Origin of the sequence: Sulfuricella sp. (assembly GCA_041651995.1) — a bacterium.
GTDB lineage: Bacteria > Pseudomonadota > Gammaproteobacteria > Burkholderiales > Sulfuricellaceae > Sulfurimicrobium.
This window is the reverse complement of the sequence record JBAZID010000002.1, coordinates 1-57671: the sequence shown is the minus strand read 5'-3', so window position 1 is coordinate 57671 and position 57671 is coordinate 1. Positions and strand designations below refer to the sequence as shown.

54 protein-coding genes and 1 tRNA gene (1 of these 55 running past the window's edge) are annotated in these 57671 nt (G+C 58.3%); 27 read left to right on the top strand and 28 right to left on the bottom strand.

Annotated features, from left to right (window positions below; all coding sequences use genetic code 11):
• On the top strand, window positions 1–777 hold the 3' portion of the coding sequence (locus tag WC392_04950; GenBank protein MFA5241711.1) for an RNB domain-containing ribonuclease. 1086 nt of this gene lie to the left of the window's left edge; the window shows 777 of its 1863 coding nt (coding positions 1087–1863); its start codon lies beyond the left edge, outside the window; it ends in the stop codon at window positions 775–777.
• 161 nt (window positions 778–938) lie between these two features.
• Window positions 939–1730 carry an energy transducer TonB gene (locus WC392_04945; GenBank protein ID MFA5241710.1) on the top strand — a complete coding sequence of 264 codons (792 nt, stop codon included), beginning with the start codon at window positions 939–941 and terminating at the stop codon, window positions 1728–1730.
• A gap of 114 nt (window positions 1731–1844) precedes the next feature.
• On the opposite strand, the gene WC392_04940 is transcribed toward WC392_04945, so the two are convergent.
• Window positions 1845–2615 carry an ATP-binding protein gene (locus tag WC392_04940; GenBank protein MFA5241709.1) on the bottom strand — a complete coding sequence of 257 codons (771 nt, stop codon included), beginning with the start codon at window positions 2613–2615 and terminating at the stop codon, window positions 1845–1847.
• A 17-nt stretch (window positions 2616–2632) separates the two neighbouring features.
• On the bottom strand, window positions 2633–3373 hold the full coding sequence (locus tag WC392_04935) for a pteridine reductase (GenBank protein ID MFA5241708.1): 741 nt from the start codon (window positions 3371–3373) through the stop codon (window positions 2633–2635).
• Window positions 3374–3423: 50 nt separating this feature from the next.
• Here WC392_04935 and WC392_04930 point away from each other — a divergent pair, with 50 nt between their 5' ends.
• Together WC392_04930 and ppk2 are read left to right on the top strand one after the other, a co-directional pair.
• Window positions 3424–4593, top strand: a complete 1170-nt coding sequence (locus tag WC392_04930; protein MFA5241707.1) for an SAM-dependent methyltransferase — start codon at window positions 3424–3426, stop codon at window positions 4591–4593.
• Window positions 4594–4749: 156 nt separating this feature from the next.
• Window positions 4750–5775: a polyphosphate kinase 2 gene (ppk2, locus tag WC392_04925; protein ID MFA5241706.1), complete on the top strand. Its 1026-nt coding sequence runs from the start codon at window positions 4750–4752 to the stop codon at window positions 5773–5775.
• Between the two features lie 97 nt (window positions 5776–5872).
• Here ppk2 and WC392_04920 read toward each other — a convergent pair whose 3' ends face one another.
• From WC392_04920 to WC392_04890, 7 genes are all read right to left on the bottom strand, one after another.
• Entirely contained in the window at window positions 5873–7942 is a 2070-nt protein-coding gene (locus WC392_04920) for a DUF6600 domain-containing protein (GenBank protein ID MFA5241705.1), read from the bottom strand.
• A gap of 248 nt (window positions 7943–8190) precedes the next feature.
• On the bottom strand, window positions 8191–9606 hold the full coding sequence (locus WC392_04915; protein ID MFA5241704.1) for an ammonium transporter: 1416 nt from the start codon (window positions 9604–9606) through the stop codon (window positions 8191–8193).
• A gap of 12 nt (window positions 9607–9618) precedes the next feature.
• Window positions 9619–9957, bottom strand: a complete 339-nt coding sequence (gene glnK, locus WC392_04910; protein ID MFA5241703.1) for a P-II family nitrogen regulator — start codon at window positions 9955–9957, stop codon at window positions 9619–9621.
• A 27-nt stretch (window positions 9958–9984) separates the two neighbouring features.
• Entirely contained in the window at window positions 9985–10737 is a 753-nt protein-coding gene (locus tag WC392_04905; GenBank protein ID MFA5241702.1) for a TorF family putative porin, read from the bottom strand.
• A gap of 232 nt (window positions 10738–10969) precedes the next feature.
• Window positions 10970–11542: a hypothetical protein gene (locus WC392_04900; GenBank protein ID MFA5241701.1), complete on the bottom strand. Its 573-nt coding sequence runs from the start codon at window positions 11540–11542 to the stop codon at window positions 10970–10972.
• Window positions 11539–12348 carry a cytochrome c3 family protein gene (locus WC392_04895; GenBank protein MFA5241700.1) on the bottom strand — a complete coding sequence of 270 codons (810 nt, stop codon included), beginning with the start codon at window positions 12346–12348 and terminating at the stop codon, window positions 11539–11541. The genes WC392_04900 and WC392_04895 overlap by 4 nt, the downstream gene beginning before the upstream one ends.
• On the bottom strand, window positions 12335–12880 hold the full coding sequence (locus tag WC392_04890) for a hypothetical protein (GenBank protein MFA5241699.1): 546 nt from the start codon (window positions 12878–12880) through the stop codon (window positions 12335–12337). The genes WC392_04895 and WC392_04890 overlap by 14 nt, the downstream gene beginning before the upstream one ends.
• Before the next feature lie 212 nt (window positions 12881–13092).
• Between WC392_04890 and WC392_04885 the strand changes: the two genes are divergently transcribed.
• The 5 genes from WC392_04885 to WC392_04865 all read left to right on the top strand — a co-directional run bounded on the left by WC392_04885 (window position 13093) and on the right by WC392_04865 (window position 17290).
• Window positions 13093–13350, top strand: coding sequence for an accessory factor UbiK family protein (locus WC392_04885; GenBank protein MFA5241698.1), 258 nt, complete (start codon window positions 13093–13095; stop codon window positions 13348–13350).
• 6 nt (window positions 13351–13356) lie between these two features.
• Window positions 13357–14853 (top strand): YifB family Mg chelatase-like AAA ATPase, encoded by a 1497-nt coding sequence (locus WC392_04880; protein MFA5241697.1) that lies wholly within the window; start codon window positions 13357–13359, stop codon window positions 14851–14853.
• A 162-nt stretch (window positions 14854–15015) separates the two neighbouring features.
• Window positions 15016–16047 carry a VIT1/CCC1 transporter family protein gene (locus WC392_04875; protein ID MFA5241696.1) on the top strand — a complete coding sequence of 344 codons (1032 nt, stop codon included), beginning with the start codon at window positions 15016–15018 and terminating at the stop codon, window positions 16045–16047.
• Between the two features lie 102 nt (window positions 16048–16149).
• On the top strand, window positions 16150–16332 hold the full coding sequence (locus WC392_04870; GenBank protein MFA5241695.1) for a hypothetical protein: 183 nt from the start codon (window positions 16150–16152) through the stop codon (window positions 16330–16332).
• On the top strand, window positions 16319–17290 hold the full coding sequence (locus WC392_04865; GenBank protein ID MFA5241694.1) for a patatin-like phospholipase family protein: 972 nt from the start codon (window positions 16319–16321) through the stop codon (window positions 17288–17290). Before WC392_04870 ends, WC392_04865 begins: the two co-directional genes overlap by 14 nt.
• Before the next feature lie 6 nt (window positions 17291–17296).
• On the opposite strand, the gene WC392_04860 is transcribed toward WC392_04865, so the two are convergent.
• Window positions 17297–17683, bottom strand: coding sequence for a rhodanese-like domain-containing protein (locus tag WC392_04860; protein MFA5241693.1), 387 nt, complete (start codon window positions 17681–17683; stop codon window positions 17297–17299).
• A gap of 81 nt (window positions 17684–17764) precedes the next feature.
• Here WC392_04860 and metH point away from each other — a divergent pair, with 81 nt between their 5' ends.
• The 6 genes from metH to WC392_04830 all read left to right on the top strand — a co-directional run bounded on the left by metH (window position 17765) and on the right by WC392_04830 (window position 26376).
• Entirely contained in the window at window positions 17765–21502 is a 3738-nt protein-coding gene (gene metH, locus WC392_04855; protein ID MFA5241692.1) for a methionine synthase, read from the top strand.
• 279 nt (window positions 21503–21781) lie between these two features.
• Window positions 21782–22921: a site-specific integrase gene (locus WC392_04850; protein ID MFA5241691.1), complete on the top strand. Its 1140-nt coding sequence runs from the start codon at window positions 21782–21784 to the stop codon at window positions 22919–22921.
• Window positions 22922–22977: 56 nt separating this feature from the next.
• Window positions 22978–23796, top strand: coding sequence for a type IV toxin-antitoxin system AbiEi family antitoxin (locus WC392_04845; protein MFA5241690.1), 819 nt, complete (start codon window positions 22978–22980; stop codon window positions 23794–23796).
• Complete coding sequence (locus tag WC392_04840; protein MFA5241689.1) at window positions 23793–24662, top strand: nucleotidyl transferase AbiEii/AbiGii toxin family protein; 870 nt, start codon at window positions 23793–23795, stop codon at window positions 24660–24662. Before WC392_04845 ends, WC392_04840 begins: the two co-directional genes overlap by 4 nt.
• A 68-nt stretch (window positions 24663–24730) precedes the next feature.
• On the top strand, window positions 24731–25810 hold the full coding sequence (locus tag WC392_04835; GenBank protein ID MFA5241688.1) for a hypothetical protein: 1080 nt from the start codon (window positions 24731–24733) through the stop codon (window positions 25808–25810).
• Window positions 25811–25848: 38 nt separating this feature from the next.
• Complete coding sequence (locus WC392_04830) at window positions 25849–26376, top strand: NADAR family protein (protein ID MFA5241687.1); 528 nt, start codon at window positions 25849–25851, stop codon at window positions 26374–26376.
• Here WC392_04830 and WC392_04825 read toward each other — a convergent pair.
• From WC392_04825 to WC392_04805, 5 genes are all read right to left on the bottom strand, one after another.
• Complete coding sequence (locus WC392_04825) at window positions 26335–27450, bottom strand: carbohydrate kinase family protein (GenBank protein ID MFA5241686.1); 1116 nt, start codon at window positions 27448–27450, stop codon at window positions 26335–26337. The genes WC392_04830 and WC392_04825 overlap by 42 nt on opposite strands.
• On the bottom strand, window positions 27447–28286 hold the full coding sequence (locus WC392_04820; GenBank protein ID MFA5241685.1) for a hypothetical protein: 840 nt from the start codon (window positions 28284–28286) through the stop codon (window positions 27447–27449). The genes WC392_04825 and WC392_04820 overlap by 4 nt, the downstream gene beginning before the upstream one ends.
• 58 nt (window positions 28287–28344) lie before the next feature.
• Window positions 28345–29130 (bottom strand): replication protein RepA, encoded by a 786-nt coding sequence (locus WC392_04815; protein MFA5241684.1) that lies wholly within the window; start codon window positions 29128–29130, stop codon window positions 28345–28347.
• A gap of 3 nt (window positions 29131–29133) precedes the next feature.
• Window positions 29134–29475, bottom strand: coding sequence for a helix-turn-helix domain-containing protein (locus WC392_04810; GenBank protein ID MFA5241683.1), 342 nt, complete (start codon window positions 29473–29475; stop codon window positions 29134–29136).
• 801 nt (window positions 29476–30276) lie between these two features.
• A tRNA-Ala gene (locus WC392_04805) sits at window positions 30277–30352 on the bottom strand.
• Between the two features lie 108 nt (window positions 30353–30460).
• On the opposite strand from WC392_04805, the gene apaG reads away from it, so the two are divergent.
• The 3 genes from apaG to WC392_04790 are packed head-to-tail and all read left to right on the top strand — an operon-like array spanning window position 30461 to window position 32442.
• A complete protein-coding gene (gene apaG / locus WC392_04800; GenBank protein ID MFA5241682.1) occupies window positions 30461–30844 on the top strand; it encodes a Co2+/Mg2+ efflux protein ApaG in 384 nt (127 codons plus the stop codon).
• 22 nt (window positions 30845–30866) lie between these two features.
• Window positions 30867–32048, top strand: coding sequence for a murein transglycosylase A (locus WC392_04795; GenBank protein MFA5241681.1), 1182 nt, complete (start codon window positions 30867–30869; stop codon window positions 32046–32048).
• A gap of 16 nt (window positions 32049–32064) precedes the next feature.
• Window positions 32065–32442, top strand: a complete 378-nt coding sequence (locus WC392_04790; GenBank protein ID MFA5241680.1) for a SirB2 family protein — start codon at window positions 32065–32067, stop codon at window positions 32440–32442.
• Window positions 32443–32641: 199 nt separating this feature from the next.
• Here WC392_04790 and WC392_04785 read toward each other — a convergent pair whose 3' ends face one another.
• The 4 genes from WC392_04785 to rpiA form a co-directional block, all read right to left on the bottom strand.
• Window positions 32642–33724: a flagella assembly protein FlgT middle domain-containing protein gene (locus WC392_04785; GenBank protein MFA5241679.1), complete on the bottom strand. Its 1083-nt coding sequence runs from the start codon at window positions 33722–33724 to the stop codon at window positions 32642–32644.
• On the bottom strand, window positions 33724–35226 hold the full coding sequence (ppx, locus tag WC392_04780) for an exopolyphosphatase (GenBank protein ID MFA5241678.1): 1503 nt from the start codon (window positions 35224–35226) through the stop codon (window positions 33724–33726). The genes WC392_04785 and ppx overlap by 1 nt, the downstream gene beginning before the upstream one ends.
• 45 nt (window positions 35227–35271) lie before the next feature.
• Window positions 35272–35979: a phosphate signaling complex protein PhoU gene (gene phoU, locus WC392_04775; GenBank protein MFA5241677.1), complete on the bottom strand. Its 708-nt coding sequence runs from the start codon at window positions 35977–35979 to the stop codon at window positions 35272–35274.
• Between the two features lie 70 nt (window positions 35980–36049).
• On the bottom strand, window positions 36050–36709 hold the full coding sequence (rpiA, locus tag WC392_04770) for a ribose-5-phosphate isomerase RpiA (GenBank protein ID MFA5241676.1): 660 nt from the start codon (window positions 36707–36709) through the stop codon (window positions 36050–36052).
• Between the two features lie 139 nt (window positions 36710–36848).
• Here rpiA and ilvA point away from each other — a divergent pair, with 139 nt between their 5' ends.
• On the top strand, window positions 36849–38360 hold the full coding sequence (ilvA, locus tag WC392_04765; protein ID MFA5241675.1) for a threonine ammonia-lyase, biosynthetic: 1512 nt from the start codon (window positions 36849–36851) through the stop codon (window positions 38358–38360).
• Between the two features lie 95 nt (window positions 38361–38455).
• Here the strand turns inward: ilvA and WC392_04760 are convergent, their stop codons facing one another.
• Complete coding sequence (locus WC392_04760) at window positions 38456–38773, bottom strand: HU family DNA-binding protein (GenBank protein MFA5241674.1); 318 nt, start codon at window positions 38771–38773, stop codon at window positions 38456–38458.
• Between the two features lie 262 nt (window positions 38774–39035).
• Here WC392_04760 and WC392_04755 point away from each other — a divergent pair, with 262 nt between their 5' ends.
• The 3 genes from WC392_04755 to WC392_04745 are packed head-to-tail and all read left to right on the top strand — an operon-like array spanning window position 39036 to window position 41066.
• Entirely contained in the window at window positions 39036–39290 is a 255-nt protein-coding gene (locus WC392_04755) for a hypothetical protein (protein MFA5241673.1), read from the top strand.
• Window positions 39291–39346: 56 nt separating this feature from the next.
• Window positions 39347–40282 carry a hypothetical protein gene (locus tag WC392_04750; GenBank protein ID MFA5241672.1) on the top strand — a complete coding sequence of 312 codons (936 nt, stop codon included), beginning with the start codon at window positions 39347–39349 and terminating at the stop codon, window positions 40280–40282.
• A gap of 31 nt (window positions 40283–40313) precedes the next feature.
• Entirely contained in the window at window positions 40314–41066 is a 753-nt protein-coding gene (locus WC392_04745; protein ID MFA5241671.1) for a hypothetical protein, read from the top strand.
• Window positions 41067–41154: 88 nt separating this feature from the next.
• Here the strand turns inward: WC392_04745 and WC392_04740 are convergent, their stop codons facing one another.
• Window positions 41155–41532: a cyclic nucleotide-binding domain-containing protein gene (locus tag WC392_04740; GenBank protein ID MFA5241670.1), complete on the bottom strand. Its 378-nt coding sequence runs from the start codon at window positions 41530–41532 to the stop codon at window positions 41155–41157.
• Window positions 41533–41659: 127 nt separating this feature from the next.
• On the opposite strand from WC392_04740, the gene WC392_04735 reads away from it, so the two are divergent.
• The 4 genes from WC392_04735 to WC392_04720 all read left to right on the top strand — a co-directional run bounded on the left by WC392_04735 (window position 41660) and on the right by WC392_04720 (window position 47379).
• Window positions 41660–41908 carry a hypothetical protein gene (locus tag WC392_04735; protein ID MFA5241669.1) on the top strand — a complete coding sequence of 83 codons (249 nt, stop codon included), beginning with the start codon at window positions 41660–41662 and terminating at the stop codon, window positions 41906–41908.
• Between the two features lie 71 nt (window positions 41909–41979).
• Window positions 41980–42678: an HAD family hydrolase gene (locus tag WC392_04730; protein ID MFA5241668.1), complete on the top strand. Its 699-nt coding sequence runs from the start codon at window positions 41980–41982 to the stop codon at window positions 42676–42678.
• A 226-nt stretch (window positions 42679–42904) separates the two neighbouring features.
• Window positions 42905–44788 carry a pyruvate kinase gene (locus tag WC392_04725; GenBank protein MFA5241667.1) on the top strand — a complete coding sequence of 628 codons (1884 nt, stop codon included), beginning with the start codon at window positions 42905–42907 and terminating at the stop codon, window positions 44786–44788.
• Window positions 44789–44889: 101 nt separating this feature from the next.
• Window positions 44890–47379: a glycogen/starch/alpha-glucan phosphorylase gene (locus WC392_04720; protein ID MFA5241666.1), complete on the top strand. Its 2490-nt coding sequence runs from the start codon at window positions 44890–44892 to the stop codon at window positions 47377–47379.
• 298 nt (window positions 47380–47677) lie between these two features.
• On the opposite strand, the gene WC392_04715 is transcribed toward WC392_04720, so the two are convergent.
• Window positions 47678–49507 (bottom strand): hypothetical protein, encoded by a 1830-nt coding sequence (locus tag WC392_04715; protein ID MFA5241665.1) that lies wholly within the window; start codon window positions 49505–49507, stop codon window positions 47678–47680.
• Window positions 49508–49618: 111 nt separating this feature from the next.
• Window positions 49619–51286, bottom strand: a complete 1668-nt coding sequence (locus WC392_04710) for a thiamine pyrophosphate-binding protein (GenBank protein MFA5241664.1) — start codon at window positions 51284–51286, stop codon at window positions 49619–49621.
• A gap of 139 nt (window positions 51287–51425) precedes the next feature.
• On the opposite strand from WC392_04710, the gene WC392_04705 reads away from it, so the two are divergent.
• The gene (locus WC392_04705) at window positions 51426–52220 is read left to right on the top strand and encodes a sulfite exporter TauE/SafE family protein (protein MFA5241663.1); all 795 of its coding nucleotides are present in this window, start codon (window positions 51426–51428) and stop codon (window positions 52218–52220) included.
• A 173-nt stretch (window positions 52221–52393) separates the two neighbouring features.
• Here WC392_04705 and WC392_04700 read toward each other — a convergent pair whose 3' ends face one another.
• The 5 genes from WC392_04700 to WC392_04680 all read right to left on the bottom strand — a co-directional run.
• Entirely contained in the window at window positions 52394–53479 is a 1086-nt protein-coding gene (locus WC392_04700; protein MFA5241662.1) for a glycosyltransferase family 9 protein, read from the bottom strand.
• 5 nt (window positions 53480–53484) lie between these two features.
• Entirely contained in the window at window positions 53485–54831 is a 1347-nt protein-coding gene (locus WC392_04695; GenBank protein ID MFA5241661.1) for an O-antigen ligase family protein, read from the bottom strand.
• Between the two features lie 4 nt (window positions 54832–54835).
• Entirely contained in the window at window positions 54836–55903 is a 1068-nt protein-coding gene (locus WC392_04690) for a glycosyltransferase family 4 protein (GenBank protein ID MFA5241660.1), read from the bottom strand.
• A complete protein-coding gene (locus tag WC392_04685) occupies window positions 55900–57030 on the bottom strand; it encodes a glycosyltransferase family 4 protein (GenBank protein ID MFA5241659.1) in 1131 nt (376 codons plus the stop codon). Before WC392_04685 ends, WC392_04690 begins: the two co-directional genes overlap by 4 nt.
• A 10-nt stretch (window positions 57031–57040) precedes the next feature.
• The coding region (locus WC392_04680; protein MFA5241658.1) for a glycosyltransferase family 9 protein at window positions 57041–57671 on the bottom strand (631 nt) is incomplete at its 5' end.

The following is a 57671-nucleotide window of genomic DNA, read 5'->3' as shown; positions in this document are numbered from 1 at the left end:
GAGCCGGTGTTCAACACGGAAACACTGGCTCACGGCAATACGCCAGATTTCGCTTTCAAGGCAGAACTGGAAATGCTGTGGCAATTCGCCAGCAAGCTGGAACTGGCGCGCGGCAAGGCGGATAGCCAGAACCAGTACAGGGATTACAACTTCATCATCGAAAACGAGCGCGTGGCCATAATCGAACGCCCGCGCGGCTCGCCGATCGACAAGGTGGTTTCCGAGCTGATGATCCAGGTCAATTCGCACTGGGCCAAACAACTCAGCGATGCAGGGGTGGCGGCGATCTACCGCAGCCAGGGTGGCGGCAAGGTGCGCATGAGCACCAGCGCTGCGCCGCACCAGGGCCTGGGCGTGTCGCAATACGCCTGGTCCAGTTCCCCGCTGCGGCGCTATGTCGACCTGCTCAACCAGCGCCAGCTGATTGCCCTGATCAATGGTCAGGAACCACCCTATTCGCCAAACAGCGAGGATCTGTTCTCCGCCATCCGCGACTTCGAGCTGGCTTATGACGCCTACAACAACGTGCAGCGCAGCATGGAACGCTACTGGTGCCTGCGCTACCTGCAACAGGAGGGCATGAACACGGCGTACGCCACCCTGATCAAGGAAAACCTGGTGCGTTTCGAGAATCTGCCGCTGGTGACGCGCGCCTTCGGCATGCCTGAACTGCCGCCGGGCACGCGGGTCGAGCTTGAGCTCAGCGCGGTCGATTTGCTGGAACTGGAAGTGCGCTGCAAGTTCCATGCCGAAAAGCCGCTGGAACTGGCGGCTTGACACTCCGCCTCAAGTACTTAGACTTTTGTCTCTAAATGACAATTTCATTGGATAAATTTTCTATCCCTGGCTGGGCCACCCTTCTTGCGATAGTTGGCACACCCTCGCGCATTGGGGTGATGCTGGCGGTCTCAGTAGTTTTGCACGCAATACCGCTTGGCATGGGTTTCGTAGATCCCTCCTCAAAACCTCTGCCCAACCCGGCCACCTATCTCGAAGTGGTGCTGGTCAACAGCAAGTCCGCCAGCAAGCCCGTCAAGGCCGATGCGCTGGCCCAGGCCAATCTCGACGGCGGAGGCAACACCGAGGCCGAGCGGCGCGCCAAGAGCCCCCTGCCCAACCTCGACCGGCCGCATCCCGATCCCGCCCTGCAACAGCGCGAGCAGCAAGTGGTCGAGCTGGAACAGCAGGCGCGCCGCCTGATGACCCAGGCCAGGGCCAAACACAGCGTGGCGCAATCCCCCAATACCACGGAGTCGCCTCAACCCAGCGAGGCCGCGGTCAAACCCGACGCCACCGAACTGGTGCAGCGCAGCCTTGAGGCCGCGCGGCTGGAAGCCCAAATTTCGCGCGACTGGGATAACTACCAGAAAATGCCGCGCCGCAAATTCATCGGGGCGCGCACCCAGGAATACCGTTTTGCACGCTATGTCGAAGACTGGCGCATGAAGGTCGAGAAGGTGGGCAACCTGAATTACCCCGAGGCCGCCAAGCAGCAGAGGCTCTATGGCCAGTTGCAGCTGACCGTGTCGATCAAGGCGGACGGCAGCGTGGAGAGCATCGAAATCAACCGCTCTTCCGGGCAGAAAGTGCTGGATGCGGCGGCCCGGCGCATCGTCGAACTGGCCGGCCCGTACTCGCCCCTGCCGGAAAACATCCGCAAGGATACGGATATCCTCAGCATCACCCGCACCTGGATTTTCACCAGCTCCGACCAACTCGCCAGCGAGTAGTACTCGCCTGTCATTGCGAGCGCAGCGAAGCAATCTTGTTGTGTTGAATGCAACTACAAAAAACGGATTGCTTCGCTGCGCTCGCAATGACAGCCCATGGGCAGCTGGCCGGGTTTATACCCGCTCATCCCTGAGCAAGGGCTTCAGCGCGGTCAGCAGGCTGGCGAACATCTTTGAATGCTTCTTTTCCTGCTCCGCCAGCAGTTGTTTCATGTGCCAGCGCTCCGTGGGTACCGCGAAACAGGATGGGCAATTTTCGGCGATCACCGGCAGCTTGGCGGCTTTGGCGAAGGCTGCGGTCTGGCGTTCGCGCAGGTAGATGAAAGGCCGGATGATGCGGATGTCGCCCGCATCGTTGAGGTAGTGCGCCTTCATGGTGCGCAGCTTGCCGCCGAAGAAGGTGGACATGAGAAAGGTTTCCGCTGCATCGTCCAGATGCTGCGCCAGCGCCAGCACGTTGTAGCCGTTCTCGCGCGCCGTGCGATAGAGAATGCCGCGCCGCATGCGCGAGCAGAAGGAGCAGAAGGAATCTCCCTGCATTGCAGTCTTGGCCTGTTCCACGATGGGCTGGCTCTCATAGAAATACGGCACGCCCAGTTCCGCCAGGTAGGCTTTCAGGGGCGAGGGATCGAAATCCGGCGACTGCGGGTCAACAGTGCAGGCTGCGATCTCGAATTTGACCGGTGCTTTTTTCTGCAAATGCAGCAACACCTGCAGCAGCGAAAGCGAATCCTTGCCGCCGGACAGCCCCAGCAGCACCCGATCGCCCTCGCGAATCATGGAAAAATCGCCAATGGCGCGGCCAGTGGCGGAAAGCAGCGTTCTAGGCGGCTTTGCCGCCTGCTCCTCACCCCTTTTATTCTCGGGTGATTTGGCCGGGGGCACTCCTAACTCCTCACGTTTCATAAACTTGCGCTCCGCCCGCCATCCACCGGCAGGATCACGCCGGTGATATAGGGCGCATCGTTGACCAGGAAGGCCACCGCCCTGGCGATGTCGTCCGGGCTGCCTTCGCGCTTCAACAGGGTGTGGGCGATGATGCGGCGGCGTTCCAGCTCATCGAAGCTGGGGTCGTCTTCCGGCCACATGATGGGTCCCGGCGCCACGGCATTGACGCGTACATTGGGCCCGAGTTCATGCGCCAGCGATTTGGTCAGCGCCACCAGTCCGGCCTTGGCGATGCTGTACACCACATAGCTTTTCATCGGCCTTTCGGCGTGGATATCGGCGATGTTGACGATGCAGCCGTGGCTGTGGGTCAGGGCATGGGCGGCGGCCTGGGACAAAAACAGCGGCGCCTTGAGGTTGGTGCCGACCAGGTCGAACCAGTCCTTTTCCGTGATTTCACCCACTGCCGTGGGGTAGAAGCTGGAGGCGTTGTTGATCAGTGCATCGAGACGGCCGAAGCAGGCGACGGTTTCGTCCACCATGCGGGCATAACAGGCGGGGTCGAGCAGATCGCCCTGCACTGTGGCGGCGGAATCGGGACGCAGCTTATTGAGTTCGTCGCGCAGCCGCTCCGCGGCATCCGCCGAAGAACGGTAATGAATCATGATGCGCGCCCCGCCCGCATGCAGGCGCCGGGCCGTGGCTGCGCCGACGCGCACCGCCCCGCCGGTGATCAAGATAACTTTGCCTTCCATGTGCTTATCCGGATAATCTTGAGAATCCGTCGAATTTAACACAGCTTGCCATGCCTTCACTACCTGAACCGAGTTCCTCGGCCCTTGAACACAGTAGCGCCGTTGGCGCGGCCATCGCGGCGGAAATTTCCGCCGCTGGCGGCTGGATTTCCTTCGCCCGTTTCATGGAGCTGGCGCTGTACGCGCCCGGCCTGGGCTATTACAGCGCCGGGCTGGACAAGTTCGGCGCGGGCGGGGATTTCGTGACCGCGCCGGAAATTTCCTCCTTGTTTGGCCGGGCAGTTGCGCATCAGGCCGCGCAGGTGCTGCGGCAAAGCGGCGGCAACATCCTCGAAACCGGTGCCGGCTCGGGCAAGCTGGCGCTCGACCTGATGCTGGAACTGGAGCGCCTGGATCAACTTCCGGAACGTTATTCCATCCTCGAACTCTCCGCCGACTTGCGCCAGCGCCAGCAGCAGCGCATCGGGCACGAGGCCGCGCACCTGTTGGGCCGTTTTGAGTGGCTCGATGCGCTGCCGGAAAAATTCACCGGCCTGGTGCTGGGCAACGAAGTGCTGGATGCCATGCCGGTGGATTTGCTCACCTGGCGCCCCGGAGCCATCTCGGAGCGCGGCGTCGCCCTGCGGGATGGGCGCCTGGTTTGGGCTGAGCGTGCGCTAACGCGGGGAAGCTTGCGGGAACAGGCTGGAGCCTTGCCTCCCGCTCAGTTTGTCAGTGGCGAAACGGCATATACCAGCGAGATCAACCTCGCCGCGCAGGGCTTCATGCGCAGCCTCGGCCAGATGCTGGAACGGGGAGTGATTCTCATGCTGGACTATGGCTTCGGGCAAAGTGAGTACTACCATCCACAACGCAGCCAGGGAACGCTGATGTGCCACTACCGCCATCATGCCCACGCCGACCCCTTCTTCCTGCCGGGGCTGCAGGACATCACCGCCCATGTGGATTTCAGCGCCATTGCCCGTGCCGGTACCGAGGCGGGCCTGGACCTGCTGGGTTATGCCAGCCAGGCCAACTTCCTCATCAATTGCGGACTGACCGATCTGCTGGGGCAGATTTCTCCGGAAGATCCTGCCGCTTATCTGCCCATTGTGGCGCAGGCCCAGAAGTTGATGAGCCCGGCGGAAATGGGTGAGCTGTTCAAGGCCATTGCCCTGGGCAAGGGCTTTGAACCTCCCTTGCGCGGTTTCACGCGCGGTGACCGCAGCCACGTCTTGTAAACCGGATGAGGGGTGACACGATGACGCCGCTTTGCCTGGAGTGGCATATAATTCCTGACAGGAAAACATCATCGTTGCGCCGGGATTGGAGCCGGATGCGTCACTTGTCTCTTGATCTTGGCCTGGGTCGTTGACACGCATTTAAAGGAGTACCAAATGGCAGAGAAAACAAAAACACAGGAAAAAGGCAATATTCCGGCATCCGCGCCCAACGCGCCCCACCTCCCGGCCAAGCCTCGATCCAGCCGGGCCAAGCCCCGCCTGGCGCACAAGCCTGATCCCGCCGTTAGCGCAGAAATCGAGACCGTCAGCCATGGACCCGCGGCTCTGACAGTGGCGCATGCCCCGCACGGCAGTGATGAAGACAGCGATTATGCCAAGCTCCCCGCGAGTTATCCCTACCGTACCCGTATCCGGACCAATGACTATGAGGCGCAAAAAGCCAAGCTCCAGATCGAGCTGCTGAAGGTGCAGAACTGGGTAAGGGACAGCGGCCAGAAAATCGTGGTGCTGTTCGAGGGGCGCGATGCCGCCGGAAAAGGCGGCACCATCAAGCGCTTCATGGAGCACCTCAACCCTCGCGCAGCACGCACGGTCGCGCTGGAGAAGCCCACCCAGCAAGAGCTGGGACAGTGGTATTTCCAGCGCTACATCCAGCATCTGCCGACAAAAGGTGAAATGGTTTTCTTTGACCGTTCCTGGTACAACCGGGCCGGGGTCGAGCGCGTGATGGGGTTTTGCACGCCTCAGGAACACCTCGAATTCATGCGCCAGACACCCGAATTCGAGCGCATGCTGGTGAACAGCGGCATCCGGCTCTTCAAATTCTGGTTTTCGGTCAGCCGTGAAGAGCAATTAAGGCGCTTCGTGTCGCGGCGCGACGATCCGCTCAAGCACTGGAAACTTTCGCCCATCGACATCAAGTCCCTGGACATGTGGGACGATTACACCGAAGCCAAAAACCTGATGTTTTTCCATACCGATACCGCCGATTGCCCCTGGGTGGTGATCAAATCCGATGACAAGAAACGGGCGCGGCTCAACTGCATGCGCCACTTCCTGCACTCCCTGTCTTACCCAGGCAAGGATTTGCACGTTGCGGTCTCACCCGACCCCTTGCTGGTGGGCTCGGCGGCCGAAGTGCTCTCGCGCGACGAAAACACCACGGTCACCCATTTTTAGAAGGCCATCCGGGGTGACCCAGCCGGAGTGAGGAGGTCATCCTCCTCCCATCCCGGCATCTTGCCTTTCCCGATGCGAAAATGCCGGGAAGCCGGCGTTACTGCTGGGAACGCCGCCGCTCGCCGTCTCCCCGGTCCTGGCCGCGGTACGTGCGGTTGGCGGGCTGGCCGGGCAAGTCCGCGCGTTCGCGCTCGCTGCGTTCTACCCGCTCCTGGCGCCGCGCCGGCTCGGGAACTGCGCGCGGCTGGACCGGTGCGGCTTCAAACCTGCGCGGCTCCGGCGCCACGCGCTCCCGTTCTCTTTCCCGTTCCTGCAGCGGGCGCGCGGAGGCAGATTCACGCATGCTGCGTGGTGGCGCTGAGGCTTCAGCTTGCCCAGGCGATTCGCCGCGCTCGCGTTCAATCCGCTCCTGCCTCCGCGCTGGTTCGGCAGCCATGCGCGGCTGGGCTGGCGCTGATTCAAGCCTGCGTGGCGGTGCCGCCGCTTCACGGCGGTCAGGAATCGCCACAGGAGGAGCAATCTGATCGGCCTGGCCACGCTCTGTGCGTTCCCTTGCCCTATTCCCTGGCGCGTCTGCTTCGCCGCGCCTTTCCTCAAAACGCGGCGCTAGAGGCGGACGGGCGCGCTCCTCTCCGGTCTGGGCGCCGAATGCCGGGCGCGACAGTTCGCTGCCCGGCCGGACGGGGGCAGGAACATAACGCGGCTCGGGCGTGACACCGCCCTGGCGCCGGCGCTCTTCGTTGCGCCAGGGCAACGTGGATTCGCGGGCCGGCCGGGTGGAGACCACCGGCCGCGCGAGAATGGATTCAGGCGGGCGAATGCGGCTGGGTGCGCCCGTCATCACGCTTGCCGGCCCGGGCTTCACCGGGAGTGCGCCATGGACATGCCTGAGTTCCCGGGTTTGCGTCACGCGCATCCGCGCATCGTGCACCTGCCCCCTGCCGAAGCGCTCGCTGGCCGTGGCGACAACGGCATTGTGCACGCGGGTATTGTGATAGGTGATGTTGGTCACGTTGACGGCCACCCCTGGCTTGATGGCCACGTTGTTGACCACGCGCGGGCCATGCCAGCCGCCCCACCAGGGCCTGCCGGCGAAACCGGGCCGCCCCCACCACGGAACCAGGGGTTCACCCCAACTGAGTGCCACCCAGCCCAGCCCCGCAGTGCCGATTCCGATACCAACAGAAGCATTGGACCCGACCCCGAAAAAGGCCACCAGGGCAGGCGCGTAGACCGCAACCCTGACCGCCGGGCCCGGCGCCCATGCCCAGTAACTGCTCAGGTAAACCCAGCGCCCATAGTGGTAGGGAGCCCACCCCCACGGCGCATCGTCAATCCAGGTCCACTGGTAGTAGGGGTCCCATACCCATCTCCCGGTACTGTATGGCGCCCAGCCCGGGGGCACGGCATCCGGCACCCACACCTGGCCATATTCGCCCACCACGCGCCAGCTGCCATAGTGGTCCAGGTCATTGGCCCCGGAGATGCCGGAGGGAAGGTAGCGCTCACTGACCGCATCCACCAGATCATCAGTACGCTCATAGTTCCAGCGATCCCAGCGGTCAAGCTCCGGCGCCACGTAGGTTTCCGCCTGCGCCACGGCGCCGTTCCGCACCACGATTTCCTCGGAGGGTTGAATGCTCATCGCCTGCCCGCCCGCCGGAACCATCATGGCCCGGCCTCCGCGACGGGTGATGAAATGTACGTCACCGTTCACGTCCACCCGGTAATAGCCGCTGCGATCAATGGTGAACACCGCATTGGGAGTGTCCACCTCCACCGAGTAGCCGGATGGCAGCGTGCGCAGATCAAAGGACACACGGCCGGAAGTAACCTTGAACTGGGCGAAATCGGCCGTATGGTTGACCAGGGTGAGCTGCGTATCGTCATCGGCCCGGATAAAGGCGCGGCTGCCCATCTGTAGTTCAAGGCCGGCATCCTGGCCGACATAGAGCGCATCACCAGCGGCCAGCGGGGTATTGTGGCGCGCTTCCACCCAGTCTTCCGCGCCGTCGCGGAAAAAAGAAACATCGCCTTCGACATAACTCAGCCGCAGCGGGTTGGCTGCAGCCCTGGGGTCGTCATCCTGCGCGATGGCGGCAAGGCTGCTCATGGACAGGAGCAGCAAGAGGGAAAGACTGGCGGTTATTCTGAATAATTGACGCATGATAGATGCCTGTTTTGGTGATCGCGAGTGATCTGGGGTTTTATTCGCATACGTTGCAAATAACGCCGCGATTTTGTTTGGGTTGACCATCCGACAGGATAACGAGCCAGGCGTTTCAACCATTTGGATATTCGCAGACAAAAAAAGGGCGGCTTGCGCCGCCCCGAATTCACTCTGGAGGGAGAGTGATGGAGAAATTTACAAACCGTGCCCTGTGGATGCCGGACCCGGCATCCGCAGGTTGGTCATCAGTCCACACGCTCGCCGTGCAGGCTGACATCCAGACCTTCACGCTCTTCCTCTTCGGAGACGCGCAGGCCGATCACCATGTCGATCACCTTGAGGATGATGTAAGAGGCGACGGCGGTATAGGCCACGGTGGCACCTATGCCGATCAACTGGGTGACGACCTGGCCGCCATTGCCCTCGATCAGGCCGGAGGCCGCGTCGCCGCCGATGGCCTTGACCGCGAACACGCCGGTGAGGAGTGCGCCGACGATACCGCCGATGCCATGCACGCCGAAGGCGTCGAGCGAATCGTCATAGCCCATCATGCGCTTGAGGGAGGTGGCGCCCCAGTAGCACACCACGCCGGATATCAGGCCGATGATCAGCGCGCCCATGGGGGCGACAAAACCAGCCGCCGGGGTGATTGCAACCAGGCCGCCGACGGCGCCGGATGCGATACCCAGCACGGAAGGCTTGCCCTTACCCAGCCACTCGGCAAACATCCAGGCCAGCGCTGCCGCCGCTGCCGCGATCTGGGTCACGGCCATGGCCATGCCGGCACGGCTGTCCGCTGCCAGGGCGGAACCGGCGTTGAAGCCGAACCAGCCTACCCACAACATGGCTGCGCCAATCAGGGTGAGCGTCAGGTTGTGCGGCGCCATCGGTTCCTTGCCGTAGCCGATACGCTTGCCCAGCATGATGGCGATGACCAGGCCGGCGATACCGGCGTTGATGTGCACCACGGTGCCGCCGGCATAGTCCAGTACGCCCTTGGTGAACAACCAGCCCGTGCCTTCCCATACCCAGTGGGTAACCGGTGCGTACACCACCAGCGACCAGATGCCCATGAACCACATCATGGCGGAGAACTTCATGCGGTCGGCAAAGGCGCCGGTAATCAGGGCCGGGGTGATGATGGCAAACGTCATCTGGAAGATCACAAACACGGTTTCAGGGATGTTCGCGCCCGCCACACCGGTCAGGGAATCGAGATTCACGCCGTTGAGGAACATCTTGTCCAGCCCGCCAATGAAGCCGCTGCCGGGGGTGAAGGCCAGACTGTAACCTGCCACCATCCAGATAACCGACATCAGGGCTGCAATCGCAAAGCTTTGCATCATGATGGCCAGCACGTTTTTCTTGCGCACCATGCCGCCGTAGAACAGCGCCAGACCGGGAATGGTCATGAACAGCACCAGAGCGGTGGCAGTCAGCATCCAGGCGGTATTGCCGGAGTCAAGTTTCGGCTCGGGAGCGGGTGCCGCCACGGGTGCCGCAGCCGGAGCGGCTGCTTCGGGCGCGGCGCCAGGAGCAGCTTCGGGTGCCGGCGCGGCCGCTACGGGTTGATCGGCAGCCGGTGCGGCATCTTCCGCCATCACCGGGCCTCCCAGCCCAAGGACGCCCAGCAGGGCGATCATGCTAAATAGTTTTTTCATGACTTGCTCCTTTTACAAAGCTTCCGGACCGGTCTCGCCGGTACGGATACGGACCACCTGTTCCAGACTGGAAACGAAAATCTTGCCATCACCGATCTTGCCGGTTGAAGCCGACTTCTCGATAGCCTCGATCACCTGATCCAGGAGTTCAGCCTTGATGGCGGCTTCCACTTTGACCTTGGGCAGAAAATCCACCACGTATTCCGCACCGCGATACAGTTCGGTGTGGCCTTTTTGGCGTCCAAAGCCTTTGACTTCGGTGACGGTGATGCCCTGTACCCCAACCTGGGACAGCGCTTCCCGCACCTCATCCAGCTTGAACGGCTTGATGATTGCAGTGACTAGTTTCATGTTGTGCTCCTATCTCTGGAATGCGCGTTAGAACGCTTTGGTGACGGACAGGACGAAGCGGCCATCAGACAATGACGTGCTGCCCTGGTAAACGTATGCACCATCTTTTGCGTTGGTGTCGATATACGCGCCGGTGACACTCAGGCCGCCGCCGAAGTCCTTGGTCAGGCCGATTTTGTAGTCGGTGTAGCTGGCGTTAGCGTTGTTTGTGACCTTCTGGTGACCGGCATGAACGCCAAGGGTCAGGCCACTCATCAGTTCGAAATTCGCGCTGGCGTCGATGTAGCTGGAGTTCTTGCTGTCGGGGAAGCCAAACAGATTGGAAATGCTGTGGGAATATTTCAGGGTGAACATCTTGTAAGTTCCCGCCACATAGAGCTCATCCGTATTGGGGCTGACGAAACCGGTGGTGTAGCTGCCCGGGTACTCATAGCGCAGGTAACCAACGTCATAGCTGAAATCGTCGCTGATCTTGCCCTTGTATCCACCGTAGATGTCGATTTCCAGGCTGCTGCTTTGGCCCGCATCCTGCAGCCAGTTGATATTGGAACCCCATACGCCGACGTACAGTCCACTGGCGTGGGCATAATCGAAGCCGCCTTGCAGCGCCAGTTTTTCACGTGTTTGCGAAATGCCGCGATAGACATATTCCGATGCCAGGGTCACGTTTGCGCTGACGGGGGAAGCAGCAGCTTCCTCGGCAAAAGCGGGTGTGACCACCACAAAAGAGGGAACGCCGACGATACCGGCAACCAGAAGGGCCTGAGTTAATTTGCGCATTTTCTTCTCCTTGAACTAGCGGATAAATGATTTTAAATGTGACTACGCCCCGGTTAAAGCATAAGCCATGCCAGAATATATTTACTTATTATTCAATTGGTTAGGAATATACTCGAGTGGCATGCAAGCCTGTGAGCGCGACGCTGGGGCGTAGCCCCGACCGTGTGCACCGGTTTGGTGCGCACAGATACGGGCGGGGAAAGTGCTATTTTCTGACTCGCGGGAGGGGCCGCTATGCCGGCCGGTTTTCGGTGCCGCTTTTGCGTGCGGGAAGAAGCGCTTTCAAATTCTCCAGCGCGGCGCGGGTTTGCTTGAGCTTGCCGGTGGAAGCGTGGCAGGCGTTTTCATCCAGCCCGGACACTTCGGTACGGATTTCCTTGCAGCGCTCCCGTTCGTTTTCACGCCATGCCATGAGGAGCGCGAGTACGGCGTGCTTCTGCCCGGGAGATCCATCCGGGGTGAGATCCAGCTCACCGGTCCGGGCCAGTAAATCAGAGAAAGGGCGCATGATGGAATCAAGGTAACGCGACCACAGCCATTCCGCCAGCCCCAATGCCGCCACATTCAGGGCCACAAGAACCGCCAGAATTTGCATGGCTTCCCGGAGCAACAGGGTTGACAAAGGCTCCCTCGCGGCAAAATGAATGCGGTACAAGTTTTCCTCGGCCACTTCTTTCAAATCCAGGTACAGCACGATCATCCCGGCGCCGATCAGCAGCACCTCCAGCAACACGAATGCGATCAGCAGGCGATTCTGAACCGCCGGATCGATGTAGTGAATTTTGCGCTTGCTATTTGAATTCATATATCGTGACACTCAAAACACAGGGCCGAGCCTTGCTTGCCGACTCTCAGCTTGCCGTGCTCCTTGACGTAGCCCTTGTGACAACTGACGCAACTGACCTTGCCGTCCGGCAGGAAAAGCCGCTGATTGACGACCGCCTCTGGTTTGTAGCGGCCTTTCTGGAAAGACTCGGAATAGCGCCGCCCGATGGGATGGTTTACCGAATTGCTGGCGTGGCGCAAAATTTTCCCGCTGTCTATCGAGGCCCCTCGCGGGTCTCCATTGCCGCTGTGGCACCCCATGCATTGCACGGTGAAGGCGTCGACATCGAGGCCGCTCAGGTCTGTTTTCGCGGCAACAGAGGATACGTGGCCGGATGAAATCACGGAAACACCCTGGTCGGCCATTTTGCTGAAAAAACTGCTGTCATGGCAGGAAAGGCAAAAATTCCGCCCTCGCGCATTTCCTCGCATCAGTCCGTGAGTGCTGCCGTGCACATCATGGCAGGTGCTGCAAGTGACATCCCCCTTCCAGTCCAGTGGGTAGGTGACCGGAATGGCCCGCACGGGCCGGATACCGCTCGGGTGGCTGGCCCGAATGGAATTGGGGTGGCAGCCGGCACACAGTTTTTCCTGTGGGGCGACCAGCAGGTGGGCATTTCCCTTGTCAACCTCATCACCGCCCAGGTGGCAACCGGAGCATGTTTGTCCGGCCATGTGCTTCTGTGCCGGATTCAGGGCCGCGTGAATCCACGATGCGGAACCCAGCACGAGCGCGGCCAGCACGACCAGCTTCCAGAACCATTTCAGGCTGCTAGAGATGTACACGGCGCTCCAGTTCCCGCAATTTTTCGAAAGCCGGGGCGAGATCGTGGCAGTCCGAATCGATCAGGGCCAGGGCGTCACTCGTGGCGGCGTCTATTTCCCGGTAGTGGTTTTGCAGCGCTTCAGCGCTCTGCGCGAGCTGCTGCATTTCTTTCTGTAACTGGTCTTTCTTGCGGATGGGCGTGAGCGTGGCGGCGCTGGTTTCAATCAACATTTCCATGTTGCGGGAAATGCGGAACAGGGGGCCGGCGATGCGGAAGCTGGCATAAAGGGAAATCAGCCATGTGATGGCGGCTGAGGCGCTGACCAGGAACAAGCCCGCCAGCACCATGCCCGGCCCCAGGGATTGATGCGTAACGCTCCCCGACCTGATTACATCCCAGTAGGTATCGCCGGCATTGTCACCGATAAAGACGAGCAACAGGAGCAGCGTGGCAAAAGAAAGGCCTCCAACGACAAGCGCCACGGTGCCAGTAACCTTGAGATGATAATTGATTCGGCTGTTGTTGCTCTGGACAGGATCATGCTGTGCCATTAGTTTTTTCCAGTTGGCAGGATTTTGAAGCCTCCCCCGGCCTCTTCTGCCAAGGCCTGGCAGAAATCCTATCTCATTGAAATCAATGAGCGCACTATATACCGTTTGCATGAGCCGGGGTAAAGGTTTTTCTCCTGGAGGGTGAATCGCAGGCTTGGCCCGGATGCGTAAAACGGTATTTCTGGTAGACTTCCGCCATCAGGAGGATAACCATGCTTAACCATAAAGTACTCGACGAAATCAACGCCAAAATCAGCCAGGTTCTGGCAGCCACGCCTGCGGGCGATATAGAGAAAAATCTGCGCGCTTCCTTGCAGGGCGTTTTTTCCAAACTCGACCTGGTAACGCGGGAGGAATTCGAGGTGCAACAGGCGGTGCTGGTACGCACACGCGAAAAACTCGACAAGCTGGAAACCCAGGTGGCGGCCATGGAAAAGCAACTTCGGCCAGAACCCGCAACACCCCAATAATTCATCATGTCCCTCGCGGTCCTCTACAGCCGCGCATTGAACGGCATGGATGCGCCACTGGTGACCGTGGAAGTGCATCTGGCCAATGGCTTGCCCAGCTTTACCCTGGTTGGCCTGCCTGAAGCGGAAGTCAAGGAGGCCCGCGACCGGGTGCGCGCCGCCCTGCAGAATGCGCGTTTCGAATTCCCCGCCCGCCGCATTACGGTCAACCTGGCCCCGGCTGATCTGCCCAAGGAAAGCGGGCGCTTCGACCTGCCGATTGCACTGGGCATTCTCGCTGCTTCCGGCCAGCTACCCCAGCAGCACCTCAAGGACTACGAATTTGCCGGAGAACTGGCACTGACGGGCGAGCTGCGCCCGATTCGCGGCGCACTGGCCATGACCTGCAAGGCCAGCAAGGATGGCCGTGCCTTTATCCTGCCGCGCAGCAATGCGGATGAAGCCGCGCTGGTGGAAGAGGCCGAGATTTTTCCGGCGGGCTCTCTGCTCGAGGTTTGCGCCCACCTGGCGGGCCAGGAGACCCTCAGCCGCCACGTCCCGTCATTGAACGCGGAAGCGGCGGCTTTGGAACCCGATTTCAGCGAAGTCAAAGGCCAAACCCAGGCCAAGCGCGCCCTCGAAGTGGCGGCCGCGGGCGGCCACAGCATCCTCATGTCGGGGCCGCCCGGCACCGGAAAATCCATGCTGGCCAGCCGCCTGCCCGGCATCCTGCCGTTAATGTCGGAAGCCGAAGCACTCGAGGCGGCCGCGATCCAGTCCCTTAATGGCGGCTTCCGTCTCGAAAACTGGCGCCGCCGCATTCTGCGGGCGCCGCACCATTCGGCCTCCAGCGTGGCATTGGTGGGAGGAGGCAGCAATCCGCGGCCTGGCGAAATCAGCCTGGCGCACCATTCCGTGTTATTCCTCGACGAATTGCCGGAGTTCGACAGGAAGGCGCTGGAAACCCTGCGCGAGCCGCTGGAATCCGGCCGCATCACCATCTCCCGCGCGGCCCGCCAGGCGGAATTCCCGGCGCAATTCCAGCTGGTGGCGGCGATGAATCCCTGCCCCTGCGGCTATCTCGGCCACCCCAACGGCAAGTGCCGTTGCACTCCGGACCAGGTGTCGCGCTACCGGAGCAAAATCTCCGGCCCCTTGCTCGACCGCATCGACATGCAGATCGAGGTGCCCGCCCTGCCGGAGCGAGAGCTGACGCAAGACGCGGCAGGCGAGCCCAGCGCAGCCATCCGGAGCCGGGTGGAAGCCGCGCGCCAGTTGCAACTGGCGCGCCAGGGCAAGCCCAACGCGCGGCTCACCAGCAAGGAAATCGATCTCCACTGCCAGCCGGATGCGGCAGGCATGACGCTGCTCAGGCAGGCCATCAGCCGCCTCGATCTCTCCGCACGCGCCTACCACCGTATTCTCAAAATGGCGCGCACCATCTCCGACCTGGCCGGTGAGCAACAGATTGCCCCCGCGCATATCGCCGAAGCGGTGCAATACCGGCGTTTCGGTTCCTTGTAGTTCAAGCATGAAACGTCACTATCGCAAGCCGGGTTTTCTCGCCAGAGCGAGCAGCTTTGCTGCCGCTCCCGGCGGGGACACCCGATGTGGATATCACCCGGCATTTCGGGCGGAAGCCCGGCCCGCAGCCCTGAAATTCAGCATGATTGATTACTAGTTTCGATGGACGTGCTGCAATCCTGGCGCGAAGAAAAGCGCTCCGCCTACCTCTACCGCATCATTTCGGATGTGGAATCGGGTGCGCCGCTACAAATTCTTTTCCTTGAACTGGCGCATGCAGCCGAGCGGCAGGCAGAGATATGGGTGGCCAAGGCAGCGCAAACAGGGGTAGCGCTGCCGCAAGCCTATCTGCCCGAGCTACGCGTGCGCATCACGGCGCAACTGGTGCGGCACTTCGGTGCGCGCGCGATGCGCCCGGTGCTGGCAGCCATGAAGGTACGCGGCATGTCGCTATACGCTTCCGCGCCTGCCGGCCATGCCATGCCTACTTCGCTGGAGCAGGTTGGCCGGCGCCACAAGGGCATGGGTGGAGGCAATCTGCGCGCGGCGGTTTTTGGTGTCAATGATGGCCTGGTTTCCAATGCCAGCCTGATCATGGGTGTGGCGGGGGCATCCGGCCAGAACGCCGTGATCATGCTCTCCGGTATCGCGGGCTTGCTGGCGGGCGCGTTTTCCATGGCGGCGGGCGAGTATCTTTCGGTACGTTCGCAGAGGGAAATGTACGAATACCAGATCGGGCTGGAGCAGGACGAACTGGAGCAATATCCGGATGAGGAAGCGGCCGAACTGGCGCTGATTTTTCAGGCCAGGGGACTGGAACGCGAAGAAGCGCGGCGCCTGTCGGAAAAGCTGATTGCCGATCCGGACCAGGCGCTGGATACCCTGACGCGCGAGGAATTGGGCCTGAATCCGAATGAACTGGGTTCTCCCTGGGGTGCTGCGCTGTTTTCCTTTCTGGCCTTTGCAAGCGGTGCCATGGTGCCGCTGCTGCCCTTTCTTGTCACGACAGGATCGACAGCCCTGCTCTCCTCCATCGGGGCGACAGCCGTGGCGCTTTTTGCGGTGGGGGCAACGCTCAGCCTGTTTACCGGGCGGCACGCCCTGTCCGGCGGCTTGCGCATGCTGGCGATTGGCGCCGCGGCTGGCGGCGCAACTTACCTGATCGGCAAGGCACTCGGCGTGACCCTGGCTTAGCAGAGGGCCTTTCAACCCGGAAACAAATTGTTACAGTTTTCACCGGCTGGAAATAGTTTGGCAACAACCTTCCTGCACCATGGCAGCAAAGGAGGGTGAATCATGATGCAATGGATGAGCGGTACATTTCAGATTGGCGTGATGCTGCTGGCTTTTTTCGCCTTGGCGCAGTGGCCTGCGCTGGCTGATGCCGGGCCGGGCGCGCAGCCAGCCGCCGTTGGCGCGGAGCCAGCGCATCTGGGCTGGATGCTGGAACAACACTGGCGCGTGGTTGACGGACGCTAAAGGCCTTTGCCTGAAAAATAGAGCGGGTTCCGGGTTTCTTCCATGGGCATTGCTGGCCTTGACGCTGGCAGGCTGTGCGGCACAGCCGATTGTGTTCAAGGACGTTGTTCCACCCGAAACAACCAGGCTGCGCACTGTTCAAACCGAGCATCCGGTGGTCGCACTGGTGCTGGGGGGCGGAGCTTCACGCGGTTTTGCGCATGTCGGTGTAATCAAAGCGCTCGAACAGCAGGGCGTCAAGCCCGATATTGTGGTTGGCACCAGCGCCGGCAGCTTTGTGGGCGCGCTTTATGCCGGCGGCTATGACGCAATGGCGCTGGAAGTCATTGCTCTCGGGATGGAACAGTCTCAATTGCGCGATGTCACCTTCCCTGACCGCGGCTTCGTCAAGGGCGAACTGCTGCAGGATTTCATCAACCAGTACCTCGATAACCGCTCCATCGAAAGCCTGCCCAAGCGCTATGCCGCGGTTGCCACCGATCTGCAGAGCGGCGCGATGATGATATTCAATCGCGGCAACACCGGCATGGCGGTGCGCGCTTCGAGTTCGATCCCCGGCATATTCCAGCCCGTCAATATCGCGGGCAGGGACTATGTGGATGGCGGCGTGTTAAGCCCGGTGCCAGTGCGGGTGGCGCGGAAGATGAAGCCGGATATCATTATTGCGGTGGATGTATCCCGCAGGCCTGACAGCGTGGTGGAAATCCGTGACACCCTGGATGTGCTGGCACAGACCATCACCATCATGGGCAAGGAATCAAGTCAGGCGGAGATGCGCGAGGCCGATGTAGTCATCCGGCCGGACGTGAGCGAGATCGGCATCGCAGACTTCGCAGCCAGGAAGCTGGCCATCGAAATGGGCGAAAAAGCCGCCCAGGAAAGCCTGCCCCGCATCCTCGCCCTGCTCAAGGAAAAACGTCAGCGCAAGGCCGAAAACGCAAGTCAGGCCAATCCCTGAATTCCATCAGGTTTGCGTCCATGGCAGGCCATCGAAGCGCCAGCCGTTGACCGTATTACGGTGATAGTGATCATCGAGATCGCCCTCGAAGCCATGCAGCACGTTGTACACTTCCGTGAGTCCGGCCTGCTCCAGCACATGTCCGGCTTCCACCGAGCGCCGGCCGGAGCGGCAGATCAGCACCACCGGGCGGTTGATGCTGGCGGCGGTTTTGACGTGAGAAACAAAGTGGGGGTTGACCTCCCAGTCCGGCGCGTCCACCCAGGGAATCAGGATCGAATTGTCGGGGTGGCCGACGAACAAGAATTCCATTTCACTGCGCACATCGATGAATACCGCTTCACGGCGAGTGTGCAAAAGTTCATGAGCTTGCTTGGGGGTAAGATGTTCCATCCGGAACCTCCTTGTCGTTCAGTGAGTTGGCGTCTGATGTTATTATTACACTCTTTTCCGCCCGAATAACACTGCATAATCATGAACCGTTCCGCACGCACCGCTCTCCTCCGCCAGCAACTGCAACAGCGTATCCTGATCCTCGACGGCGCCATGGGCACCATGATCCAGCGCTACAAGCTGGGCGAGGACGAATACCGCGGTACACATGCACATGGCGGCTGTGCCTGCCATCACCAGTTTGCCGGCCACGAGGGCGATCTCAAGGGCAACAACGATCTGCTGGTGCTGACCCAGCCGCACATCATCCGCGAAATCCACGCCGCCTACCTCGAAGCGGGCGCGGACATTCTCGAAACCAATACCTTCAATGCCACCTCGGTTGCCATGGCGGATTACCACATGGAACACCTGGTGTACGACATCAACGTGGCAGCGGCCAGGCTGGCGCGCGAGGTGGCGGATGAATTCGAGGCCAGGAACCCGGCCAAGCCGCGCTTCGTGGCCGGGGTGATCGGGCCGACCAGCCGTACCGCGACCATTTCTCCGGACGTGAACGACCCCGGCTTCCGCAATGTCACTTTCGACCAGCTGGTGACCGCTTACACCGAGTCCATCCAGGGCCTGCTCGACGGCGGCGCGGACATCCTGCTGGTGGAAACGATTTTCGACACGCTCAACGCCAAGGCCGCGCTGTTCGCCATCAAGAAGTATTTCGACGATCACCAGGTCGAAGTGCCGGTCATGATTTCCGGCACCATCACCGACGAATCCGGCCGCACCCTGACCGGCCAGACCGCCGAGGCTTTCCTCAATTCCATGCGCCACGCCGATCCGATTTCCATCGGTTTCAACTGCGCGCTCGGCGCGGACAAGCTGCGCCAGTATGTGGAAGAACTGGCCAACAAGGCCGACACCTATGTAAGCGCCCACCCTAACGCCGGGCTGCCAAATCCCTTGTCCGAATCCGGCTACGACGAAACACCGGAGCAGCTGGCGGCGGAAATCCGGCGCTGGGGCGAGGACGGGCTGCTCAACATCGTGGGCGGCTGCTGCGGCACCTCGCCCGCCCATATCAAGGCGGTGGCCGAAGCCATGGAAGGCCTGCCGCCGCGCAAGATTCCGGCGCTCGAAAAAACCTGCCGCCTGTCCGGGCTGGAGCCGCTCAACATCGGCAAGGACTCGCTGTTCGTCAACGTCGGCGAGCGCGCCAACGTCACCGGTTCGGCCAAGTTCAAGCGCCTGGTGCTGGAAGGCAAGTACGACGAAGCGCTGGAAATCGCCAAGCAGCAGGTGGAAACCGGCGCCCAGATCATCGACATCAATATGGACGAGGCCATGCTCGACGGCGAAGCGGCGATGGTGCGCTTCCTCAACCTGATCGCCTCGGAGCCTGACATCGCGCGCGTGCCGGTGATGATCGACTCCTCCAAGTGGAGCATCATCGAGGCCGGGCTGAAATGCGTGCAGGGCAAGTCCGTGATCAACTCCATTTCGATGAAGGAAGGCATCCCAGAATTCATCGAACGCGCCAAACTCGCGCGCCGCTATGGCGCGGCGGTGGTGGTGATGGCCTTTGACGAACAGGGCCAGGCCGATACCCAGGCGCGCAAGCAGGAAATCTGCGCCCGCTCCTACAAGATCCTGACGGAACAGGTCGGTTTCCCGCCCGAGGACATTATTTTCGACCCAAATATCTTCGCCGTGGCGACCGGCATCGAGGAGCACAACAACTACGCGGTGGACTTCATCAACGCCACGCGCTGGATCAAGCACAACCTGCCCTACGCCAAGATCAGCGGCGGCGTGTCCAACGTGTCGTTCTCCTTCCGCGGCAACGAGCCGGTGCGCGAGGCGATCCACACCGCCTTCCTCTATCACGCCATCCAGGCCGGCATGGACATGGGCATCGTCAACGCCGGGCAGTTGGGCGTCTACGCGGAAATCCCCAAGGACTTGCTGGAGCGGGTCGAGGACGTGCTGCTCAACCGCCGCCCGGATGCCACCGAGCGCCTGGTGGAATTCGCCGAGTCCTTCAAGGGGCAGAGCAAGGAGCAGGTCGAAGATCTCTCCTGGCGCGAAGCGCCGGTGGGCGAACGCCTCACCCATGCGCTGGTGAGAGGCATCACCACTTACATCGTCGAGGACACTGAAGCCGCGCGTCTCGAAGCCGTGCGCCCGATCCACGTCATCGAAGGCCCGCTGATGAACGGCATGAACGTGGTCGGCGACCTGTTCGGCGCCGGCAAGATGTTCCTGCCGCAGGTGGTCAAATCCGCCCGTGTCATGAAGCAGGCGGTGGCCCACCTGATTCCCTATATTGAAGAGGAAAAGCGCCTGAGCGGCGAGGCCGCCCAGGCCAAGGGCAAGATCATCATGGCCACGGTCAAGGGCGACGTGCACGACATCGGCAAGAACATCGTCGGCGTGGTGCTGCAATGCAACAACTACGACGTGGTGGACCTGGGCGTGATGGTTCCGGCGGCAAAAATACTGCAGGCCGCCATCGACGAGAAGGCCGACATAATCGGCCTTTCCGGGCTGATCACCCCCTCGCTGGAAGAAATGGCCCACGTCGCCAAGGAAATGCAGCGCATGGGGATGAGCATCCCATTGCTGATCGGCGGCGCGACCACTTCGCTGGCCCATACCGCGGTCAAGATCGAGCCCAATTATTCCGGCCCGGTGGTGTACGTCAAGGACGCCTCGCGCGGCGTGGGCGTGTGCACCAGCCTGTTGAGCCCCGAGCTGCGCGACGCCTATATTTCAAATCTCAAGGCCGACTATGTCGCGGTGCGCGAACGCCACCACGAACGCCAGACCAGCGCCAGGCTTGCTTCACTCGAAGTGGCGCGCGCCAACGGGTTCAAGACCGACTGGGCAGCCTATGCGCCCCCCGTCCCGGCCATGCTCGGCTTGAAGTCTTTCAGCGATTACCCGCTCGCCGGAATCGCCGCGCGCATCGACTGGACGCCATTCTTCCAGGCCTGGGAACTGCACGGCCGCTACCCGCGCATCCTGGAAGATGAAGTGGTCGGGGTCGAAGCCAAAAAACTCTTCGCCGATGCGCAGGCCATGCTGAAGAAAATCATCGCCGAAAAATGGCTAGCCGCCAATGCCGTGATTGGTCTGTTTCCCGCCAACCGCGTGGGTGACGATATCGAAATTTACAGTGACGAATCGCGCAGTCAGATCGCCATGACCTACCACGCCCTGCGCCAGCAGAGCGAGAAGCCCGCCGGGAAGCCCAACCTGTGCCTGGCCGACTTCATCGCGCCCAAGGATTCCGGGGTGAAGGATTACATCGGCGCCTTCGCCGTCACCGCTGGCATCGGCATCGATGCACGCGTGATCGAGTTTGAAAAAAACCACGACGACTACAGCGCCATCATGCTCAAGGCGCTGGCCGACCGCCTTGCCGAGGCCTTCGCCGAACTGCTGCACGAGCGCGTGCGGCGCGAGTTCTGGGGCTATGCCGGGGACGAAACCCTGAGCAACGAGGATCTGATCGAGGAAAAATACCGCGGCATCCGCCCTGCACCAGGCTATCCGGCCTGCCCGGAGCACAGTGAAAAAGGCCCGCTATTCGAGCTGTTGCAAGCGCCCGCGAATGCCGGCATCACCCTGACCGAAAGCTTCGCCATGCTGCCCACCGCAGCGGTGAGCGGGTTGTATTTCGCGCACCCCGAATCCACCTATTTCGCCGTAGCCAAGATCGACCGGGACCAGGTGGAGGATTATGCGCGGCGCAAGGGCTGGGATCTGCAAACCGCCGAAAAATGGCTGGCACCGAATCTGGCCTATGCCCCAAATCAGTGATGCCCGATGAACACCAGGCAAACCGCCATCGACACCTCCGGCGGAAAAGAAAAAGGCCAGAGCAAAGTCTGGCCTTTATAAAGTGGTGGACCGAATGAGGATCGAACTCACGACCTCCGCATTGCGAACGCCTGAACTCGACTTCTCATCGGATTGCTGTAACCTATGTGCATCAGCGAACTATAGGCTATTTCGGTCTTTAGTGGATGACGAAATTGGCTTTTTTGTCCCAATTCCGTCCCACTGAAGGCGGAAGGCCGCGGGATAAAGACACGAAAAATGGCCAACTTCCGAAAGCGTGGCGAACTGCAATGGCAGGCGCGGGTTCGTCGCAAGGGTTATCCCGATCAGGTCAAGACCCTCAATACGCGCGCCGAGGCCGAAGAATGGGCCAGGGCGATTGAACATCAGATCGGCCGGGGCGCCTTTGTCAGCCGGGCTGAGGCCGAAGCCACGTCGCTGCATGAGGCATTGGAGCGATACGAGCGCGAGGTGACGGTACACAAAAATGGCGAGGAAGCCGAAAAGTCTGTGCTGCGCATCTGGAAGGGTACAGAGCTCGCTTTGCGAACCATGTCAGTGATCCGTAGCGCTGATATCGCCAAGTTACGCGACGACTGGCTGAAGACCTTGAAGCCCGCTACGGTGCTGCGGCGACTGCAAGTGCTTTCGCACGTTTTCAACATCGCCCGCAAGGAATGGGGCATGGAGAGCCTGACGAATCCGCTTGAGCTTGTTCGCAAGCCGCAACCCAACAACGCGCGCACCCGGCGCATCCTGACCGCCGAGTGTGCTGGTATCGAGGCGAACGGCGAAACGCTTGTCGAGCCCGATGACGGTGCCGGCCAGAACTTCAGCCGCAGTACGCCGGATGACGAGCTGGCGCGGGTCATTGCGTCTACAGGTTCCATTATCTTGCCCTCTATCATCCAATTGGCTGTGGAAACAGCGATGCGGCGGGGTGAAATCGTGAGCCTGCGTTGGGAGCACATCGACCTGAAGGATCGGGTGGCACACCTGCCAAAGACCAAGAATGGCGAGTCGCGTGACGTGCCTCTATCCTCGAAAGCCGTGTTGGCCCTCGCAGCACTGAAGCCGAAGGACGGGGCCGAAGATGACGCTGACAATGACAGCCGTGTGTTCAAGATACGGAGCGACGCGGTGACACGCGCTTTCGAGCGCGCCGTGGAACGCGCCAGGAGAGGTTACGAAGACGAATGCCAGAAAGCGAGAGTGCGGCCAGACTCCAAGTACCTGACTGATTTACGCTTCCACGATCTCAGGCACGAGGCGACTTCGCGTTTGGCAGGCATCTTCCCCATGCACGAGTTAACCAAGATTACCGGCCACAAAGACCCGCGCATGCTGATGCGCTACTACCATCCTCGGGCAAAGGACTTGGCCAAGCGACTGGCCTAGCCCCAATCATATGCATAAACATTGCTTTTTTGTCGGTTTTAGCATACAAGTGGGGCATGGTTACTCTTGACCGATACCTGGATGAACAACTCTCCCGCGGCCGGGCGTATTTCAGCCGGGAAGAAGGGTTGCAGGCGCTCGGCCTAAGCCCTGAAGCCTTTTCGGCAGCCGCCACCCGGCTGACCAAAAGGCGCCGACTCACCAGCCCCCGGCGAGGCTTCTACCTGATCCTTCGGCCGGAGGATCAGACTGCTGGCGCGCCCGATCCGGTGCGCTGGATCGATCCGTTGATGAAGTACTTGGGGATCGACTATCGAATCTCGTTGCTGCGGGCCGCTGCCTTTCATGGTTCTTCGCACCAGGCGGCGATGGTTTTTCAGGTGATCGCGCCCCGGCAGCTTCGAGATTTCGACATCGGCCGTCACCGCCTCCAGTTTGTCTATCAGGCCCCGGCCGCGTTCACCGCAACCAACCAGCCGGACTGGCTCGGGCAGATCAAGAGCGAAGCCGGCTTCGCCAAAATTGCCGGCGTGGAGCTGACCCTACTCGACGCCGCACGCTACTTCCACAAGGCCGCAGGCACCAACGGCGTGGCACAGATTGTGAAAGACCTCGGGGCAAAGGCCGACCCGCGCAAACTGGCAAAGGCCGCTGCACACTACGAAAACACCTCGGTGCGTCGCCTCGGTTATCTGCTCGACCACGCCAATCATCTCCGTCAGGCCAGCGCCCTAGAGCACTTCGCACACCAAGCCAAATCCATGAAGCCTCTCGACCCTTCCGTCAAACCGCTATTGGAATCACTGGCCTCGCTCCACCCAAAAGACCTCAAGTGGAAGCTGGTTATCAATGAATCCGTGGAGATCGACTTTTGATTCCAAACGCTTATCTTCAAGCCTGGAGCGCCACAGCGCCTTGGCCCGATCCACGCCAGATCGAACAAGACCTTATCATCAGCCGCGCCTTGTGCGACCTGTTCAATACCCCCGCCTTGAAGGGCAGGATCGCGTTTCGTGGCGGCACCGCCATCAATAAGCTGTTGTTCACGCAGCCGCTACGCTACTCGGAGGATATCGATCTGGTGCAGACCCAGGCAGAACCCATCGGGACAACGGTTGACGCAATCCGCGATACCTTGTCATGGCTGGGCAAGTGCAAACGCGAGCAGGCGGGGCATTCGATGCACCTGATTTTCAAGTTCACGCCTGAAGCCGACACGCAGGCGGCGTTAAAACTCAAGGTCGAGATCAACACACGTGAACACGGCAACTTTCTCGGCCTCAAGACGTACCCCTTCGCCGTGGAAAACGACTGGTATCGGGGCGAGACCGAGATTGTCTCCTTCGAGCCCGAAGAACTATTCGGCACCAAATTACGCGCCTTGCTTCAGCGCCGAAAGAACCGCGACCTGTTTGATCTACATCACGGGCTTGATCAACTCGCGCTGGATGCGGACAAGCTCATTGCCTGCTTCGATCACTACCTGGCTCTCGAGGGGAAACCCATCAGCCGTGCAGTGGCGGAACAACGCATGCTGGAAAAGCTCACACGCAACCTCATCGAAGACATCGCGCCGCTATTGCCCGCAGGGATTCGGTTCAACGATGACGACGCGATGCGTGCTTTTGAGCGCGTGTGGAAAGAGCTGATTGTTCGCATCAAGGGTGATGCCTGGAAGCTGACGGATAAGGCAGTCGAAGAGTTGCGGCAGAAGAAATATCCGGGGCTGTTGCGCAAGTAGCCGAAAGTACTTTTGCGTAGATAGCAAAATTCACTTGTGACAGTAAGAAAAATACAGACGGAGACGCGATGAGCATTATTCAAGAAATCCATCAGTGGTCACAGGGGTTGCATCCGTGGCAACAGGACGCCGTCGCGCGACTTTACACTGACCGCTCGCTTGCTCCCGCAGACCTGGAAGACCTCTTCGCGTTAGCGAAGGCTGAGCATGGGGTTGAAGACCCGGAAAAGCGGGTCACCTCAAAGCTAGCAACCGCCCAACTCGCCGCTCCGGCTGTTCCCAATCGGGTGGTTCAGATCGGCGCGATCAAGAATCTCCAACATGTGAATGCCTTGGCCGAGGGTCAGCGATTGCCAATCGCCGCCTCCGGCCTAACCGTCATCTATGGTGAAAATGGCGCGGGTAAATCCGGTTACTCGCGGGTGCTCAAACAAGCCTGCCGCGCTAGGGATCGGCGGGAGCCTATCCTCGCCGATATGCGTAAGGCTCCTGGCCACGCCGCTGTCGCTACCGCCGTCTTCGAGGCGGTGGTCGATGGGGCCGCGACCGATCTCACATGGACCCATGGCCAAGAGGCCCCTGAGCAACTCTCGGAGATCGCCATCTTCGATGCGCACTGCGCCCGCGCCTATGTCGACAACGAGGGCGACTTCGCTTACGCGCCATATGGACTAGATATCCTAGAAGGATTGGTCAAGACTTGTGTCGCCGTCAAAGGCATGGCCACGAAAGAACTAGCCGCGAACAAACCCAACATCGAGCCATTCGCAGCGCTGTCTAAAACAGCCACCAAAGTCGGCACCATGCTTGCCGGACTCTCCGCAAAAACGAGCCCAGCAGATGTGGAGGCTCTAGCAACGCTGACGGAGGTCGACAACGAACGGCTCACGACACTCAATAAGGCCTTGGCTGAGACCGATCCGAAACAGAAGGCCCAAATTCTAAGGCTGCGGGCGTCGCGCTTCACCAGTCTGGCGACCCGCATCGGAAGTGCCATCGCTCTGATCGACGATGCAAAGCTTGCAGCTCTGCGAGCATTGATCGACAAATCCAATGCAGCGAAGAGCGCAGCCTTGCTCGCTGCGAAGGAATTCAAGGAAATAGCTGTGTTGAATTATTGGAAATCCGATAAATCGACAAAGTCCTAATTGCTGCATTTGAAAATGCCTTAATTAAGGAGGTTTTTATGGATGAGATCAGGTTTTACAAAGCAAATGAGAAGCCCTACGGGATGTTCAGCAATTTGTATCGTCGGCCCATCAACTTCGAAGGGGAAATCTTTCAAACATCTGAACATGCCTACCAAGCAGGAAAAGCCCGAAAAGAAGAAGTTCGAACATGGCTGATGGCGGCCCCTTCTCCGTCGTTATTGGCGATGGCGGCGCATGGGCTTTATGTATGGGATGTCCATCCAGATTGGTCGAAAACAAAGTTCGATCGCATGAAAAGGGTTCTGCTTGCCAAATTTACCCAGCATCAGGACTTACAGGAATTATTGCTCAGTACCGGCGATAAACGCCTGGTCGAATCTGCAACAGTGGATAATGCGGTCAATCGCCTATGGGGTGAAGTCAATGGTAAGGGTAAGAACAAACTCGGCGAGCTTCTGATGGAAGTAAGGGCAGAAATACGGGCAAAATTGGCAACAAAACAGCTCGTAAGACCAGCCAAGTTAAAGAATGGTGTGGCAGCAGAGGCCGTGGTTGCGGCGTAGATTTGGCACCCTTTGGGGGGTAAGCCGACTAGTAATCAGGCTAGACCAGCCCTCGAGCAAAATACTGGCAGCTTCCGTTTCGGCCCCAAATAATCCAGAATCGATTTTGGTCCTCTGAAGTTCTGATGCCAAGTTGTTGATTTTGCTTCTGGGCAATGATCTAGCCAAACCACGGGCTCCCATGGCCATACAATTCAGAGCAGACAAAGCCTGTCCAAAGCGCAATGCTTCATTCAGGCGGTTGTAAGTAACGGTTCCGATCGAGAAGTTGAGATCGCGATCGAACAAATAGTGCAGCATACCCGAGGTGCACCAGTCACCTGCGCCGGATGTGTCGAAGATTGCCGGCGCACTGAATGCGTCTAGTCTGACCCAGTCGTTGCCAAGAGACGGGGCACGGAATCGCAGACCATCGCTCCCCATCGTGCAGATCTCCACGAAAATATGGGAACGGTCAAAGGCTTCGAGGTCATCGAGCCGGTCATCCGCATATTTCACCACATCGGCAACAGCCAGCGCCTGAGTGAACAGTTCAGGGTCATTGCCAACGGTTGATGGCTCAAAAAAAATCAGGACATTCTGATTTTTGTAATACTCCGCGATCCGGATGCCGATCGGCGTGGCACGGTCCATGTACACAACATTGGGCCTGATCGCATCCAGGACTTCTCTCGATGGCAGTTGAATGGAGGGACTATGCCAAGAGCGTTTCTCGCCACATACGGGGCAGGCAAAGCTGAATTCATGTGTCTTTCCGCCAGGATTATTAAGCTGATGCTGATAAATGACTGGTGTAGGTGTGCTGTGCTCTTGCACGATCAATTCCAGATTCGCCTTCAAAGATCTGAACTCATCGAGGATGATGTCAGCTGCCACGTCACACCCTAGCCTTCCTACAGGTGAACTTGACCATCCCAATGAGGCGAGAATTGACAGAACGTTGCCGGCGGACCCACCCAAGCCATAGGAAAGCAGATTGCGGTCAGCATCGAGAATGATGTCTAGCGCAATCAGTCCTGTCCCAAGGATTTTGGGGGATGGTCGCGATGCTTTAATAGATTGGCCTGATTTCATGGATTTTCAGAATTATATATAGGTCCATCCACCCATACATGCACTAATCGTTCCTCATTGGAAAGCGCTAACGATTCCGGGCTTTTGTTTTCAAAATAACCAATGGTTTCGACATAAGCAACGGGTAGGTTTAGGTCCATGGCGGCAAGAAGGCCACCGATCGTTGATACCTTACTTCCCATTGGTGACAGGATCGTGAAGGAATTCTCGAAGATCTTTTTGCGGGCAGCGTCTACTCGCACAACTGTATGGTACATATCCAGTGGGTCGCTTTCCGCAGCAAGCACGATGTTTTGTAAGGCTGTGTCCCATGTGCTGGTAATGTGCTCACTATACTCAATGACCAATTCATCCACCATTTTAGCCTTGATGCCAGGGAATGGAAGCACAGGGCAAACATCTTGTGGGTTCACGAATTTATAAAGGGTTTCGTAAACGGTTTTGCGCTGGCCCATCAGTTGGGGCATCCAAAGTTTGACGGCCTTGTTATTTTTGCTTAATTGTCCAGCTCCACCGTCAAATCCACGCATCCAGCCCGCGCTGTCATAATAGTCCGGAATGTAGCTGTAATCCACGGCAGGCTGGTCCACTACCAGGATATGCAATGAGATGGGCTTCCCGGATGCGCGGATAATGTCTCTAAGATAGCGGGTAAGAGGAAAAAATATGCCGCGTGACATCGCACAGATATCAATAACGATATCTGAGAAGTCAGTTATATCCGGAATTTCGGCTCTTGCCACTCTTATAAGTTCAGTTCCTCCAATCGGAGCCCCATCCTCTGCGAATATGGGGACGCGGCATATCTTGGGTTTGAAACCCAGTTCATCAGGCAAGGATTGCTCGCGTTTCCACGCACGATCTTTCAGATCCGCTGAGCCTTCCTTGCGTTCTTCAAGAAGAAAGAATGGCGTACAGGTCTATCGCCAGCGGCGAACGCAGGCGGTGTAACACGCGAAGATCGAATGGCACGGCATAGTCCATGCACTCGCGGTAGAAAGCCTCCGACAGCGTGATCGTGCTTTCCCAAAGTGACCGCTCGTATGGCTTCTTCGGATTCCAGAGCAATATGCCGTCGTCCGATAGCGCGACGTTTTTGTAGGAGAAGTCCTGGCCTTGGTGCGCCTTCAGCGAAATGAATGTGCTGAACAGTTTCGTGGCCTGCACTTTTAGTCGGGACGTATCGCCGCGCTGGCCGCCGCTCGTTGACAGTCCGAGCTTGTCGGCAAACTCGTTGAGGCTACGACCAAGCATCAGCTCACGCGATCCGGTCAGCTTCGCCTCCCGCGTCAGCCATGCGGATATGAGCCGAGGCAGCTTGCCGTAGGGAAGACCGATATCGGGGTCCACCAGCATGGTAATGGATGCAAGGCCGTTGTCGCGCTTGTAGTGCGCGCCATCGACCTTTTTATGCGGCATGGACGCCCAGATCATGGCGCGCGCCATGTAGCCAATCTGGCCAGCTGCTGCCGCCTCCTGCTCCTGGATGGCGAGCGCGGTGGCAAGAAGATCCGCAACCTTGGCCGAACTCGCCTTGACCGCTTTCGTGGAATGAATGCGAGATGGCTTATCTGTATCAACATTTCTAAGCGAGCGACTGGCAGTCCCTGGTTGTCGCTGGGGCGCGGCTGTTGCCATGCCTGCAAAAATGCTCTGCATTGACGATTGGTTGGCCTCCATGACTCAACCCCCATCCGCATGCGCGGGCCGCTGCATCGCTTGCTGCGCTGCTTGCCGCCGCGCCAGTTGCTCAACCTTGGTCGGCCGGCCTCGCTTGGGTTTCTGGTGACTCGGATGGCTCGGATCAGCAAGGAATTGCCGATCAATGAATTCGGCAACGTCTACCAGCCGGAAGACACGTTTGCGGCCAATCTTGAATGAAGGGATGCGATAGCAGCCCTGACTGACCAGATTCCGAATGGTCTGTGGCTGCTCGCTAGTGATTTCGCTGACCTGTTCAACGGTAAGCGTCGGCGGAAAACTCTTGCAGAGAAAATCAAGTGTACTTACGGGAAAAACGACCATTGCCGCACCTCTTGCGTAGAGGGCAGTCGTCCCAAAGGGCGACGCCATTACGCGAGTTGCGGTGAGGCTCTGTAAGACGTTGGAGGAAACAGCACTTCCTGACAACGCCCGCAAGACTAGGGCCTGATTTCGGGAGCCTAAGGACAGTCCGCCATGTCACCGGCGGGGATTGGAAGGGTCACTCGCATGCCCCTACGCCCCAAGGCTCTTTGCCGGACGCTACCCCGGCGCTGTGTCGCATATTCACTTTTGCCGATCCCCTATCTCACCTTTGGGGTGGCTCAACTGCCGCGTTAGCGTCCAGTAGCCCCGGAGTGGTTGCATACGCGGCAGATTTGCTTTCTCGGACACCCTCACCAGCGCTCGGGCAGCATGGGCGATTGCGCGCCTGTCCTGAAAGCGCCGGGACCAAATTCAATCCCAGCCTCCCACTCGTTCCGGGCTACATTCGAGGATGACAACCTCGAAGAGCATCGAGTCGAAACCCGATATACCGGATCATAAGCTACACTACCGGTGGCTGCCAAGTCCCATAACACTGCTCGTCTACTTGGTAGCGACATCTTACCTCGACCGGCAGTGCGCCCCAGCCTTGCCAGGCTGTCCCAAATTTGTCCCACTACGAGGGAAATTCTTTTGGGATAGATCGGTATAAGCGGGTGTCCCGGCAACTACCGAAATGTGCGCCAAAGTAGGTGTCCGTCGCTTGGAGCAACACAAACACACACAATTAATCAGCAACATAGAAACGCAAAAACCTTAAAACACGTTGTGTTTACAAGGCTTTTTTGAATGGGGTTCTGGTGGACCGAATGAGGATCGAACTCACGACCTCCGCATTGCGAACGCGGCGCTCTCCCAGCTGAGCTATCGGCCCGGTGAAGGGGAAAATTCTACCTGAGTGCCAGTGGAAATTGAAGTGCCGGGATAATGGGCGGTAATTGCTCTTGCCTCATGCTCCAATTTCGTGTGCAATGGGACCCATATGGCCGAAAGTAAAAAATACGAAGTTCAAGTGGAAACCGCCGTTGCTTACCTTCCCGATCAGTCTGACGAGAAGGGTGAGCGCTATGTGTTTGCCTACACCATTACTATTTCCAACACGGGCACCGTGCCGGCGCAATTGATCAGCCGGCACTGGATCATTGCCGATGCAGCCAGTCAGGTACAGGAAGTGCGCGGGCTGGGCGTGGTGGGGGAACAGCCCTTGCTGCGGCCGGGTGATTCTTTTGAATATACCAGTGGCACGTCCCTGGCGACGCCGGTGGGCACCATGCACGGCAGTTACCAGATGGTGGCCGAGGACGGCACCCGGTTCGAGGCGCCAGTCGCGGAATTTATCCTGAGCGTGCCGCGCGTGCTGCACTAGACTTGAGCTGGATGCGGTAAAGATGAAGATATTGCGAATATTTCCCTGGCTTCTGCTGGCTCTGCTTTCTGCCTGTGTCACTGTGCCCCCTCCCGCGCCGCCTGCTCCGCCAGTAGCTGTGACGCCGGCTGTTCCTCCGCCCGAGCTTGCTGCGCCTGTCTTGCAGTCTGCGGACTGGGCCGCCGTTTCCGGCTGGAGCGAGGATGATCCCACGCTAGCCTGGGATGCTTTTATGCAAAGCTGCTCCACGCTGAAGCGGCAGCCGGCATGGCAGGCGGTGTGCTCGGCTGCTGCGGACCAGTCTTTGCAGCCGGAGGCACTGCGCCGCTTTTTTGAAGAAAACTTCATCCCTTACCAGGTAGTCAATCCAGACAGCAGCAGCGAAGGGATGATCACCGGCTATTACGAGCCGCTGCTGAATGGCAGCCGCACCCGCAGCAGCCGTTATCGCTACCCGCTCTACAGCACCCCTTCTGATTTGCTGGTAATTGATCTAAGTCCGGTTTATCCGGAACTCAAGAGCATGCGTCTGCGTGGCCGCTTGCAGGGTAACCGGGTAGTGCCTTATTACAGCCGGGCTGAAATCGAGAATGGCGCGGCGCCGGTAAAAGGAAATGAACTGTTCTGGGTGGACAATGCGGTGGATCTGTTCTTTTTACAGATTCAGGGGTCGGGAAAGATCAAGTTGCCGAATGGCGAGTTGATGCGTATCGGCTATGCCGACCAGAATGGCTACCCCTATAAATCCATTGGCAAGTCACTAGTGGAACGCGGTGAACTGACGCTCGATAAAGCCTCGATGCAGGGCATCAAGGATTGGGCCAAGCGTAATCCGGACAAGCTCACGGAATTGCTCAATGTGAACGCCAGCTATGTGTTCTTCCGCGAACTGCCGAACCAGCTTGCCGGCCCGCTGGGGGCGCTGGGTGTTCCGCTGACTGCGGGGCGCAGCCTGGCTGTTGATCCGCGAACCATCCCGCTTGGCGCGCCGGTATTTCTTTCGACCACCTGGCCGAATGAGAGCAAGCCGCTACAGCGCCTGATGGTGGCGCAGGACACGGGCGGCGCTATCAAGGGGGCGGTGCGGGCCGACTTTTTCTGGGGCTTTGGCAGCGACGCCGGAAAACAGGCGGGTAGCATGAAGCAGCGGGGCAGGATGTGGGTGTTGTTGCCGCGCGGCTACCCGTTGCCGCTGGTGCAATAACCCCAGGCAGCAAACCGTGCTTTATCTGACGCTTAAATCCATTCATGTCAGCTGCGTGGCGCTGACCATCAGTCTGTTCCTGTTACGCGGGTTCTGGATACTGCGGGACTCGGCACAGTTACAACAGCGCTGGGTCCGGATTCTTCCTCATGTAATCGATGCCACGCTGCTGACCAGCGCCATCCTGCTTGCGGCCCTGACGGGGCAATATCCTGGGGTCAACGGCTGGCTGACTGCCAAAGTGGCGGCTTTGTTACTTTATATCGGGCTCGGGACCATTGCGATCAAGCGGGGAAGGACCAAGCGCACAAGAGTCGCGGCCTGGCTGGGCGCCATTCTGGTTTTTGGCTACATCGTGGCGGTTGCGCTTACGCGGCAGCCCGTCCCGGGCTAGCAGCCTGTCGGACTTAAAGGAAATCGGCTGTAAATCCGCCTGGCCGGTCCATATTTCGCCGCTTTTTTGGGCAATAGAATGACTATTGCCCGGCAAAACCGGCAAAATCTGTCCTCGCCCAGCCAAATTTTGCGAGCAGCCGCTGCGCGGCTTGCCTGCTAAACCCAATGCGCTTCGATTCTTCAAGTCCGACAGGCTGCTAGCGCGGCTTTTTGCGGGGGGTGGCTTCAGCCCTGGCTGTGTCGCCAACCCGCACCCTGGATTTGAAGGCGCCGTCCGCTAGTTCCCCCACCGCATACAGGGGGTGAACCTGATCCAGGGTGAGCGTGGCAACCGGTGATTCCTGGATGCCAAGAGCGGCTGTGGCAGCGCTCTCGACTGGTGCCGCAGGGTTTCTGTGATAGACCTTGAGCTTGTCGCCGGGGCGCAACGCGGACAGGCTGCCCGCATCAATAAAAACCTTTCCGTCTTCGATGCGTACGATATTCGCCATGAAAGGCAGGCCCGCCAGGTCCTCGCCTATCAGTCCGGTCTGGGTGTTGAGCAGCTGTTCCACTGCCTGCCCGAACGCCGTGTCAAAAAAGGCGGCGCTGGCAAAAGCCTTGTCTCGCCCCACGGCTGCGCGCCCGGAAATTTCCACGCTGTTGCGGTGGCGCTTGAGGAGCGCACCGGTCTGACCGTCATGCAGAAAAATCTCCACCTCGAGGCGCCGCTCCGTTGCAACCGGGCGGACGCCGGCAACCACGCTGTTCCATGGCAGGCCGAGTTCGAAACGGCGCCCGGTTTCGTTGCCCTGCCAGCCGAAGTAGGGGCGCAGCGATTCATCGCTGACAGCGGCATCCAGAATGAGGCCGGAAATCACGATCTGGCTGCCATTCTGCTCGGCAATGCGATGGATCAGTTCGCGGCTGGCGGGAGAGTCCGGATTGATGTTGCGCGGGTCTGAGTACGGAGAGGCCGTGCTGTAGCGTGCCACTATATTCCCCCCGGCTTCCAGACGGCGCAGGAATTCGCGCGGGTAGCCGTCCCAGATATTGACGATATCATCCACCTGAAGCGAATTGGCGACCTGAAAGCGGGTGACGGCCACTGTTTTCCAGAATGTCCTCGGTTGCGTGTCATCTCCAGGCGCGGCGCTGGAGGCTGCGGCCGATTCGGCGGCGGCAAGATTTTCTGCCGCGATGACGTGTGCTGTTGCCAGACTGGCGGCCAGCAGCGCTGCCATCCCGGTTTTCAGGATTCGCCGTGCAAAAAAAGACTCGGCAAAGGCAGGCAGCCGCATTACAGGATTTTTTCGGTTTTAAGTGAAAAAGCAATCCCGGCCGACTTCAAATCCTTGATCTCGTTCTCCAGCAGGGCGCGGGTAAGCGTGTTGCGTTCCAGCCAGGCCCGGTCGATGGAGAGAGAAAAACCCCCACTGCTGCCAGGCTTGAGTTTCATGGCTGGCAACTCTGCGTCGCTGCGGCTGCGGCAAAAAAGAACCGCCAGACGCAATACCAGGATCAACATCCATTCGTCACTGTTTTTGACTGGCTGCTGATCCAGCAGTTTCTTCAGGGAGCCTCGATGGGCACGCACCAGCAGGCTCAGCAGCTCCTGTTCGCGGGTGGAAAAACCGGGCATGTCCGCATTTGCGAGAATATAGGCGGAATGGCGGTGATAGCCGGTATGGGCAATCGAGATGCCGATTTCATGCAGGCGCGCGGCCCAGGCAAGATACTGGCGCGGCTCTTCAATATTCCCTGCCAGCTTGTTCACAAGCTGATCGAACAGGGCATCGGCCAGTTCCTGCACTCTTCCCGCCTGGGGCGGGTCCACATGATAGCGCCGCATGAATTCACGTACCGTGGACTCGCGCATGTCATGCTGGTGGAAGCGCCCCAGCAGGTCGTACAGCACGCCTTCGCGCAGCGCGCTGGAAGCAACCGCCATGTGCCCGATGTCGAGTTCGGTGAAAATGCTGTTCATGATGGCGAAACCGCCAGCCAGCACTGGCATGCGGTCAGAGGGCAAGCCGGCCAACTGCAACAGCTTGACGTCGCCGGACTTGAGCAGCAGCTCACGCAACGCGCTCATGCCTTCCCGGGTCAGGCCGGATGGAGAAAGGCCATTTTGCTCCAGGATTTCTGCCAGCGCTCGTGCCGTGCCGGAGGAGCCCACTGCCTGTTGCCAGTGGCCCGCCGAAAATTCGGTGGCGATGGTCTGGATTTCACTGCGTGCGGCAAGTTCGGCCTGCTGGAGATTGGCCCGGGTAATTTTTCCGTCGGGAAAAAAATGCCTGCTAAAGCTGACGCAGCCCATGTACAGGCTTTCCATGCGCTCCGGCTGATAGCCAGAACCGATAATGAATTCGGTGGAGCCCCCGCCAATATCCACCACCAGGCGCTTTTCTTCCGAAGGCGGCAGGCCGTGGGCAACGCCGATATAGATTAGGCGCGCCTCTTCCCTGCCGGCGATGATTTCGATCGGGAAGCCCAGTGCGTTTTGAGCGGCCTCGAAAAAAAGTGAGGCGTTTTTGGCCACGCGGAAGGTGTTGGTGCCAACCGCGCGTACTGCTTCACGCGGCAACTCGCGCAAGCGCTCCGAAAAGAGCTTGAGGCAGGCCAGGGCACGCTGCTGGGCTTCCTCGTCGAGTGTTTTGTCAGGCATCAGTCCAGCGCCGAGCCGGACGGATTCCTTGAGTGAGTCGAGGGGGTAAATCTGATCGCCCACAACACGTGCGACCTGCAACCTGAAGCTGTTGGAGCCCAGGTCAATGGCGGCGATCGTGGAATATTCGCGCATCTTCAGAACTCGTTAATGGAAAATTTGGACATACGATAACGAGCCCTACAATTCCCCGATCTTGCGCTCCATTTCTTCCATGCTGGCGTGACGCACCACTTTGCCCTGAGCCATGTAAACCACGTAGCCCGCGATATTCTTGGCGTGGTCGCCAATGCGTTCCACCGCCTTGGCGGCAAACAGGATATCGATGGCGGTCGAGATCATGCGCGGGTCTTCCATCATGAAAGTGATCAGATGACGCAGTACCGCATCGTACTCTTCGTCCACCTTGATATCCTGGCGCTTCAGCTGGGTTGCGGCAGATACGTCGAGACGGGCGAATGCATCCAGCGAAGCGCGCAGCATTTCCAGCACCATGTCGCTCATGTGCTTGATTTCGGTAAAACGCGGAGTTGAAATGCGGTCTGCACCGTAAATCTTCTTTGCCATACGGGCGATTTTTTCCGCCTTGTCGCCAATCCTTTCCAGATCGGTGATGGTTTTTTCCACGGTCATGATCATGCGCAGGTCGCCGGCAGTGGGCTGGCGGAGAGCAATGATCTTGGTGCACTCCTCGTCGATCTGTATTTCCAGGTCGTTGATATGGAAGTCGCTGGCAATAACTTCATCGGCCAGCGCCAGGTCGCCATCGGTCAGTGCCTTGATGGCCTTGTTGATCTGTTCTTCCACCAGGCCGCCCATTTGCAGAATGCGCGAGCGGACATGTTCCAGTTCAGCGTCGAATTGTTTAAAGATGTGTTCCTGGGACATGGCGGATTCTCCTGACTACGCGCTAAATCGGCAAATTCTAGTGGGGGTGTATGACAATCTGGTGACGTGCTTATTTTGCCGTCATAACCCTGACACCTTCGGCAGCGCCAAGCAGCAGCACATCTGCCGGGCGGCAGGCAAACAGGCCGTTGGTAACCACGCCGGTAATCTGGTTAATGGCAATTTCCAGCTCGACCGGATTCATGATCTGCAGGTTGTGAACATCGAGAATCACATTGCCGTTGTCGGTGGTGAAGCCCTGGCGCAGTACCGGCTGGCCGCCCAGCCTGGTAAGCTGGCGAGCCACATAGCTGCGGGCCATGGGAATGACTTCGACCGGCAGGGGAAACTTGCCCAGCATGCCGACCAGCTTGCTGCCATCAGCGATACAGACGAATTTTTTGCTGCATGCAGCGACGATTTTTTCCCGCGTCAGCGCGCCGCCGCCGCCCTTGATCATGTGCATGTGTTCGGTGATTTCATCCGCGCCGTCGACATACACGGCGAGTTCGGTCACGCTGTTCAGGTCGAGGACTTCGATGCCGTGCTTCTTCAGGCGCTGGGCGGTGGCTTCGGAGCTGGCGACAGCACCATCAAGCTTGTGCTTGATTTTTGCCAGTTCATCGATGAAAAAATTGGCGGTGGAGCCGGTTCCCACGCCGATGATACCGCTGGGGACATGTTCAATGGCAGCGCGTGCCACGGCCTGCTTCAGTTCGTCTTGAGTCATTTTTACTGGGCTTCCAAAACAATCGGTTCTAAAAGCCTAAAGGATAGCGGCTGGCGGCAATTTAGGCTATAGGCCATCTGCTCAAAAACGCCGATTCCTGTTAATCTTCGGCCCAATATACCATTCACTATGTAGCCTTATGCCAACCGATTATCTGGAAAAAATCCTTACCGCCCGTGTTTATGATGTGGCGATCGAAAGCCCGCTGGAAGTCGCGCCCAATCTTTCCGGCCGGATGGGCAACACGCTCCTGCTGAAGCGCGAAGACATGCAGCCGGTGTTCTCCTTCAAGCTACGCGGCGCTTACAACAAAATGGCGCAGTTGCCGCGGGCGGCGCTGAAGCGCGGTGTCATTGCCGCTTCTGCTGGCAACCATGCGCAAGGCGTGGCGCTGGCCGCGCAACGCCTCAAGTGCGAAGCCGTGATCGTGATGCCAGCGACCACGCCGCAGATCAAGATCAACGCGGTTGCGTCGCGTGGCGCCCAGGTGATATTGCACGGCGACTCCTATTCCGATGCCTATGCTCACGCGGTGGAACTGGCGAAAGAAAAAAAACTGACTTTTGTTCATCCCTACGACGACCCCGAAGTCATCGCCGGCCAGGGCACGGTCGGCATGGAAATCCTTCGACAGCACAGTGGGCCACTACATGCCATTTTCGTGCCGGTGGGCGGCGGCGGCCTGATCGCCGGTGTGGCGGCCTACGTCAAACGTTTGCGGCCAGAAATCAGGATCATCGGTGTCGAGCCGGTGGACGCCGATGCCATGTATCAGTCACTGCGCCAGAAGGTGCGCGTGATTCTGCCCCAGGTGGGCATTTTTGCCGATGGGGTGGCGGTTAAACAGGTGGGGGAAGAAACCTTCCGTATGTGCCAGGAACTGGTGGATGAAGTGATCCTGGTCGACACCGATGCGATTTGTGCCGCAATCAAGGATGTGTTCGAGGACACGCGCTCCATCCTCGAACCCGCCGGCGCGCTCTCCATCGCGGGCGCCAAGCTGTATGCCAAGCGGCAAAAGCTGAAAAACAAGAATCTGGTGGCTATTGCTTCTGGCGCCAACATGAACTTTGACCGGTTGCGGCATGTGGCTGAGCGCGCGGAGCTGGGCGAGCAGCGCGAGGGGCTGTTTGCCGTCACCATTCCGGAGCGGCCAGGCAGTTTCAAGGATTTTTGTGCCCTGATCGGGCCGCGCAGCATCACCGAATTCAACTACCGTTTCTCCAACCCCGCCAATGCGCATGTTTTCGTCGGGGTGCAAGTGCATAACCGGGGCGAGGTGACCAAGTTGCTGGCGGCACTGGAACAGAAAGGGCTGCCTGCGCTTGATCTGTCCGACAATGAAATGGGCAAGTTGCACATCCGTCATCTGGTGGGCGGGCATGCCCCGCTGGCGAAGGACGAACTGGTGTACCGTTTCGAATTTCCGGAACGCCCTGGTGCGCTCATGGGGTTTCTCAACAGCATGAGCCACAACTGGAATATCAGCCTGTTCCACTACCGCAATCATGGCACCGATTATGGCCGTATTCTGGTCGGCATCCAGGTACCGCCGCGGGACAAAGCGGCATTCACCGCATTTCTGGACAAGCTGGGCTACCGCTACTGGGACGAAAACGACAATCCTGCTTACAAATTGTTTCTGGGGTAGCGCTTCAACTGCGGGAAAAATCCGGGATAAGCGCCTGAAACAGGCAGGGGAAACCAAGGAAAAAGGGCGGCCGATCGGCCGCCCGGATACGCGAATTACTTTTTCTTGGCTGCGGATTTGGCTTTGACGGTTGTCTTGACGCCAGCAACCGCGTCTTTCAGCTTGGCGCCTACCTTGAATTTGACGACCTTCTTGGCTGGGATTTTGAGTTCCTTGCCGGTGGCCGGATTGCGGCCAACGCGCGCTGCGCGCTCTTCGACGGCAAAAGTACCAAAGCCGATCATCTGCACATTATCACCGCTGCTCAGTGCGTTTTGCACCACGGCCACGAAGGCATCAAACATTTCCGCTGTCTGAGCTTTGGAATGCTGGCTAATCTTGGCTACGGCATCAACTATTTCGCCCTTGTTCATGTTGCTGACTCCTCGTTATGGTGAATGGGTGTAGGGATTTTAGGGGATAAAAGACCTTCAAGCCAAGCTACATTTGCATTTCATCGGAAAAGTAGTTAATTCCGCCACACAAACCTGCACTCGCAAAGACCATGCACACTTTTGTTCAGCCCCTTCCATGGAAACAAGATGGAAACAAGCAGAAATCTTGCTGTCATCACGCTGCAACATCTGCCGCCTAGAGTTTGTGATGTTATTTGTTTACTTCCAAAGGAGAAATAACATGGCAACTTTCTGTCCCGAGCATGAACTGGCCTACGCCCTGGCGGTTGATTTATGCTCACAGTGGAAACATAAAAACAGCAAGACCGTATTGTCCGTGGATGACCTGATGAAAATCAAGGAATGGATCAACACATCGGGCAATGGCGTTATAAAATACCCAGCCATGGCGCCTCTGGCCACCCAGGGTCTGGATAATCTGATTGCGGAAAACTTTCGGACCGATCCTCCCGGAGCCAATCTTTTGAGAATCTAGAACTTTCTCTCGATTGATCGCCACCCGGATGATTCGCTGACGAGAGTGGTGACAATATGAGAAATTCGTGGAAGGACAGTATCTACCTGCAACGGGAAGAACTGGCGCGTAATCTGCGCGAACCGTTGGCGCATCTGGCCGAGCGATGTGCGCCGGCATGGAATAACCGTGAACAGCTGGACGCGGTGCTCATGGATGGATTCTCCTCCATTCCCCACTGTTCGTTCCTGTATTGCGTCGATGCCAAGGGTATCCAGATTTGCGATAACGTTGGCCAGCCCGGACTGGGGCTGGAGCATTTTGGCCGCGACCGCTCCCAGCGGCCCTACATGAAAGAAGTCGTGCCGAGCTGGGGGTTTTTACTTTCAGATGCCTATATCAGCCTGCGTGAGCGCCGCCCTTCCCTCACGGCCTTGCAGGTGGTGCGCGCCGATTCCCACTCACTCGGCTATCTCGGCGCCGACTTTGATCTGCGCAACCTCCCGGTGACATCCGGGCTCTACCACGAGCCCGGCTACTGGATGCAGGTCAAGGGCGATCCGGCGATACGCAGCACGGTGTTCCTGCAGTCGCGCACGGAAAGTCCGATGGACCGCAACATGGAGCATGCCCTCTCCATCCTGGAAGAACTGCTGACGCACCGCGGGGTATTCCAGTGCGTGATCCATTTTTCCAGCAGCCGGGTCACGATCTGGACCCTGGATGACCCGTACATCTATCACATGCTGGATCACGATGCCCTGAACGATCCGGATGTTTGCCTGCTCTTCCCGGTTCATCCCTACCCCAGCAATGCCGCAATCGAGCAGATCGATATCCGGCGCATTCTCGATACCATGAAATCCCTGCGTCTGGCCGACCCCACCATCTACCTGCGCACCGCCTCGATCAATATTTTCAACGGCATGATCAGCCTGACCTTCTCCTGCGACGGCTCGCACTACATGCCGCACGTGGAGTTTCTGCTGAAGGACACCTCGTTCTGGTTCTAGTGTAGCGTTGCACGCCAACCGGCCTGATTATATGAATGCCTCGCCTGAACCCCGCGCCAGAATTTTCCTGCTGAGCCATATGCGCGCCTTTACCACCCTGGCCGGGCATATCCTCGGCTCGCACCCAGAGATCAATGGTTACTATGAAATGCATCTCAGCTACGAGGACGCCTCCGCGCTGGACCGGCAGCTTGATGTGTTTCTGGAAAGCGATGCGCTCAAAAAGAACAGCCGCTTTCTTTTCGACAAACTGCTGCATAACGACTACTCGCTGAACCCCGAGCGGCTTGGGCTGGCGAATATCAAGATACTGATCTCCCTGCTGGAACCGGAACGCACGATCAAAAGCATCGTCAACCTGTTTGCCCGGAAAGAGGTCGAGGATCTCTACGCCTCGCCCGTCGAGGCGGCGAACTACTATATCGCCCGGCTCCAGGCGCTCGCCGATTTCAGCCGGACTGCCGGCCGGCCCTATTACTATTTCGATGCGGAAATCTTGCAGCGCACGCCGGAGGTACTGCTGCCCAGGCTATCGGACTGGCTGGAACTGGATTCGCCGCTCAGCGAGCGCTATCAGATCTTCAGCCAGACCGGTAAAGCCAGAAAAGGCGACTCGTCCGGGCGCATCCATAGCGGAAGAATCGACAGGACAGCGGTCGATTACTCGCATATCGCCATTCCGGAGGATGTGCTGAGTAAGGCGCGAGAAGCTTACCGGGAATACCGCCGGGAGATTGTCGGGAATGCGAAGGATTCGGTCAGCTTGAAACAACAGTACGTGTGATCAAGCAATGTGTTATTGCATGCTTTCCACACCGGGGCGATTCAATGCATCCACAATGCCTGGTCTTGAAAGTCAGCCCTGACGCGTGTTATCGATTTTTGGATGATTCCAAAGCGTAGTGGTTCATCGCCCGCAAGCGTTCGGCAATCACTTTCATCACATCCAATGCAAAATTCGGCGTCTGCTGAATCAGGAAGAGAAAGCGGCGTTTATCGATCATGACCAATCTACAATCAGTCCTTGCAACCACATCTGCGCTCACAGGCGCGTGGTCAATAAGGCCTAATTCTCCCAACAAACTGCCAGCATGCGCCGTATAAAACACTTTATCGCCCAGCTTGATCTCTGCATCCCCTTCAATTACCACGTACATCACGTCACTCATAGCCCCACACTTAAGTATGGTTTCTCCAGCAGCAAAATTGACACCTTCGGCTTCATGCTTAAACAGGTTGGAAAAATCCATGGAGACCCCTCATCATTATTTGATTATCGTAAATTTCTTGCTGATAAATGGATGATCATATCCATATATGTGATTACGTTGTGCTAAATTAACAAGCTCCATAATATTTTCAAAGAGGTTTTTTATAATGTCCAAGCTTAAGGATCTTGAGAAACGTTTTTTGAATGGCCCGGAAAACCCGGATTTGATGATTCTGAAGAAGTTCATCAAAGCGCTGTGCATAGAGGGAAAATTCAACATTTCTGATCTTTATGAATTACCGCTAAATGATTTCGAGCTGGCCATAGAAACACTGAAAAGCTGGCGGCTGGATCGTTACACAAAAACGAAAGAACGCATCGCTGCACTGATCTGCACGCCAAGCAACAATCTCTGATATCTCATGGGTGTAACACCGCCTGCTGTCCTCTTCATTAACTTGTCACACAAGTGGACTAGGCTTGCAATATGGCTCAGTACGAAAACCATGAAAGACTGGTGATCTTTGACGCTGATGGCACGACCATTGACGCGTTTCATGCTATCGAACTGGCTTTTATGCGACATGGCATGGCCCTTGGCGACCTTGAGCGCTTTCAAAAACGGCGCAAACTGTTCAAATATCTAGGCGGCCTGCGCGAGCTACCGACAAATCTGCGTCGCCAGTTTGGCAAACAAAGCCGCAAACAGTTGCTTGCAACGCTGACCGATGTCTATCGTGATGAGGCCTGCCTGTATCCCGGCATCGCCCCCTTGCTCGGGACACTGCTGGCGGATCCTGACGTCCGTGTCGGTCTTGTCACCCGCAATATAACGAATCAACCCGCAGAAACACTGAAACACCTGTTTCTGCGACATGGCCTCGACCTTGGCGAATTCGACTATTTTGCCTGCATCCCGCTACGGGAGGAAAAGACCGCACATTTGAAGGATGCGCGGCAAATCTTCAACATCAACCCAGCTCGCTCCTACGCCTGCGGCGACGAGTATGGCGACTATCTTGCAGCAATCAGTGCCGGCATGCACCCTTTTGTTGTCGCCTATGGTTCAGAAGACCGTGCTCGCCTGACGCAAAAGTTTGGGGTGCCGGGCGAGGTAATATCGTCATCGCCAACCGAGTTTTCAGACCGCCTGCTACACGCTTTGGATATGGCTGGACGGATCTGATTATGGGCCGAAAGCCCCCGGATTTGCTGGACTGCGCCCTCGCATAGATTCGGAGGGAAAGCTGCGCTCATCCCGGATAGTTCATTAGCCGTTTAGGTATCGTAAAACCAATGGGTTGTAGGTCGGGTTTTAACCCGACATGTCGGGCTGAAGCCCCACCTACGCCAAAATGGATTTTCTGGGTTCATCAAACGGTAATCTTGGTGTGGTAAAAGCATTAAGTATCATGAATGCGAAAAACCACCTGTCCTCGCCAGATGACATGGTGCAACTTCTACGTGAGATTCAATTCTTGCGCATAACCATCAGGAAAGTGCAGAAGCAATGCATGGATCTGTGGCGCCCTCATATCAAGCGGAAGGATTTTCTTTCCAGCGCTTCCAATCTCTCCGCCTATCTCGGCTTGCGCCGGCAAGATCTGCGTCACATGCAAAACCGCCTGGCCAATCTTGGGTTGTCCTCACTTGGCCGTAGCGAGGCGCATGTTCTCGCGTCACTGGATGCGATTATTCACATCCTGACAACCATCTCAGGAAAATCTCATTCTGCGGAAAAACTGGTGCGAGCAAGCGCATGCATGGAGCGTGCGGAAGTCATTCATAAACGCCAGACCAACCGGCTATTCGGCCCGCAGCCTTCCCGCCGCTGGGTACGCATCATGGTGACCTTCCCCAGCGAGGCGGCCAGCGATTATCAATTCGTGCGTGAATTGGTTCTGCGCGGCATGGATTGCGCTCGCATCAATTGTGCTCATGACAGCCTGCACGAGTGGCGGCGCATGATTGAATATGTGCACCAGGCCGAGCAGGAAACAGGCAAGTCATGCAAGATACTGATGGATCTTGCCGGCCCGAAGCTGAGAACCGGCCCGGTTACCCCCGGTCCTGCCATTATTCATCTCAAGCCAAAACGCAACCTGCAGGGCAACCTGGCAATGGCGGCAAGCGTGATTCTCGATGGCAGCGGCAAGCCTGGCCGTCCAGCCGAACGCGACGGGCTGGGGCGGCGTATTCCTGCACGCCTGGCCGTGAACGCCGAATGGCAGGAAGCGCTGCGGCATGGCGACATCATCCGTTTTAAGGATGCCCAAAACAGGCCCCGCGAGCTGTCCATTCTAAACCGCATATCCCGGGATGAAGTTCTGGCCAAATGCGACGAGGGCGCCTATCTTCGTCCTGGCATCGAACTGAAACGCAACAATCCCAGTCATGACGGACCGGTACATACCTTGGTAGGTGAAATTGCGGCGCAGCCGCAGCCCATTATTTTGCACCAGGGATATGCCCTGCAGTTGACACATTCGCCCATCCCGGGCGAACCACCCAAGATGGATGAGGATGGAAACACTCTGGTGCCCGCTCATATTTCCTGTATCCAGCCGGAAGTGTTTAATTATCTGAAACCGGGACATCGTGTGTGGATCGATGATGGGCGAATCGGTGCAGTAGTGGAAGCGCTGAACGATGACGGAGCGTTGCTGCGCATCACTCAAGCCCGCCCTGAAGGGGCAAAGCTGCTCCCTGAGAAGGGGCTGAACTTTCCTGACAGCGAACTGAATTTCCCCGCCCTGACTGAAAAAGACCTGCGCGACCTCGATTTTGTCGCCGCCCATGCCGATATGGTGGGCTATTCCTTCGTGCAGTCGGCCGATGACATGGAACAGCTCATCGCCGAACTGGCTTCCCGGGGCAGCGAGAAAATCGGCATTGTTGCCAAAATCGAAACCAGCAAGGGGCTGCACAATCTGCCCGAGATAATTATCCGGGGTGCCGGGTGCCGCCCCTTTGGCGTCATGATCGCACGTGGCGATTTGGCGGTGGAAATTGGTTATACGCGCATGGCAGAAATCCAGGAGGAAATTCTGTGGCTGTGCGAGGCTGCTCATGTCCCGGTTGTTTGGGCGACACAGGTGCTGGAAGGGCTGGTGAAACAGAATTTCCCATCCCGCGCTGAAATAACCGATGCCGCCATGGCGGAACGGGCAGAGTGCGTCATGCTTAACAAGGGTCCTTTTGTTCTCAACGCCATTGAAGTGCTGGATAACGTGGTTGAAAAAATGCAGGCCCACCAGAAAAAAAAGACTTCGCAGCTCAGGGCATTGCACTGGTAAAACCTGATTTAGAGCGAGATATTCAGAATGTGTAATGACAAGCACTGCGTTGACCTGCTGGAGTTTGCTGGCGGCATACGACCGGTCAAGAGGCGCTAAGCATGTCCGACATTGCCGAAAGATCCCTGCACACCCGCACCGCCCGCTCGGTCGAAGCTATCCGAAGATCGTTCGTCGACAACCTGTTCTACGTCACCGGAAGAACCTTCGACAACGCCACCACCCTCGACCACTACACTGCGCTGGCCTACACCATACGCGACCGTTTGCTGTCGCGTTTTGTCGCATCGGTCAAGAAGTACGAGCGCCGGGATGCGAAGATGGTGGCCTACCTGTCCGCAGAATACCTGCTAGGCCCTCATTTGGGGAACAACATCCTCAACCTGGATATAGGGGACCATGTCCGCCAGGCCATGGAGGAATTGGGTCTGGACCTGGAAACCATCCTGGATGCCGAGGAAGAGCCTGGGCTTGGCAATGGCGGCCTCGGCCGCCTCGCAGCCTGCTACATGGATTCCCTGGCGACCCTGGAAATCCCCGCCATCGGCTATGGCATACGCTACGAATACGGAATCTTCGAACAGAGCATCAAGGACGGGTGGCAGGTGGAAGTGGCGGACGTGTGGCTACGCAACGGCAATCCATGGGAATTGCCGGCGCAACACCGCTATCCGGTGAAATTTGGCGGGCGTATTGAACGCCAGCATGACGACAAAGGCTGCCTGTGCATCAACTGGGTACCGGAATCCATGATTTATGGCGTTGGCTATGACACCCCCATTCTGGGCTATGGTGTTCTCAACGTAAATTTTTTGCGGCTGTGGAAATCCGAGGCCTGCGAATCCTTCGACATGCAGGCTTTCAACTCGGGTGACTACTACGGCGCCATTGAAGACATGGTAGTCGCCCAGAATATCAGCAAGGTACTCTACCCCAACGACGAACCGGCGGCCGGCAAGGCTCTGCGGCTGCGCCAGCAATACTTCTTCGTTTCCTGCTCGCTTCAGGACATGATTCGCATGACCCTGCGAGACAAAGGGAGTCTCGATCTTTTTCCGGAACGGTTCGTAATCCAGCTTAACGACACTCATCCCGCAATCGCCATCGCCGAATTCATGCGACTGCTCATCGACGAGCACAAGATGGGCTTTGATCCTGCCTGGGCGCTTACCCAGCGAAGCTTCGCCTACACCAACCATACCCTGCTGCCGGAAGCGCTCGAAACATGGCCTCTGGACCTGTTCCAGCACACCCTTCCACGTCACATGGAGATCGTATTAGAAATCAACGACCGCTTTTTAAACGACGTGCGCATTCGCTTTATCAACGATACGACGCGGTTTGCGCGCATGTCGCTGATTGACGAGGGGCAAGGCGATGGCATTCGCCGCGTGCGCATGGCCAACCTGGCCTGTGTAGGCAGCATGGCCATCAACGGCGTTGCGGAAATCCATAGTGAACTGCTCAAGCACACGCTGTTGCGGGATTTTTATGATATGTGGCCCGAAAAATTCCACAACAAGACCAATGGTGTGACGCCACGGCGTTTCATTGCCCTGGCCAATCCACCGCTTGCCACACTGATTGAAGAGACTATCGACGGCGATTGGTTACGCAATCTGGAAAGGCTGCGCCAGTTGGAGCCTCTTGCCGATGATAGTGCCTTCCGATCCCGTTGGCGCGGAATCAAGCACACTGCAAAGGAACGCCTGGCGAACTACATCCATCACTGCTGCAACATCAGGCTTGATCCGGATACCTTGTTCGACATCCAGGTCAAGCGTATCCATGAATACAAACGTCAGCATCTCAATGTGCTGCACATCCTTAGCCTCTACCATCACCTGAAGCATGATCCGTCGCTGGACATTACACCGCGCACCTTCATTTTTGGTGGCAAGGCAGCGCCCAGCTACCACATGGCAAAGCTGATCATCAAGCTCATCAACTCGGTGGCCGATGTCATCAACCGCGACCCCCAGGTCAACAAGCTGCTAAAGGTGGTATTCGTGCCCGACTTCAGCGTCAAGACTGCCCAGCACATCTATCCTGCGGCAGACGTCTCAGAGCAGATATCCACTGCCGGCAAGGAGGCCTCCGGCACTGGCAACATGAAATTCACCATGAATGGGGCGTTGACCATCGGCACTCTTGATGGTGCCAACGCCGAGATCCGGGCAGCCGTGGGTAAAGAGAATTTCTTTTCTTTCGGCAGGACAGTTCAACAGGTAGAAGACATCTGGGCGGCAGGCTATCACCCCTGGGATATTTATAGTCAGAATGAGAGCCTGCGTGCTGTCATAGACCTGATCGACTCGGGACTTTTCTCTCACGGGGATAGAGGCCTGTTCCGGCCGTTAACCGGCAATCTGTTGAATAACGACCCTTTTCTGGTGTGTGCCGATTTTCAGGACTATATCGATTGCCAGTCCCGGGTAAGCCTGGCTTACAAAGATCAGGAACAATGGTCACGCATGTCCATTCTGAACGTGGCACGCTGCGGGATTTTCTCTTCAGATCGCGCCATTCGCGAATACAACCAGGACATCTGGCACGCAACAGCATTGTCGGTGGAAATGCCCAAGGATTGACCTTTACAGGCCCCCCAAGCGACAAACTCCGCGCGTCATATCACTTGCCTGAACTGCGTCCTTTGCGGTGAAATGCAGTTTCCGGATTAAACCTAGAAACCTCAGTTCGATAACCACGGAGGGCACGGAGAACACGGAGAAGCGGGGTAGGCAGGGATGGGCGACTTGTCACCCAACTCGCAAAGGCGGTTTGCGGTCATTTATGGCCTCACCCAAGGGGTGAATGCCAAACATCATGCAATCCATGGTTTTTACTCCGTGTTCTCCGTGAACTCCGTGGTTAAGTGCTTTTTATAGATTAAAGCAGCCTATCCCAGGCATCCCGCTCCGCCCGGTAATTCATCAAGGCCTTGACTATCTGCACTTTGCGCTGCGCGCGATGCCCGGCGGACTGGATTTGACCCCAGGCCGGGGCGTGTTCACCGAAATTGCGCTCGATGTTGTCGATGAAGGTCTGCACCTGCCGCAAGGCAGGCGCCAGTCCGGGCGCGCGCAGCCACCAGTGGCCGGCGTTGAACACCAGCTCATGCAGTTGCCGGTTCCGGGCGATGATGGCTTCATGTTTTTGCCGGTACAGCGCCAGCAGTTCCGGCTCTTTGCGGGCGATGACCGCCTCGATCGCCTCCCGGACAAAGGGCTGGTTCACGTCCGCCTGCCGGACCAGTTCTTCGGTTGAAAACAGCATCAGGTCGCCGAAGAACTGGCGCTCGAACTCGTCAGAAAGGTCGATGGCTTGCTGCTCCCCGTCCAGTTCCACGCCGGGGCGGAAGTCGTCGTCCAGGCCCGCCTCGGTGGTGCGGCGGTGCAGGTTGGGCAGGTTGCACGCGGCGAAGCGCCCGGCGATCTCGGCGGCGATCAGGCGCCCGGCGGTGGGGCCGGACATTCTTAAACGCAAATGCCCGAAGGGGATGAGGTATTTCAGCCCAGCGTAGTTGACGACATAATTGCCGGGGTAAACCGTGCGCGCCGGGGTGAGCCGGGTGAAACCGCCGCCGTAGGCAAACCAGGTCTTGCGGAAGAGGTGTTCGCCAAAGAAAAAGGCGTTGAGCCGCCGGGCGAAGTCCGTCAGGCAGGCGCGATGGTCGTGCTCGCCTTCGAGCCGGCACGGGTAGGAAAACGTCTCCGCCTTGTTTTCGAAGCCGAACAGCCCGGCCAGATCGTGGTAGGCCGCGTCGCCTGCCAGCGGCCCCTGCGCGCCATGAAACCGGCAGGCCTGATCCCCGGCCAGCGTGGCCAGGCGGGTAAAGCAGGCGGTCACATCGTCGAGGAAATTGACCGCCATCACCGACGGCGACACCGGCGGGTCGCCCACCATCTTGCCGGTGAGCATCAGGATGCCGGTGGTGCGGAAGATTTTGGCTATGGCGTGAAAATAATTCAGCGCGTACACCACCTCTTCGCCGGATTCGGTCTGCCGGTTCACGCAAAAATGCTGGTCGCTGTCGACCAGGTAATACAGGGTTCTATTTTTGTCTTCCGTCAGTTGCAGCATCTTCAGGTAACTGAGATTGCGGTTGGCGGCCTGGCCCTTGCGATAAAACTTTTCCCGGGGCTGGGTGGTGAGCAGGTGCCCCAAGCGTCCACGCTGGTGAAGGGGGAGGGATTGCAGAAGTTCGTACTGTTCGGCCAGCCCGAAGTGAAAGATCTGCAAGCCTTTCCGCCGGTATTCCGCCACCAGCTCGATGTGGCGGCGGATGTTGTCTTCATCGCGGCTGTCCTCGGCGACGACAATCCTGATCTTGTCCCACACGCCGGAGGTCTTCCCGCCGTAGTCGTACAGCGTGCACACCTGGACAATGCTTTCGAGGCAGGCGCGCAGATGGGGCGGGCGGTCCGCCACCGGGATGGCGAGGATGAAATGAGGGCGGTCATCGCCACCGCGCTGTTGAATCAGGGCTTCCTGCTCGCGGAACAGGGACTGGTAGCAATCCAGCAGCGGGTGAAAGTCCGCCCCGGGCGACCACATCGCCTGTTCCAGCAAGGGGTAGCACTGCTCGTAAAGTTCGACCAGCGCGTCGGTCGATGCGGAACTGCTTTGCAGTTTCCTGCCAATGACGGCCAGGCCGGGGATGGCGGACTGGTGGCGCGCGATGCACCCCGCCAGATGCGTAGTCACGAAATCGGTCATGCTGAATTCAGAAATGTAGGTCGGGCTTCAGCCCGAAATGTCGGGCTTCAGCCCGAAATGTCGGGTTGAAACCCGACCTACGTTGTGTTGATGTTTCATATTGACTAACCACTAGCGTCTGGATGAGTAATTCGGATACGCATCCTGATCGATCAGGATCTCGATGAGATTGATGCCGTGGCGGAAATCGATCGCATCCAGCTTCGCCAGGTCCTGCGCGCTTTCCACCCGGCAATGCCGGATGCCGAAGGATTGCGCCAGCAGCGCGTAATCCGGGTTGGTGAAATCGCAGTCGATGAAGCGGTCGTGGTAGAGATGGTGCTGGTTCTTGCGGATCAGTCCCATGGTGTGGTTGTTGAAGAGCACGATATTCAGCGGGATGCCGTAATTCACCGCCGTCATGATTTCCATGGCGCACATCTGGAACCCGCCGTCGCCGATCATGGCGAACAGGGGCTGGTCGACTTCGCAGCCGGCGCCAATGGCGGCCGGGATGGCATGACCCAGCGAGGAGATGCCGGTATTGGGGTAGAAACGGTCCCTGGCGGACACCCGGTAGAAGTTTTGCGCGAAAACGATGTTGTCATCGAACATGACCAGACCGTCCGGAAAGCGTTGCTCCAGCCAGCCATAGAAGGCGCGCACATGGTCGAACTGGTGGTTGAAAATCGTCTCGCCGGCGGCATCTGACCGGGCTTGTGCGGCCGCGATGAAAGCGGTGATATCCATCGGCTCTTTCGCCGCCACCTGTTGCACCTGAATGGCTGAATCCAGCGCCTGCAGATAGGCGCCAAGATCGGCATGCACCACGAGGTCGGCACGGAAGACCTTTTCCAGTTGCTGGGCGCTGTTATCCACCTGGATGAGTTTCTTGCCCGCCAGCAGATGATTGTCCCAGACATAGCTGGTTCTTTCATTGAAGCCAGCCCCCAGCACCAGCACCAGGTCGGCCTCCTGTTCCAGATAGCGCATGGCGTAACCGCCGGAGGTGACGCCGAGACTGCCCAGCGCCAGCGCGGAGCGTTCGTCGATCGCGCCCTTGGCCTTGAGGCTGCTGGTCACCGGGATATTGAGACGCTCGCTGATGCGGCGCAAGTGTTCCTGCGCACCCGAACGGATGCAGCCATAGCCTGCGATGATCAGGGGGCGCTTCGCCGCGCGGATCAGCTCCACGCTCTTGTCGATGAACGGCTCGGCGAGCGTGCATTCGCCGGCCGGGCGGGTGAAGGAAACCTGATCCAGGATGGCTGCATCCACCATTTCTTTCTGCACGTTATAGGGGATGCTCAACACCACCGGGCCGGGAGTCTTGGATAACAGGTGTTTGGCCGCCTGGTTCAGCACAGTGGGCAGGTAATCGATGCGTTCGATCAGTTTGTGGTAGCGCGTGATGCCGGCAAACAACAAGACCTGGTCAATGCTGCCGCCCTCGCCGGAGCTTTCCTGCAAGCCCCCTTTGCCGAAAATATGGGTGGAGGTTTCTCCCGTGATCACCAGGATCGGCTGCCTGTCCGCATAGGCATTGGCGATGCCGGTCACCAGGTTGGTGGCGCCGGGACCAGCGGTGGTGATACAGGCCCCGATCTTGCCGGAGACCCGGGCATAACCGCCGGCCATGAAGGCCGCGCCCTGCTCGTGCTTGACCAGCACGCTCCTGATGTTCGAGTCGTACAGGCTGTCGTAGACCGGCAGGATATGCGAGCCCGGCATGCCGAAGATATGTTCTATCCCCAGGCGCTCCATATATCTTACGATTAATTCACTGACTGCTATATTCATGTTGTCGCATTGCTGCCGGCGATCTCCGGGCGAATGACTATCCGATTCCGTTTCGGGGAGTGAAGTTTAACTGAAGGAGTGGATGCTTAGCCAACCCTAACGTTTACAATTGGCGATTTCCAACCCGCTGAGGATAGATATGGAATTCTGGCTGCTCTATCTGCTGACCGGCATTTTCGCCGGTTTCCTGGCGGGCCTGCTGGGCGTGGGCGGCGGGCTGGTGATCGTGCCGGTGCTGACCTTCATCTTCAGCGCCCAGCATTTCCCCGCCAGCCATATCCTGCATATTGCCCTTGGCACTTCGCTGGCAAGTATCCTGTTTACCTCCATGTCCAGCCTGCGCGCCCACCATGCCCACGGCGCGGTGAGCTGGCAGGTGGTGCGTGGCATCACCCCCGGCATCCTGGCAGGGACATTGCTGGGCACAGTGCTGGCGGCCCAGTTGTCCTCCAATTTTCTCAAGGGCTTTTTCGTGCTGTTCGTTTACTACGTCGCCGCCCAGATGCTGCTCAACATCAAGCCCAGGCCATCGCGTCAGCTACCCGGCCGGGGCGGCATGTTCGGCGCGGGCAGCGTGATCGGCGGCGTTTCCAGCCTGGTGGGCATCGGCGGCGGCACGCTTTCGGTGCCTTTCATGACCTGGTGCAATGTCAAGATGCATCAGGCCATCGGCACCTCGGCCGCCATCGGCTTCCCCATCGCGGCAGCGGGGGCGGCGGGTTATGCCGTCAACGGACTGGGCGTCAGTGGCTTGCCGGATTACAGTCTGGGATTCATCTACTTGCCCGCATTAGGGGGGCTGGTGTTTGCCAGCGTCCTGACCGCGCCGTTCGGCGCAAGACTGGCCCATCGCCTGCCGGTGCCGCAGCTCAGGAAAGCGTTTGCCGCGCTACTGATTGTGCTGGGCACACGCATGCTGATCAGTCTGTTTTAACCTGAAAACCTTATTTGAACCACGGGGATCACGGGGAATACAAAGGCTTTGAAGGTTTTTTTGGGTTTACCCATTGGGTGATAAGCCGTGCTTTTGTAGCTCATTGAATTCCCCCGTGATCCCCGTGTGCCCCGTGGTTAAACTGCTTTTTTAAGGTTCAATCAGAAACAGCCTTATTTCCCCACCGGATGGCTCGTGCATTGCTCCTGCAGTCTGCCGAAAGCAGCGAAACCCTCCTTCACGCTGATCTCCGCCACTTCCTGGCTTGCCGGCTGGAGCACGATATGCGGCACACCCCAGGGGTGCCAGCGCGAGGCGTCCGATTTACCGAAAAAGCACAGGATGGGTTTACCCAACCCTGCTGCGATGTGCATGGCGCCACCGTCGCTGCAAATCACCCGGTCGCAAACCGAGAGCCCGGCAATAAGCTCCCGCAGTTGCTGGGTCGGGTAGGCGATAAGGGGCACGCCGCTCAGGGCGGACATAATCTGGCGCGCCTTGTTGTCGTCGCCAGGATGATGCGGGTTGCTTTCGTCGCCGGGCGACCAGAACAACATGAATACCGCGTTTTCGCTCTGGTGCAGCGCGCGGACAAGTTCCACGAAATTTTCCGCCGGCCAGCGCTGGCTGGGCTTGCGTGCGCTGATGTGAACGCCGATGACGGTTTGACCTGCCGTCCATCCCCGTGCGGAAAGTTGCGCCCTGGCCGCGGCCATCTCTGCGTTACTGGCCACTACCCGCAAAGGGGGAGGAGCGCCCGTGATCGCCAGGGGAGCCAGAAGGCGAAAGATGTCCTCGGCTTCATGCAGAGGCGCATCCAGCGTATAGGGGATGGGCGTATCAATATGCTGAATGCCTTTTTTCCCTTGCTCGGTGAATCCGATAATGTGACAGGGCCGGATCATGCGTGCCAGGCGCAAGCCGCGCGGCAGGAAATGCGCGCCGCCGATGATGGCATAGTCGAACCGCTCTTTTCTGAGCCGGGCGAACAGCTTCAGGCGCTCCCAATAGACTTTGAACGCACTGGTTCCCGCGGCGCGATGCTTTGCCTTGGTATAGGCGTATATCTCGTCAATGTCCGGATTGTTTTCCAGCACGGCGACGTTGTAGCTGTTTACCAGGGCACAAATCCTGGCTTTCGGATAATGTTCCCGCAGCGCGCTGAAAACAGGAGTGGTGCATACAAGATCCCCAATATTGTCGCGACGGATCACGATGATTTTGAGTGTGGAAGAATGATTGTCGTCTGTTTTGATCAAGGTGTTCACCGGGATGGTTTTTCGGGCGGCTGCAAATCCTGATTTTCTTTAAGCATGACCAGCGCAAGCAGGCCGGCCAGAAATAAAAACTGCTGCAGCATGTGATCGCGGCTGATGCTGTCGACGAGCATGCGCGAGAAGAAGCCTGCGACAATGAACAGCAGCACGAGCGCAAAATAACTTTTGTGGCCGTTGTAGCGTTTCCAGGCAACAGACATGAGGCTGCCAACAAAGCCCAGCCATAACAGTATTCCCGGGATGCCCGTTCCAACACCCAGATCAATCAGCCCGCTATGGCTATGGCCAACCCCTGCCACGCCGTACTTGACATGGAGCGCATGTCCGAATGCATTTCTGCCGTATCCGATGCCCAGCGGATGATCCGCGATCAGGAGCAGCCCTTCCTTGATCCATGCGACGCGCTCGTAATTCGAAGCATTCACCATGGTTCCATCCGCAAGGGTGGGATAGGGATATTGCACACGGTTCAGCCATGCTTTGTGATGTTCGGTATCGAGGGCAATGGGCACGGTTTCGATAAAGCTTTTCCAGCGCGGGTCCGATTGGGCATAAAAGCTGGAGAAAATGCCAGCCGTGGCAATGATGGCAAAGAACGTCAATCCCAGCCTGAAAAAACTGTGCTTACCCCTGTTTTCGTACCAATAAAGACCGGTCAGGGAAAGGGACATGATGATGAGGCCTATCATGCCGTTACGTACGGCCTCCAGGTATGAGCTGAACAGTGTCGCCAGCACGATGGCCGCAAGCAGGGCATTGTCAAAAGGCAGGGTGCGCTTGCCAAAGCTTGCCCTGAAGAATATTTCAGCCAGAAGAAAAGCCATGAGCATGTTGGTCAGGTAATTGCTCTTGTCCATTCCTTCCGTGAGCCCGGCAACCCTGCTGGGCAATGTGCCGGTCATGACGAGTTGCGCCAGACCGATATAGTCGACATATAAAACATGAATCAGCAAGCCCGCAAACACCACGGCTATCACCCGGCTGACAGGCGTGCCCCGCCTGGAAACCCAGGGGCTGGCCGCGAGGAACCCGATGAGCAGCGCGGCCAGCGCTATCAGCCATTGCCCCCGGATCTCTTTCAGTGACCAGGAAGGCTCAGGTGAAATCAGGACTGCGCCGGCAATAATCCAGGCCGTTAACGCACCCAGCCAGACCAGGGGCATGCGCAGCGCGGGAGGGAGCATGAAATCCGCGCGATGCCTGAATGCCGCATAAGTCAGGATAGTCAGGCTGAGCACCATGAGCAGGTGACGCAGGGCAATGGTGCCCGGTATCGGCCAGACAAAAAAAAGCGCGCCGAGGAAAAACAGGATTGAAATGTTTCTGGAGCCCATCTATTCAGGTCTCCGGAAACAGCAATGCGGTCAGTTGCAGCGCCGCGCTGCGCCAGTTTCTCTCCCGGGCATAGTTGAGTGAGTTGGCGCACAGGGCCGCATATTCATCCGCATTGGTCAGGATTCGCTCCATCAGGGCGGCAAGCTGGTGAGGGTCGTCCTGGCCGCAAAGAAAGCCGTTGTACCCGTCCACGATGACATCCTCGTTGGCTGTGCCGGATGCGCCTATCGACGGAATGCCGCAGGCATTGGCTTCAAGATGCACCAGGCCGTAGCCTTCAAAGGCCGATTCCGTATTGTTGGATACCAGGACATGGCAAAGGGAGCGCGAGTAATAATGCAGCAGCGCTTCGTGGCTGACTTTTCCGGTGAAGACAACCTGGTTTTGAATGCCGAGTTCGGCGGCCCGCTTGATGTATTTGTCGCTTGCGGAACCGACCAGATAAAGCCTGGCTTCCGGGTGCTTGCGAGCAAGCCCGGCAAATGCGCTGAGCAGAAGATCAACCCCCTTGCGCTGTTTCAGCGCGCCCACGCAGATGAATGCCGGCTCCTTGGGAAGACCCGCAACGGGATGGTAGTCGTTCAGGTTCACGCCCCAATGGACGATGTTCATGGGGCCTTTCCACCAGGTCAGCGCCTTTTCGAAGGTGAAGCGGCTGGGCACGACGAGTGTGTCGACGCTCCGCGCGAACTGCCGGTTGAGGATTTTTCGCATTCCCTTGACGAAGGGAAAATAGATATACGTCCCATGCCCGAGGAGCATCAGGCGAGGCTTGTCCAGTTTGAGCTTGAGCAGCGCGGCAAGCGGCAGATATGGCTCGATGCCGCAAATAATGGCATCTATTCGCTGGCCTTGCAGTTTGCGCAGGATGTTCCGGGCATCCGACAGGAGGGTAATAGGGGTTTTGTAGTGGTCGCCGCTAATCAGGGCATGGCCGGGGTTGTGCGGGTCGCCTTTTTTGGAAATCACGATGACATGATGCTGGTCGCGCAGCTCGGCGATCAGTTCGACCCCGACGGTCGCCCAGCCGTTGAGTTTGCTCAGTTCGTTTGTCAGGTAAAGGATGTTCATTGGCGTGGACCGGTTTGAGCGTGGATCATCTGGAGGAAATGGAAAAGTGACTTCGCCATTACAGCGTAATCCCTTTTTTCGGCAACGATTCGTTTCCCGGCTTCGCCCATGTCGCGGATTTTCTGGCCATCCAGCGTCAGAATCCTGGCCACGGCGTCCTGAATGGCTTCCGGGTTCAGGTCGCAGAAAAAAGCCGAGTTTTCGTCGAACAGCGCGCTATATTCCGGCAGATGATTGATGATGGCCGGGATGCCCGCCGCATAATATTCAAGCGTCTTGGTGGGCGATGATACCTCATACAGCGGCGACTCTGGAATCAGGCCGATGCCGACATCGTACTGGCGCATGATGTCAAAAAGCGCATCGCGCGGTTTCGGCGGGCAGATGCGGATGCGCTCGTCAGCAAATTCGGCGGACTTGAGTTCCCTGACGAAGTCATTGTCGCTGGGGGTGTAAAGATCGAATACGAAGTCGCCCTTGACCGCGCGGAAAGCCGAAATAATGAGATCCAGGCGGCGCAGTCTGTCGACACTGCCGATGTAGATGAATTTCTTCATCGCGGGAGCTTCCACTGAATGCAGGGCAGGCTGAATTCGCGAAAAATCGACGCCCATCGACAATGGGTGGCAGGGAATGCGCAAGTCAGGATAAAAGCGGCGCCTGTATGTCTCGGTAATGGGAAGATAGAAGTCGCACTGCTCGATGAGCCGCCTTTCCAGGTGCTGTTTGACGGCATATTCGATACGCTTGCGCCATACCGCCCGGCCGGTTGCGCGCGCTTCGTAAATGCGCCTGAAACTGTGAGGGAAGGATTCCCAGAATCCCAGGCGGTAGCGGTAATCTTTTTTTCTTGCCAGGAGATTTCTGAGCACGGCAAAGAGATTGCGCACGATGATGAAATCGTAACCGCTGATGTCGGTGATGGCCTTGAGCCCCTCAACCGTGCGCCTGCGCCGGTATTTGTGGGGCAGGACAAGCTTCCCGTCAAGGATGGCCGGCTTCGCGATGGCCCGGTCAAAATACACCACATCGACCGTGGCGAATTGCCGTAAATGGCCGGCAAAAATTCCCTGGATGGTCGAATGGTTGGCCTCTGGCGCCTGGTCGGTGATAAGCAGGATGCGCATCATAATTCCGCTAGACCTTCGTGCAGCCGGTTTCGGCGCGTTGCGCGAGCATCTCGATGGCGGCCGCATGAACTTCGTCTACCGTAATCTGTTTCATTGCCGCATTGCTGCGTTTTTTCTTGGGGATGTGGGCGGAGCTCTCGTGTATTTTCTGGATCACGCGGTGCTTGTCGAGGTCCTGGAAGGGGCCGATCAATCCGGAGGAGGTTGCGCCGAACAGGCACAGCGTGGGCGTCCCCAGCGCGATGGCCAGGTGCATGGTGCCGGTGTCGTTGCTGACCAGCAGGTCAAAGCCCCGGATCAGAGCAGGCAATTCCTCGATGCGAAACGCGCCGCAAGCGTTGCGGATATTGGCGGATCGGCAGCCGCGAATAATTTCCTCACCCAGTGCATGCTCCCCCGGTGAGCCGGTGATGACGATGAGCACATCGTCCATGTTTTCAGCCAGACGGTCCGCCAGGGCGCTGAAATATCCGGCAGGCCACATTTTGAAGGTGTTGGCCGCCCCGGCCTGAAAGCCTATGGTGGTTACCCCCTTGAAGCGGCCTGCTCCAGATGGGGCCATGCCGGTTGCCGGGCCGTAACGCCGCGGCAGGGACATGCGCCGGGTAAGCGACGTGGCGCCGATGGCGCGGACGAGG

Coding starts and splice junctions, on each gene's coding strand:
- WC392_04945 (MFA5241710.1), top strand. CDS start 939: ATGGGTTTCGTAGATCCCTCCTCAAAACCTCTGCCCAACCCGGCCACC.
- WC392_04935 (MFA5241708.1), bottom strand. CDS start 3,373: ATGGAAGGCAAAGTTATCTTGATCACCGGCGGGGCGGTGCGCGTCGGC.
- WC392_04930 (MFA5241707.1), top strand. CDS start 3,424: ATGCCTTCACTACCTGAACCGAGTTCCTCGGCCCTTGAACACAGTAGC.
- ppk2 (MFA5241706.1), top strand. CDS start 4,750: ATGGCAGAGAAAACAAAAACACAGGAAAAAGGCAATATTCCGGCATCC.
- WC392_04920 (MFA5241705.1), bottom strand. CDS start 7,942: ATGCGTCAATTATTCAGAATAACCGCCAGTCTTTCCCTCTTGCTGCTC.
- WC392_04915 (MFA5241704.1), bottom strand. CDS start 9,606: ATGAAAAAACTATTTAGCATGATCGCCCTGCTGGGCGTCCTTGGGCTG.
- glnK (MFA5241703.1), bottom strand. CDS start 9,957: ATGAAACTAGTCACTGCAATCATCAAGCCGTTCAAGCTGGATGAGGTG.
- WC392_04905 (MFA5241702.1), bottom strand. CDS start 10,737: ATGCGCAAATTAACTCAGGCCCTTCTGGTTGCCGGTATCGTCGGCGTT.
- WC392_04900 (MFA5241701.1), bottom strand. CDS start 11,542: ATGAATTCAAATAGCAAGCGCAAAATTCACTACATCGATCCGGCGGTT.
- WC392_04890 (MFA5241699.1), bottom strand. CDS start 12,880: ATGGCACAGCATGATCCTGTCCAGAGCAACAACAGCCGAATCAATTAT.
- WC392_04885 (MFA5241698.1), top strand. CDS start 13,093: ATGCTTAACCATAAAGTACTCGACGAAATCAACGCCAAAATCAGCCAG.
- WC392_04880 (MFA5241697.1), top strand. CDS start 13,357: ATGTCCCTCGCGGTCCTCTACAGCCGCGCATTGAACGGCATGGATGCG.
- WC392_04875 (MFA5241696.1), top strand. CDS start 15,016: ATGGACGTGCTGCAATCCTGGCGCGAAGAAAAGCGCTCCGCCTACCTC.
- WC392_04870 (MFA5241695.1), top strand. CDS start 16,150: ATGATGCAATGGATGAGCGGTACATTTCAGATTGGCGTGATGCTGCTG.
- WC392_04860 (MFA5241693.1), bottom strand. CDS start 17,683: ATGGAACATCTTACCCCCAAGCAAGCTCATGAACTTTTGCACACTCGC.
- metH (MFA5241692.1), top strand. CDS start 17,765: ATGAACCGTTCCGCACGCACCGCTCTCCTCCGCCAGCAACTGCAACAG.
- WC392_04850 (MFA5241691.1), top strand. CDS start 21,782: ATGGCCAACTTCCGAAAGCGTGGCGAACTGCAATGGCAGGCGCGGGTT.
- WC392_04845 (MFA5241690.1), top strand. CDS start 22,978: ATGGTTACTCTTGACCGATACCTGGATGAACAACTCTCCCGCGGCCGG.
- WC392_04835 (MFA5241688.1), top strand. CDS start 24,731: ATGAGCATTATTCAAGAAATCCATCAGTGGTCACAGGGGTTGCATCCG.
- WC392_04830 (MFA5241687.1), top strand. CDS start 25,849: ATGGATGAGATCAGGTTTTACAAAGCAAATGAGAAGCCCTACGGGATG.
- WC392_04825 (MFA5241686.1), bottom strand. CDS start 27,450: ATGAAATCAGGCCAATCTATTAAAGCATCGCGACCATCCCCCAAAATC.
- WC392_04815 (MFA5241684.1), bottom strand. CDS start 29,130: ATGGAGGCCAACCAATCGTCAATGCAGAGCATTTTTGCAGGCATGGCA.
- WC392_04810 (MFA5241683.1), bottom strand. CDS start 29,475: ATGGTCGTTTTTCCCGTAAGTACACTTGATTTTCTCTGCAAGAGTTTT.
- apaG (MFA5241682.1), top strand. CDS start 30,461: ATGGCCGAAAGTAAAAAATACGAAGTTCAAGTGGAAACCGCCGTTGCT.
- WC392_04795 (MFA5241681.1), top strand. CDS start 30,867: ATGAAGATATTGCGAATATTTCCCTGGCTTCTGCTGGCTCTGCTTTCT.
- WC392_04785 (MFA5241679.1), bottom strand. CDS start 33,724: ATGCGGCTGCCTGCCTTTGCCGAGTCTTTTTTTGCACGGCGAATCCTG.
- ppx (MFA5241678.1), bottom strand. CDS start 35,226: ATGCGCGAATATTCCACGATCGCCGCCATTGACCTGGGCTCCAACAGC.
- phoU (MFA5241677.1), bottom strand. CDS start 35,979: ATGTCCCAGGAACACATCTTTAAACAATTCGACGCTGAACTGGAACAT.
- rpiA (MFA5241676.1), bottom strand. CDS start 36,709: ATGACTCAAGACGAACTGAAGCAGGCCGTGGCACGCGCTGCCATTGAA.
- ilvA (MFA5241675.1), top strand. CDS start 36,849: ATGCCAACCGATTATCTGGAAAAAATCCTTACCGCCCGTGTTTATGAT.
- WC392_04760 (MFA5241674.1), bottom strand. CDS start 38,773: ATGAACAAGGGCGAAATAGTTGATGCCGTAGCCAAGATTAGCCAGCAT.
- WC392_04755 (MFA5241673.1), top strand. CDS start 39,036: ATGGCAACTTTCTGTCCCGAGCATGAACTGGCCTACGCCCTGGCGGTT.
- WC392_04750 (MFA5241672.1), top strand. CDS start 39,347: ATGAGAAATTCGTGGAAGGACAGTATCTACCTGCAACGGGAAGAACTG.
- WC392_04745 (MFA5241671.1), top strand. CDS start 40,314: ATGAATGCCTCGCCTGAACCCCGCGCCAGAATTTTCCTGCTGAGCCAT.
- WC392_04740 (MFA5241670.1), bottom strand. CDS start 41,532: ATGGATTTTTCCAACCTGTTTAAGCATGAAGCCGAAGGTGTCAATTTT.
- WC392_04735 (MFA5241669.1), top strand. CDS start 41,660: ATGTCCAAGCTTAAGGATCTTGAGAAACGTTTTTTGAATGGCCCGGAA.
- WC392_04730 (MFA5241668.1), top strand. CDS start 41,980: ATGGCTCAGTACGAAAACCATGAAAGACTGGTGATCTTTGACGCTGAT.
- WC392_04725 (MFA5241667.1), top strand. CDS start 42,905: ATGAATGCGAAAAACCACCTGTCCTCGCCAGATGACATGGTGCAACTT.
- WC392_04720 (MFA5241666.1), top strand. CDS start 44,890: ATGTCCGACATTGCCGAAAGATCCCTGCACACCCGCACCGCCCGCTCG.
- WC392_04715 (MFA5241665.1), bottom strand. CDS start 49,507: ATGACCGATTTCGTGACTACGCATCTGGCGGGGTGCATCGCGCGCCAC.
- WC392_04710 (MFA5241664.1), bottom strand. CDS start 51,286: ATGAATATAGCAGTCAGTGAATTAATCGTAAGATATATGGAGCGCCTG.
- WC392_04705 (MFA5241663.1), top strand. CDS start 51,426: ATGGAATTCTGGCTGCTCTATCTGCTGACCGGCATTTTCGCCGGTTTC.
- WC392_04695 (MFA5241661.1), bottom strand. CDS start 54,831: ATGGGCTCCAGAAACATTTCAATCCTGTTTTTCCTCGGCGCGCTTTTT.
- WC392_04690 (MFA5241660.1), bottom strand. CDS start 55,903: ATGAACATCCTTTACCTGACAAACGAACTGAGCAAACTCAACGGCTGG.
- WC392_04685 (MFA5241659.1), bottom strand. CDS start 57,030: ATGCGCATCCTGCTTATCACCGACCAGGCGCCAGAGGCCAACCATTCG.